We start from the raw sequence: 55,351 nt of genomic DNA, 5'->3' as shown, positions 1-55,351 counted from the left end.
GAACCCGCCTGTGGCGCAGGCCCGAGCCGCCGGCAGCGCTCCGAGCAATACTTGACCTGCTCCCAGTCGCGTTCCCACTTCTTGCGCCAGGTAAACGGCAAGCCACAGCATGCGCATATCTTGGTCGGAAGCGCCGACTTCTTACGCATTTTCATGGTTCGCATCCGTTGATGAGAGGGGGCCATGATGCCATGCATGCCGAGCTAGCCATGATCGGCGTCGAAAAATGCCACACAGAAACTCTTTGTGCTCACTTAGGTATTCAACGCGGTTTCTCTTGCGTTCATCTGCATTGATCGGCATGCTTCTACAGCGCACGGAGGCTCCTCCGAAAGCATGATGACGAAAGCCGATCAGACATGACAAGTGAAGCACCGCTTTACAGGAACCGCGTACTGCTGTTGTCGCAGAACTTCTTTATCAAAGATAACCATGCTGAGCTGCAGTTGCACGCGCATAAGTACGATTTCGACTTCCGTTTCTTCAGTGAGCTGAGCAAGTTCGTCGCGGCGATCGAGGGCGACACCGGCAGCAGCCTGTTCGTGATCGATCTCGACGCCCTGCACAACATGCAGTCCGACCTGGGCGACAGCCGCAAGACCCTGATGCTGGGCGAGCTCTTGCAGCGTCTGCCTTCCAGCCAGAGCTATGTCTACCTGCAGTCGGCGCGCCAGGGAGAGCGTTTCCTGCTGCAGCAGCGCCTGGTCGACAGCAATTGCCTGGCCTACGCGGAAAAGCCGATCGCCAACGACATGCTGGTCGACAAGCTGTTCACTCTGTTCGTCCAGAAAAAACGCGGCGACCTGTTGCGCCTGGTCTGCCTGGGCGAGGCCGCCGCCCTCGACGCCGCCGCGCTGGCGGCCGAGCAGGTCGAGGTGATCCTCCATGCCGACCCGATGACCCTGCACCTGAAGGTGAAGGAAGTCCAGCCCGAGATCGTCCTGATCGGCGACCTCGAGTACGAGCGCAGCGAGGCCCTGGTGCGCGTGCTCAAGAAAAACATCGAAGCCGATCCGGTGCGCGAAATCCTCTTGCTGCAGCGCCGCGCCGATCCCGGCCTGGCCGGGCGCGCGCTCGGCAGCGGCTTCGACGCCCTGGTGCAGGGGCCCGAGCCCGCGCTGGTGACGGCACAGCTGGTCAACCGCGCCAGCAAGATCCGGGTCAACCGCGACCTGATCGGCAAGGACCGCGCCACCGGCCTGCTCAACAAGGTGGGGCTGCAGAAGAAGACCCGGGAACTGATCCGCCAGGCCGGGCGCGAGGGGCGGGTGCTGGCCCTGGGCGTGGTCGACATCGACAAGTTCAAGACCATCAACGACACCTGGGGCCACCACTTCGGCGACATCGTCATCAAGCGCCTGTCGCTGACCCTGGCCAGCCACATGGAAGAGGGCGACCTGCTGAGCCGCTTCGGCGGCGAGGAATTCGTGGTGGTGCTGCGCGACTGCACGCTCGACGGCGCCTGGCGGCGCCTGGACGCGATGCGCCGCGCCTTCGGCGCCATTCCTTTCGAAGTCGGCCCCGGCGATCTGCGCCACTTCTCCTTCAGCGGCGGGCTGGCCGCCTACCCGGAATACCGCAGCGAGAACGAACTCTTCCTGCGCGCCGACGCCATGCTCTACCAGGCCAAGGAATCCGGCCGCAACCGCATCTGCCACGGCCCGGTCGCGGCCACCGGCACCTGAACCGGGCGGCGCCACGAAAAAGGGCCAGCCCGCAGGCTGGCCCTGGGCCGGCAGCGCGCCGCCCTAGCCGTTGGCTTTCTCCTGCTGGGTCTGCAACTGCTGGCGCAGTTCCTGCGCGTTGCAGTGAGTATAGTCCTTGTTGAATTCGGACTTGATCAGGGCCTTGACCTGCGGGTCGACGTTGGCGCGCAGGGTGCCGAGGAATTGCGGCGAGGCCGAGATCACCAGGCGCTGGTAGCGGCCCTGCTGGTGCGCTTCCAGCAGATAGTGGGAGACGTCCTTGGCGAACTTCTCGGCTTCGTGCTCGGCGGGCGTCTGGGCCGGCTGGTACTGCTTGTTGGGCGCGCCGGCCTTGGCGTTGTGGGCGAAGCCCGCCGCCTCGTTGCCGCCGATGTTGTGGCTGCTGCCGGCGGCCGCGGTCGGCCCCAGCCGGTCGGTGACGGTCTCGGTCGTGCGCATGCGCATGACGGAATTGACCATGTCTTCGACTTCCTGCAACGGTTCGGCGGGACCGGTATCGGCGAAGATGCGCGCACGGCCCGCATTGGCCGCGATGATCCAGGTTGTTGGCATGCTACCCCCTGTCTGTGTTGAGTCGTGGATGTTGTTCTGCTTTGCGGCAAGACCGCGCGAGCTGCACGGCCGAGCCCGTACAACCCACACCGGGCTTGCGCCGGTGCGGGCGATGGCGCAGTATAGTCCGGGCGCAGAAAGCCCGGCGCACCGGCGGCACGCCTGAGCCGCCGCTGCCGGCGGTGCGAACCGCCGACGCGGTGCAAGGTCATAGTAGGCGTGACGCCTTACCAGGAGAGAGCCATGACCGAACCCATCCAACCCGCGCCCGGAGGGGCGCCCATGCCCGACACGCCGCAGCCCGATTTCGCCGCCATCAAGCGGCGCCAGCAGACCACCTGGGCCAGCGGCGACTTCGCCATCATCGGCGTGACCCTGCAGATCGTCGGCGAGTCGCTGGCCGAGGCGGCCGACGTCCGCGCCGGCGAGCGCGTGATCGACATCGCAGCCGGCAACGGCAACGCCACCCTGGCGGCGGCGCGCCGCTTCGCCCAGGTCACCTCGACCGACTACGTGCCGGCCCTGCTCGAGAAGGGCAGGGCGCGCGCCGCCGCCGAAGGCCTGGTGGTCGACTTCCGCGAGGCCGACGCCGAGGCGCTGCCCGTCGCCGACGCCAGCTTCGACCTGGCCCTGTCCACCTTCGGCGTCATGTTCACGCCCGACCATGCGCGCAGCGCCGCCGAGATGAAGCGGGTGGTGCGCGGCGGCGGCCGCATCGCGATGGCAAACTGGACGCCACAGGGTTTTCTGGGCGACATGTTCCGCACTTTAGGCAAGCATGTTCCTCCGCCGGCCGGGGTCGTTTCGCCGCTGCAATGGGGAACGGAAGAGCACCTGCGCGAGCTGTTCGAGGACGTGGCCGGCAGCCTGCGCGCCACGCGCAGGATGTTCAACTTCCGCTACGCCTCGCCCCAGCACATGCTGCAGGTGTTCCGCGACTTCTACGGACCGGTCCACATGGCCTTCCGCTCGCTCGACGAACTGGCCGGCGCCAAGCTGGAAGGCGACCTGCTCGACCTGCTCGAACGCAGCAATACGGGCGGACCGTCCTCGCTGGTGATACCCGCCGAATACCTCGAAGCGGTGATCACCAAGCGCAGCGAGCTCTTGCACTAAGCGCGGGACGGATGATGAGGACCAATATTTTCAAAACGGAAAGGAAGCGCGGGTATGCGTTGCCAGGGCAGGGCATGATCCCGGCCATCGCCAGACGGTGAAGTAGCGAGCGCGGTGCGCGGGTCGGCGGCGCATCAGGCCGCGTCGACCCGCGCCGCGCCGCGCACCGAATGAATGCATGGACGAACAACAGCGTCGAGATGAGCTCCTGCTTCGCGAACCGTGCTTCGCCAGGCCGGCGGATGTGTTCCAATCGCCGGCAGGCACCAGGCTGGACAGCATGGTATTGATTTGGGAGCTCATCATGACGGACACACTCAAGGTCGGCGACAAGGTCGAATGGCATTCCTCGCAGGGCGTCGTGCGCGGCACGGTCAAGAAGAAACTGACCGCGCCCACAGACATCAAGGGGCACCATGTCGCCGCCAGCAAGGACCATCCCGAATACCTGGTCGTGAGCGACAAGACCGGCGCCGAGGCGGCGCACAAGGCCGACGCGCTGAAGAAGGTGTAGACGGCGCACGATTGCTTGCAGGAACGAAGCAGCTCGGCGGTAGAATGGGACGCATCCACTTCGAGGACGATGATGATGCGACCAGCCGCCGTAATCCTGTCTGCCCTGCTTCCGCTTGCCGTACTGCCTTTCCTGTCCCCCGCCCATGCCCAGACCGTGGTCCGCATCGGCACGGCCTCGCCGCTGTCCGGACCGGGCGCCCACCTGGGCAAGGACATCGAGAACGGCGCGCGCATGGCGATCGACGAGCTGAACGCCCAGGCCCTGAGCATCGGCGGCAGCAAGATCACCTGGGCGCTGTCGCCCGAGGATGACGCCAGCGATCCCAAGACCGGCGCGGCCGTCGCCCAGAAACTGGTCGACGCCAGGGTGGCGGGGGTGGTCGGCCACCTGAATTCGGGCACCACGGTGCCGGCTTCCAAGATCTATGCCGCGGCCGGCGTGCCGCAGATCTCCCCGGCCGCCACCACGCCCCTCTACACCCGCCAGGGCTACAAGACCGCCTTGCGCGTGGTCGCCAACGACGCCCTGATCGGCCGCACCCTGGCCGCCTACGCCACCGCCAGCCTCAAGGCGCGCCGGATCGCCGTGATCGACGACCGCACCGCCTTCGGCCAGGGCCTGGCGGACGAGTTCTCGAAAGCGGTGCGCGCCGGCGGCGCCGCCGCCATCGTCAGCCGCCAGTTCACCAACGACAAGGCGCACGACTTCAGCGCCATCCTGACCCAGATCCGCGCGCAGAAACCCGACCTCGTCTTCTACGGCGGCATGGACGCGGTGGCCGGCCCCATGCTCAAGCAGATGAAGGCGCTCGGCATAGCCGCGCGCCTGGTCGCGGGCGACGGCGTCTGCTCCGAAAAGCTGCCCGAACTGGCCGGCGACGCGCTGGGCGAAGACCGCGTGTTCTGCGCCGTCGCCGGCGGCGTGAGCGGGCCGCAGGAAGCCGGTTACGAGGCCTTCGCCGAGCGCTATCGCCAGCGCTACGGCATGCCGCTGCAGACCTACGCCCCCTATGCCTACGACGCCGTGATGGTGTTCGCCGCCGCCATGCGCCAGGCCGGCTCGGTCGACCCGGCGCGCTTTCTGCCGGCGCTGGCGGCGCTGCGCCACGAGGGCGTCACCGGCAGCATCGCCTTCGACCCCCAGGGCGACCTGCGCAATGCCGCGCTCACCCTGTACACCTACCGCAAGGGCAAGAAGATCAAGCTCCAGGTGCTGCGCGCGGGCCAGGCCGCGGCGGCGCGGGCGGCGTCTTAAGATCCGCTTCATCTTGGCGGGCCAGACTGGCGTCCCGGCCCCGCTTTTCCTGCATCGACAACCATGCGACTCCTGCTCGTCGAAGACGACCTCTCCCTCGGTGACACCATCCAGGCCTGGCTCAAGCTGGACGGCCACGCGGTGGACTGGGTCCAGCGCGGCGACTCGGCCCAGACCGCGCTGGCCACCCACCGCTACGACTGCGTGCTGCTCGACCGCGGCCTGCCCGGCCTGTCCGGCGACGCCCTGCTGGCCTCCCTGCGCGCCCGTTCCAACCCGGTCCCGGTGATCCTGATCACCGCCTTCAACGCGCTGGCCGACCGGGTCGAGGGCCTGGACATGGGCGCCGACGATTACCTGGTCAAGCCCTTCGAGCTGGAAGAACTGTCGGCCCGCATCCGGGCCGCCGTGCGGCGCGGCGCCGACCGCGCCGGCAACACGCTGCGCCACGGCGCCATCGCCCTCGACCCGGAAACGCGCCAGGCCAGTCTCGACGGCCGGCCGCTGGCGCTGACCGCGCGCGAGTACCACGTGCTGTACGCGCTCATGCTGCGCAAGAATGGCATCGTCACCCGCGCCCGGATCGAGGAAAGCCTGTACGGCTGGGGCGAGGAAGTCGAGAGCAACGCAATCGAGGTCCACATCCACAATCTGCGCAAGAAGCTGGGCAGCGACAGCATCGTCACCGTGCGCGGCCTCGGCTACCGCCTGAAAAACGATGAAGACCGGGACCGCTGAGCCGCGTCCCTGGTCGCTGCGGCGCCGCCTGCTGGCGGCGATCGTCTCGGCCAGCGTCGCGCTGTGGCTGGCCAGCCTGGGCATCCTCGCCGCCATCGCCTGGAACGAAACCGGCGAGGTGTTCGACGACGCCCTCGAGGAAACCGGCGCCCTGATCCTGGCCGCCACCACCGACTGGCACGAGCGCGGCCTGCTGGAAAGCCCGCGCCCGGCCCGGCCGGAAGCGCGCAAGCTCGACCTGGCCTACCAGATCGTGCGCGAGGGCCGGGTGCTGCAGCGCACCGGCGACGCGCCCCAGCATCCTTTCGTGGCCGGTTTCGACGAGGACAGCGGCTTCGCCGACGCCCACGTGGAGGGCCGGCGCTGGCGCGTGTTCGTTATCCGCGACGGGGCCGGCCGCTTCGAGGTCCAGGTCGGCCAGGAAGTCGGCGAGCGCCTCGAGATCCTGGAAGACCTGGCCGACAGCCTGTGGCTGCCGGTGCTGGGCGTGCTGGGCCTGCTGGCCCTGGTCGCGTGGCTGCTGATCGGGCGCGTGCTGCGGCCCCTGCGCCGAACCGCCGCCGCCATCGCCGCCAAGAGCGCGGACGACCTGGCCCAGGTGCCGGCGGGCGGGCAGCCGCGCGAAGTGCTGCCCATCGTGCAGGCCCTGAACGGCGTGCTGGCGCGCCTGGACACGGCGCTGCAATCGGAGCGCCGCTTCACCGCCGACGCCGCGCACGAGCTGCGCACCCCGCTCGCCGGCCTGCACATGCAGGTGCAGCTGCTGCAGCGCCAGCATCCGGAGCTGGCCGGCTCCTTCCACAAGCTGCGCCAGGACATCGGCCGGGTCACCGGCCTGGTCGACAGCCTGCTCACCCTGGCCCGCCTCGATCCGCTGGCGCGCGGCCAGCTGGCGCGCCGGCCGGTGGCGCTGGCGCCCCTGGTCGAGCGCTTGCTCGCCGCCCACGCCGAGGAGGCGGCGCGGCGCGGCATCGCGCTCGCCACCCGGCTCGAGATCGAGCAGGTCGATGCCGACCCGCAGATGCTGGAAATCGCCCTGCGCAACCTGCTCGACAACGCCCTGCGCTACTGCCCGGCGGGCAGCCGCATCGAGCTCGCGGCCCTGCGCCTGGGCGCGCACGAGCGCATCGCGGTGCGCGACGACGGCCCCGGCGTGGACGAGGCCAGCCGCCGGCGCCTGAGCGAGCGCTTCTTCCGCGTGCTCGGGCAGGGGCAGGGCGGCAGCGGCCTCGGGCTGTCGATCGTGCGCCGTATCGCCGAACTGCACGGCGCCGAGCTGTCCTTCGGCGTAGGCCTCGATGGCCGCGGCCTGGGCGTGAGCCTCGACCTGCCGCACGCCGCGCCGGCATCTTAAGATCGGCTTAACCTGGTTTGCGTGTAATGCGTCCAGTGCCGCAGCGCGGCCTCGACCCATCCACCACGAAAGGACTGATCATGAAACGACTGGCTTCCCTCACCTGCATCGCCGTCCTGCTGGCCGGTTCGGCCGCCGCCATCGCCCAGACTGCGGGCTACACCGGCCCCTCGGCCCTAGCCCAGCCCGCGGCCGCGGCAGCGAAAGCCTACACCGGCCCCTCGACCCAGGCCCAGCCCGCAGCCGGGGCCGCGGCCGCGGCCGCGAAAGGCTACGCCGGCCCCTCCAGCGTGCCCTTGATGACCGTAAAGGACTTGCTGGACAAGGGCAAGGACGACCAGGCGGTGCGCCTCAAGGGCCGCCTGCTCAGCCACAAGGGCGGCGACGAATACGAGTTCGCCGACCAGAGCGGCAAGATGACGGTGGAGATCGACGCCGACCGCTTCCCGGCCGGGACCACCGTCGACCACAACACCCTCGTGGAGCTGAGCGGCGAGTTCGACAAGGAGACCTTCGGGGATTCCTCGCTCGACGTCGAGCAGCTCACGGTGGCGGCCAAATAATCCGCGACCTGGGACTCCACGCGAGGATGTATTACGGCGCCCGTAAATACGTGTGGCGCCGGTCTCCACCGCAAGGCTGTGCCGGCGCTGCAAGCTGTGATACTGTCAGCGCCGTGCCACTTTTAACGCATGGAGACTGCATTGAAAAACACCGGTTCCGTCCTACTGGGGCTCGCGTCCCTGGTTTCGCTGTCGGCCCAGGCGGCCGATGCCCCGTCCTTCGACCCCAGGCGCCTGTCGCAGGACGTCAAGGTCTTGTCGTCCGACGAATTCGAGGGCCGCGGCCCGAATACGGCGGGTGAGACCAAGACCGTCGACTATCTGGTCCAGCAGTTCAAGGCCGCCGGCCTGGCCCCAGGCGGCGACCTGTCCGGCGGCAAGCGCGCCTGGACCCAGGACGTGCCGCTCGGCCGCTTCGAGATCAAGGGCCCGGTCAAGCTGGTGCTGAGCGAAGGCGGCAAGACCCGCGAACTCAAGCAGGGCCCGGACATGGCCGTGCGCGCCTCGATGAGCGGCCTGAAGCAGGTCAGCTTCAAGAACGCGCCCCTGGTCTTCGTCGGCTACGGCGTCACCGCCCCCGAACGCAAATGGGACGACTTCAAGGGCATGGACCTGAAGGGCAAGCTGGCGGTGGTCCTGATCAACGACCCCGACTTCGAGACCGGGCAGGGCGAATTCGGCGGCAAGGCCATGACCTATTACGGCCGCTGGACCTACAAGTACGAAGAGATGGCGCGCCGCGGCGCGCTCGGCACCATCATCGTGCACGAGACCGCGCCGGCCTCCTACGGCTGGCCCACGGTGCAGAACTCCAACACCAACGTGATGTACGACGTGGTGCGTAAGGAGCCGCGCAAGTCGCACGCGCCGATGGAAGCCTGGATCCAGCGCGACCTGGCGGCCGGCATGTTCAAGTCGGCCGGCCTGGACTTCGAGGCCCTCAAGAAGCAGGCGCAGACGCGCGACTTCAAGCCGGTCGAGCTCAAGGGCGTGAACCTGTCGGCCGACTACGCGGTGGACGCGCAGGTGATCAAGTCCAAGAACGTGGTGGCGATCCGCGAAGGCGCCAAGCGTCCGGGCGAAGTGATCGTCTACAGCGGCCACTGGGACCACCTGGGCGTGGGCCAGCCCGACGCCCAGGGCGACAAGATCTACAACGGCGCGGTCGACAACGCGACCGGCATCGCCGCCATGCTGGAGCTGGCGCGCGCCTACGGCAAGCAGCCGGCGCCGGACCGCAGCATCGTGTTCCTGGCGGTGACCGCGGAAGAGAAGGGCCTGCTCGGTTCCGAGTACTACGCCTCCAACCCGCTCTATCCGCTGGCCTCGACGGTGGGCGTGATCAACATGGACGCGCTCAGCCCGCGCGGCCCGTCCCGGGACTTCAACATCTCCGGCAGCGCCAAGCTGGAGCTGCTGGACCGCCTGGTGGCCAAGGCCAAGGGCTGGAACATGCGCTATTCTCCGGATCCGAAGCCGGAAGCGGGCTACTTCTTCCGTTCCGACCACTTCCCCTTCGCCAAGCGCGGCGTGCCGGCGATTTCCTTCGGCTCGGGCAACGACTGGGTCGAGGGCGGCGTCAAGGCCGGCAAGGCCAGCGAGGAAGCCTACACCGAGAAGAACTACCACCAGCCTTCGGACGAATTCGATCCGACCTGGAGCTTCACCGGCATGGCGCGCGACCTCGAGCTGCTGTACGCCGTGGGCGCGGAACTCGCCAATTCCACCGTGTGGCCGAACTGGTCGCCTGATTCGGAGTTCCGCGCGGCCCGCGACCAGTCCGCGGCACAGCGCAAATAAGCCTTGATGCATCCGCGAACGCCACCCACGAGGTGGCGTTTCGCTTTGGCCTGCCCCGAACGGGGCTTCAACCCATCTTCATCGACATCGACCACCATGTTCCGAACCCGTCTCGCCATCGCGGCCCTGGGCTGCGCCCTGGGTAGCGCCGCCGTCTTCGCCGCGCCCGCTTCCGATTCCGCCATCACCCTGGTCCAGGCCGGCCGCCTGCTGGACCGCCCCGGCCAGGCCCCGCGCGGCCCCTCGACCCTGGTGATCCAGGCCGGCAAGGTGCAGGCCGTGCTGGACGGCTTCGTCGGGGCCGAAAAATACGCCGGCGCGCGCGTGCTCGACCTGCGCCAGCGCTTCGTGCTGCCTGGCCTGATCGACAGCCACGTCCACCTCACCAGCGACCGCGCTGGCATCGAGGGCCAGCTGGCGGGCGTGACCGACAGCCCGGCCGCTTTCGCCTACGAGGCGCAGATGAACGCGATCAAGACCCTGCGCGCCGGCTTCACCACCGTGCGCAACCTGGGCGACGGTCCGGAGGGCGTCACCCTGGCGCTGCGCGACGCCATCAACCGCGGCTGGGCGCAGGGCCCGCGCATCATCGACGCCGGCACCTCGATCTCCACCACCTCGGGCCACATGGACGGCCGGCTCGGCTACGCCGACTGGATCCAGCACGGGGTCTCGACCGAGAACCTGTGCGACGGCCCGGAAAGCTGCCGCAAGGCGGTGCGGCGCCAGATCGGGCGCGGCGTGGACGTGATCAAGATCGCCACCACGGGCGGCGTGAACAGCGTGGTCGGCGCCGGCGTCGGCCGCCAGATCTTCGACGACGAAGTCAAGGCCCTGGTCGACACCGCCCACCTGTACGGCAAGAAGGTGGCGGTGCACGCCCACGGCGACGAGGGCATCAAGGCCGCGCTGGCGGCGGGCGCCGATTCGATCGAGCACGGCACCCTGCTGGACGAGGCCGGCGTGAAGCTCTACCTGAAGTCGGGCGCCTATTACGTGCCGACCCTGTCGACGGTGAACGGCTACAAGGAGCGCATCGCCGCCAACCCGGACGCCTATCCGCCGGCGGTGCGCGCCAAGATCGACTGGCGCATCGGCGTCACCGGCAAGGCGCTGCGCCTGGCGCACCAGAAGGGCGTGAAGATCGCCTTCGGCACCGACGCCGGGGTCTCGAAACACGGGCGCAATGCCGACGAGTTCGAGCTGCTGGTCGAATTCGGCATGAGCCCGGCCGAGGCGATCAAGGCCGCCACCGTCAACGCGGCCGATCTGTTGGGCGTGGGCGCGACCACGGGCACGCTGGAACCCGGCAAGCACGCCGACCTGATCGCCGTCGGCGGCGATCCGCTGTCCGACGTCAAGACCCTGAAAAAAGTCGGCTTCGTGATGAAGGGCGGCGAGGTCGTCAAGGACGAGGGCTGAACCCGGGCGCGTCCGGCGGGCGCCTCGGGCCGCCAATCAGGCGGCCATCTTAGTCGGTGGACTCAGGCTCCCGCGAGCGCGCGCAGGGTGATGCCGGTGATGTAGGCGCAATACGTGCCCAGGGCATACCCGAGCACGGCCAGCAGCACCCCGACCGGCGCCAGCGCCGGGTGGAAGGCGCTGGCGACCACCGGCGCCGAGGCGGCGGCGCCGATGTTGGCCTGGGAGCCGACCGCCATCATGAAGAGCGGGGCCCGGATCAGCTTGGCCACCAGGATCATGAGGCCGCCGTGGAAGGCGATCCAGATCAGGCCCAGCAGGAACAGCCAGGGCCGGTCGAGCAGGGCCTTCAGGTCCATCTGCATGCCGATCGTGGCGACCAGGAAGTAGAGCATGACCGAACCGAGGCGCGAGGCCCCCGCGCCCTCGTAGGTGCGGGCCTTGGTGAAGCTGAGCAGCAGGCCGATGGTGGTGGCGATCACGACGATCCAGAAGAAGCCGGAAGTCAGGCTGTAGTCCTGCAGGCGCCAGTGCGCCGGCAGGCTGCCGATCCAGGCGACCGCGAGCTGCCCCAGGAAATGCGCCAGCCCGGTCGCGCCGAAGGCGATCCCCAGGATCACCATGAAGTCGGTCAGGCTGGGAATGCGGGCATGCAGGGCCTGGTATTGCTCGATGCTGTCGCGCAGGCGGTGCAGCGCGCTCAGGTCGGCGCCGGTCCAGCGGTCGAAGACCGCAGCGCGGCTGGCCAGGAACAGCAGCACCGCGGTCCACAGGTTGCCGATCAGGACGTCGACCGCGACGAACTGGCCGAACATGGTGGCGTCGACCGCGAACACTTCGCGCATTGCGGCCTGGTTGGCGCCGCCGCCGATCCAGGCGCCGGCGACCGTGCTCATGCCGCGCCAGGTGTCGCCTGCCACCGTCTCGGGATGGATCACGCGCAAGGCCTCGAAGGACACCAGGGCGCCCAGCATCACGCCGGCGGTCCCGGTCAGGAACATGATCACCGCTTTCGGGCCGAGACGGACGATGGCCTTGAAATCGATGGCCACGCACAGCAGCACCAGGGAGCCGGGCAGGAGGTAGTCGCGCGCCACCGGATACAGCTTCGAGCTCGTGCCGTCGATCACGCCCAGGGTATTGAGCAGCGAGGGCAGCAGGTAGCACAGCAGCAGGGCCGGCACGTACTTGTAGAAGCCCTTCCAGAAAGCGCTGTCGCGCGAGGCGGTCCACAACACGCCGCCGAGGATGGCGGCCAGCATGCCGAAGATGACGGCGTCGTTGGTGATCATGGGCGCGGCAGGGGGCATGCGGACTCCGGTGAGGTCGGGCGGCGGGCGCCGGGATGGCGCTGGCTTGCGGCAAGGGAGTATCCCGGGCTTGTCCCGCCGCCGTCAACGGCCGGTATGTAAATTCACGAAAACAATTTGCAATCTCGCAACTTTTGCGTCACATTAGCGCTGCCCTATCCACTTGTACGCCACGACCGAGGAAAGACGATGACTGCACCTGCACCTGCACCTGCACCCGCGCCCGCCACGAACGTGTTCAACCGCATCCTGAACGGCATCGAAAAGGCGGGCAACAAGCTGCCCGATCCCGCCATCCTGTTCGCCCTGCTGCTGGGGGTGGTGTGGCTCACGTCCTGGGCGATGTCGGGCATGGTCTTCACCGAGATCGATCCGCGCTCGGGGCAGGCGATCCAGATCAAGAACCTGCTCGCGCCCGCCGCGCTGACCGAATTCGCCGGCCGCATCGTCAATACCTTCGTCAGCTTCCCGCCACTGGGCGTGGTGCTGGTGGCCATGCTGGGGCTGGGTGTGGCGGAGTACACCGGCTTCATCAACGCCGGCCTGCGCAAGATCCTGTCGGTCACGCCCCGGCTCTTCCTGACCCCGGTCCTGATCGCCGTCGGCATCCTCAGCCACGTGGCGGTGGACGCCGGCTACGTGCTGGTGATCCCGCTCGGCGCGGTGATCTTCTATGCCGCCGGCCGCCATCCGCTGGCCGGCATCGCCGCCGCCTTCGCCGGCGTCTCGGGCGGCTTTTCCGCCACCTTCTTCCTGCCCTCCAGCCTCGACCCGCTGCTGGCGGGCCTGACCCAGGTCGCCGCGCGCCTGTCCTCCGATCCGGCCGCGGCGACGATCGTTATCAACCCGCTCAACAACTACTACTTCACGACCGCCTCGACCTTCCTGGTGGTCCTGGTCGGCTGGTTCCTGACCGACAAGGTGATCGAGCCGCGCCTGAAGGCGACCGTGGTCGACGGCGACCCCGCCGGACTGCCGAAGATGGACCCGCTGCAGCCGAACGAACTGCGCGGCCTGCGCTGGGCGGGCCTGGCCATGCTCGCCAGCCTGGCGCTGCTGGTGCTGTCGATCCTGCCGGAGAACTCGGCCTGGCGCGCGCCGGACACCCGCGAGCTGACCCACGCCTCGGCGCCGCTGATGCAGGCGATCGTGCCCTTGATCTTCATCTTCTTCCTGATCCCGGGCGTGGTGTACGGCTACGTCGCCGGCACCGCGAGCAGCCACCGCGACATCGTCAAGGGCATGAGCCACGCGATGAGCGGCATGGGCTATTACATCGTCATGGCCTTTTTCTGCGCCCAGTTCATCTACGCCTTCGGCCAGGCCAACCTCGGGGCGCTGCTGGCGATCAAGGGCGCGCTGTGGCTGAAGGAAATGGCTTTCCCGCTGGGCGTCACCCTGGCCGGGATCGTCGTGCTGACCAGCACCGTCAATCTCTTCGTCGGTTCGGCCTCGGCCAAGTGGGCGCTGATCGGCGCGGTGATGGTGCCGATGCTGATGGAACTGGGCGTCTCGCCGGACTTCACCCAGGCCGCCTATCGCGTGGGCGATTCCTCGACCAACATCATCACGCCCCTCCTGCCTTATTTCCCCCTGATTATCGTGTTCTGCCGTAAATACGTGCAGGCGACCGGCATCGGCACCCTGATCGCGCTGATGCTGCCGTATTCGCTGTCCCTGCTGGTGTGCTGGACACTGTTCCTGCTCGGGTTCTGGGCGCTCGACCTGCCGCTGGGCGTGGGCGCGACCTACACCTATCCTCCCCAGGGCTGAGCGCGCACAGCGGGCGCCTCGGGCGAGCGTCCCGCAGGGCAGGGGTGCGGGCGCCGCGGCGGGGCGGATGCGGTAGAATCCGGATTCGCCTTCCCATGCTTTTTCCACTGGCCGGAGACATCGACATCCTGCGCTTTCTCGTCACGACCGCAATCCGCCAGCCCAGGCTGACGATGGTGTTCGCCTTGCTGGTGCTGGCCGCCCTGGCCGGCACGATGACCTACACCGGTTTCCTTGTCATCGGGGTGCTGGCCGAGTACCTCGGCACGGGCCGCTTCGTCGCGGGCTTGCTGCTCGGCGCGCTGCTGGCGCGCTTTCCCTGGGTCAGCCAGGGCAAGCTGCGCGTCGTCGGCCTGTTGCCGAAACCCGTGCGCCGGCCCTTCATCCTGGGCCTGCTCGCGCTCTGCCTGCTGCACTTCCTGACGCAGGGCGACTATCCGGCCGCCGGGTTCACGGGCGGCGCGACGGCCTTCCTGCTCGCCTATCCCTGGATGCGGCGGGCGCTCTTCGATCGGGTGATGTCGTCCTTCTCCAGATTCGGCGGGCGCACTGCGCCGGCGCAGAGGGACGACATGGTGATCGATGCCGAATTCAAGGAAAAGAAGGACTGAGGGCTTGCGCCCGCGGGCGCGCTCCGGTCCGCCGCCAGGCCCCGGCCCGCTTCAGGGATGGGCGACCGATCCCGGGGCGGGGCCCCTGGCAGCCGGCGACTCCATGCCCAGGATGCGGTAGACCGCCGCTCCCAGTATCGCTCCCGTCACTGGCGCCACCCGGAACGGCCCGGGCTGGCGCGTGGCCCGGTCGCCCACCTGGACCGCCACGGCGGTGCTGCGCGCCGGGCTGACCGAGGTGTTGGTGACCGGAATGCCGATCAGCTGGATCAGGGTCAGCGCCAGTCCGATGGCGAGCGGGGCGAAGGCCGGTGCCGCGCGCGCGCGCAGCGGCGCAGCGCTCGCCGGGCTTGCGGCTAGAGCAGCAGGTCGAACAGCTTGAAGGCCTTGTCCCAGTCCCGGCTCATCGGATTCTTCAGGTCCGGGTCGACGATCTTGAACGAGCGGGCGAGCGCAACACTCAGCCCGCCTGCGATCTCGGGCAGCCTGGCCCTGGTCTCGTCGCTGTACTCCATGTCCAGCACGGGCAGCCTGGTCAGCTGATCGAGGACATCCTGAAGCGCGATGTCTTCATCGAGCGCCCTGAAGGCGTGGATGCTTTCCTGAAGGCCTTTGGTGATCGGCAGGTCGTGAGGCTCGATGACATCGCGGTCGTTGGCCTTCGCGGTGGCCTGGCCACGCACCAGCAGGTCGGCGATCTCGCGATTGACGAACTCGTCGTAGCGCCGCAGGTCTTCCTTGTCGATGTCCAGGCTGGCGGCGGCGCGGAAGAAGCGCTCGAACTTGGGAATATTCATGACGGCCATGATGGGGTCCGGAGAGAGGAGGGGGGACTTCAGCTTAATCCGCCCCCCAGGGGAATGAAAGATTGTTCTGATAAGGTGGAAAATTCCTTTTTGGAGAATAGCCGGCTGCGGGACCGGGACGATGCGCTCCAGGACCTGTCCATCCATCGGCGCGTCAAGCGCGACGCCGACCTGCCCGCTTGAAGTGCCGCGCGCCGCCCGCATGTTGCTGCAATGGCGCTTCGTCATGACAGGGGACCGGCAATGGCCAGTACAGGAGCTTCGACCGACACAATGCGTGGCTGGGCCATCCAGGGCTACGGCGGCGAGATCGTGTTGATGGACGACCTCCCGGTGCCCAGGCCGGGCCCGCGCGAGGTCCTGATCAAGATGCGCAGCGCCGAGGTCGGCATCTGGGATGAACTGGTGCGCACCGGCGCAAGCGACGTGGCGCACGCCTTCCCCCTGGTGCTGGGCCTGAGCGGGGCCGGCTCGATCGCGGCGCTGGGCGCGCAGGTGGAGGGCTTTGCCGAGGGCCAGTACGTGTACGCCTACAATTACCCGCTGGCGGACAATGGTTCCTGGGCGGAGTACATGCTAGTGCCGGACGATTACATTGCGCGCGTGCCGGCCTCGATCGCGCCGATGGAAGCGGGCGGACTGCCGATCGCCGGGCTGAGCGCCTATGAATCGCTGATCGAGCTGCTCGCCGTCAAGGAAGACGAGATCGTGGTGGTGAGTGGCGGCGCGGGCGGGGTCGGCCACCTCGCGGTACAGATCGCATCGCTGTTCGGCGCGCGCGTCGGGGCGACCGCCAGCCGCCGCAACCGGGATTTCCTGGCCGACCTCGGCGCCGAGGTGGTGATCGACTATACCGAAGCGGACGACCTCAGCAGGGCGATCCTGGCGGCCTTTCCCGGCGGGGTCGACAAGATCCTCAACTGCGTGCGCGGCGAGGACGCGAACGACTACGTGTGGGCGCTCAAGGAGGGCGGCAGGATGGTCGACCTGCCCGGTTCGGTAACGGTCGGGCGGCCTGGCGTGGACGTCATTTCCGACCATGTGGTGCGCGGCAATGGCGCGCGCCTGGCGCAGCTGGCCAGCCTGTTCGATGACGGCGCGCTGCAGGTGGCGCTGCACGACATCGTGCCCTTCGCCGATGCCCAGGACGCGCTCGACGAGGTGCTCACCGGCCATGTGCGCGGTAAAGTCGTGCTCAGGATAAGCTGAGCCCTTCCCATCAACGCAGGACCACAGGAGCCATCATGCGCACAACAAGATTACCGTCGGGCCGGGAAGTGCCTGTCCTCGGACAAGGCACCTGGGGCCTGGGGGAGCGACCGGAAAACCGCCAGAACGAAATCGACGCGCTGCGCTTCGGTATCGACATCGGCATGACCTTGATCGACACGGCCGAAATGTATGGCGACGGCGCGGCCGAGGCCTTGATCGGCAAGGCGATCGAAGGGCGCAGGGAACAGACCTTCATCGTCGACAAGGTGCTTCCCCATAATGCGTCGCGCAAGAGAATGGTGGAGGCCTGCGAGAACAGCCTGCGCCGTCTCAACACCGACCGCATCGATCTCTACCTGTTGCACTGGCGCGGCGGGGTGCCGCTGGCGGACACCTTGGCCGGCTTCGACGACCTGCTGGGCGCCGGAAAGATCCGCTACTGGGGCGTGAGCAATTTCGATGTGCCGGACATGGAGCAGCTCATCAGGCTGTCGGGTGGGGATGCGGTGACGAGCAACCAGGTGCTGTACAACCTGAGCCGGCGAGGCGTCGAATACGACCTGATGCCGTGGTGCGAGCGGCATCGCATTCCGATCATGGCGTATTCTCCGCTGGAGCAGGGCCGCCTGATGAAGAACCCGGAACTGCGGCGCATCGCCGACGAGCATTCCGCCAGTCCGGCCCAGATCGCCCTGGCCTGGGTGCTGCGCAAGGAGCACCTGACCGCGATCCCGAAGGCCAGCTCGCCCGGGCATGCCAAGCAGAACCGGGTCGCGCTCGACATTCACCTGACGCCGGACCAGCTCGCGGCCCTGGACCGCGTCTTCCCTCCGCCGAACCACAAAATGCCCCTGGAGATGATCTAGCGGACAGGCGCGCATACCGCTCGGCGTGTGAGCGTCTGCCAGTGCTGTACGATGGGAAGCGGCCTCAGCCAGACTTGTCCGGCCCCGGAAACGACAACGCCAATCCGATGGATTGGCGTTAAGCGTGGTGTTCTTGGTGGCCCGGGGCGGAATCGAACCACCGACACAAGGATTTTCAATCCTCTGCTCTACCAACTGAGCTACCAGGCCAGGAAAACGCCATTATAGCAGCGTTTGCGCCAGATAAACAATTGGCATGGGTGCAACACCCGGCCGTATCAGGTGGCGCGCGAGGCGATCCGCTCCGCATGCTGGCGTTCGAGCGCCAGGCGCAGCTCGCGCCGGCCCTTGGCTTCTTCCCAGCGGCGCTGCTCGTCCGGCGTGCCGGGCTCGAGCTGGCGGATGGCGACCGGCTTGCGGTCGTCGTCCACCGCCACCATGGTGAAGAAGCAGCTGTTCACGTGGCGCACCACCTGGCCGCGGATGTCTTCGGCGATCACCTTGATCCCGATTTCCATCGAGCTGCGGCCGGTGTAGTTGACGGCGGCGAGGAAGGTCACCAGCTCGCCGACGTGGATGGGCTGGCGGAAGGTCACCTGGTCGACGCTCATGGTGACCACGTAGAAGCCGGCGTAGCGGCTGGCGCAGGCATAGGCGACCTGGTCGAGCAGCTTGAGGATGATGCCGCCGTGGACGTTGCCGGAGAAATTGGCGGTGTCGGGCGTCATCAGCACCGTCATGCTGAGCTGGTGGGAGGGAAGATTCATGATATGGCTCGCCGGAAGAAAGTCGTGTAGCCGATGTTGCCCGAGAAACTCAGCCGGGGCAAGCAGGCCCAGGCATCCAGAGGGAAGAGGGGACGCCGGCCGTCGCGTTTGACTTAGATGAAATCCTTATATCGATCCATGATCTAATTCGTTCCGGCCGGCGCCGCTCTCGGGTAGGCTCGGCGGATGAACAGCGACTTTCCCTATTCCGGCGGCTCGGTGCACTGGCACCTGGGGCCCGTCATCGATGCCTTGCGCACCTCGCGCGAGACCACCCACAACATCCGCCACCAGCGGCGCGTGCGCGAGCTGCCCTCGCGCGAGGTGCTCAGGCAAGTGGTGGACGGCGTCTCGGCCGCGCTCTTTCCCACCCATTACGGCCGGCCCGACCTGAACGACGAGAGCATCGATTTCTTCGTCGGCGACACCCTCACCGTCGCGCTCGACCGCCTGGTCGAGCAGGTAAGGCGCGCGCTGCGCTTCACGCCCCAGGGCGAGGAGCTCGGGGAGCCCGAGCTGGCCGAGCGGGCGCGCGCCATCACCCGCGATTTCGCCGCCAGCCTGCCCGATATCCGGGGCCTGCTGGTGTCGGACGTGCAGGCCGCGCTGGCCGGCGACCCGGCGGCGACCTCGGTGGCCGAGATCATGCTGTGCTACCCGGGCACCATCGCCATCCTCTACCATCGCCTGGCGCATCGCCTGTACCGGCTGGGCGTGCCCTTCCTGGCGCGCCTGATCGCCGACATCGGCCACTCGCTGACCGGGATCGACATCCACCCGGCGGCCAGCATCGGGGCCAGCTTCTTCATCGACCACGGCACCGGGGTGGTCATCGGCGAGACCGCCGTCATCGGCGAGCGGGTGCGCCTGTACCAGGCCGTGACCCTGGGCGCCAAGCGCTTCCCGGTGGACCCCAACGGGGCGCTGGTCAAGGGCACGCCGCGCCACCCGATCGTCGAGGACGACGTGGTGATCTACGCCGGCGCCACCATCCTCGGGCGCATCACGGTGGGGGCCGGGTCCACCATCGGCGGCAACGTCTGGCTGACCCAGAGCGTCCCGCCGGGCAGCAACGTCTCGCAGGCGCAGATGCGCAACACCGAGTAAGGCTGCCGCATGGACCCGCCTTTGCTATGATGGCGCGATGTCCATCCTGCTCGTTCCCGGCTACATGGCCGACGAGACGCTCTGGGACGGCGTGGCCGGCCGGCTGGCTCCTTTCGGGCCGCTGGCGCATGCCGACCTGCGTCACGACTCGACCCTCGAAGCGATGGCGCGCCGCGCCCTCGGCGGCGCGCCGCCGTCCTTCGTGCTGATCGGTTTTTCCATGGGCGGCTACGTCGCCCGCGAGATCGTCTACCAGGCGCCGGAGCGCGTGCGCGCCCTGGTCCTGATCGCCACCTCCACCCGTCCCGATTCGCCCGCGCTCAGGCAGAGCAAGGGGGCGGTGGCGCGCGCCGCGCCCTCGGTGTCCTTCGCGGGCCTGAGCCGCACGGCGATCGCCACCTCGCTGCACCCGCGCGAGCGCGACAACGAGGCGCTGATCGAGCGCGTGCGGGCCATGGGCGTGCGGCTGGGCGGCGAAGCCTTCCGGCGCCAGTCGATGCTGGAGCGCCCCGGCGACCTGGGGCGCCTGCACGAGATCCGCTGTCCGACCCTGATCGTCGCCGCCGGGCAGGACCGGCTGCGCAGCCGGCAGGAATCGGAAGAGCTGCACGCGGGGATCGCGGGCTCGGAGCTGGTGGTGATCGAGGACAGTGGACACATGATCCCGATCGAGGCCCCGCAGGCGCTGGGCGAGGTCATCGCCCCCTGGCTGGCGCGGGTGTCAGCCGAAGCGCGCTTCCCAGCCGTCTAGGCCGCGGATCGCTTCTTCCTTCAACTTGGCCTCGATCTCGATCCAGGGCGCCATCCGGTAGGACGAGGGCATGGTCACGATCAGGTCGGCATGCTGGCGGTCGTTGAAGCTGCTGCGTCCATTCGAGATGTGCACCAGCTGGTGCCCGGGCACGTTCCAGGTCTCGCGCGCCTTGCGCAGCATGGCTTCCACGCTCGGGTGCTCGTAGCTGTCCAGGTCCTCGTGCACCACATGGTGGTGGGCGTCGAACACCATCGGCACCCCGGCGCGCATGCAGATGTCGTGGATTTCCTCGGCGCTGTAGGCGTACTCGTCGTTCTCGAGCCCGATGCGGCAGCGTATCCCGTCCGGCAGCCGGGCGATGCGCTCGACCAGGGCATCGGCGCGGTCGGCCTTGCCGCCGTGGATTTCGAGCAGGGCCCAGGGCGTGCGCGGCTGATCGAGCAAGTCCATGATGTCGGCATGCATTTGCAGGATCTTGATGCTGTTGGCGACCACCCCTTCCGAATCGGAATTCAGCACCACGAACTGCTCCGGATGCATCACCAGGCGGGTGCCGCGCTCGATGGCGCGGCGGCCCGAGCGCCCCAGCGTGGCGGCGAAGCCTTCCAGCACCTCGCGGCCGATCGGCTCGTCGGCGAAGGGGAAGATCGAGGAAGGCATGCGGTAGAGCCGGATGCCGGTGGCTTCGCAATAGCGCAGCGCGCTGTCCAGGGTCTGGATGTTGTCGCGATACAAATCCTCGAGCAGCTTGCGCTGGGCCTGCTCGTCATGCGCCAGCAGGCGCTTGCGCGTGAGCGCACGGTAGCGCACCTCCGTGGAGGCCGTGATGCAGACCAGGCCGAGTTGTGCTTGCGTCATCGTTGTCCTGTCGAAGGGATCGAGGAACCAGCCGCAAGCTTAAGCCGGCGCGTACGCGAACTCGGTTGCCCCGCCCACGCAAGGAGGGCGATAGCGGTTCAGGTGCGGGACGCCGCGCCGGCGTGCGGCTCAGTTCGGGCGGCCGAACACCTGGGTCCAGTAGATGATGCCGGCGCGCCGCTCGGCCGCGATGCCGTAGGCCGCGCCCATCTCGGTGAAGCCGGCGTTCATGATGTTGGCGCAGTGGCCGGGGCTGTCGAGCCAGCCGGCCACGGCTTCCTCAGGCGTGTTCTGGCCGAAGGCGATGTTCTCGCCCACCTGGCGCCAGCGGTAGCCGGCGCGCAGGGCGCGCTCGGCCGCCATGCTGCCGTCCTTCGCCTTGTGGGCGAAGTAGCGGCGCGCCGCCATGTCCTCGCTGTGGCCGAGCGCGGCCTTGCCCAGCGCGGCGTTCCAGCTCAGCGGCGGGGCCGGGGGGAAATACTGGCGGCCGCAGGTATAGCCGCTGGCGCGCGCCGCGTTCACGCCGTCCAGGATCACCCTGCCGGCGTCGCGCCAGTCGGGGAAGGCGACCGAAGGCAGGGGCGGCGCGGGGCGGGCCAGCACCACCGTCCATTCCTTGCCTTCGCGGTAACTGCCGATCGCCGAAAAGCGCGTGCTCAGCAGGGTGCGGCAGTGCTTCTGCACGAGCACCGTCATCGCAGCCTGCGCGTCCTCGGGACCGGTGACCGAGACGAGTTCGGCCTGTTCGGCCGCATAGCCCACCCGCTCCAGCGCGTTCTCGATGAAGGTGGCGGGGCCGATGCGCACCTGGGACAGGGCCGGATGGGCGTCGAGCGGCGCAGCCGGCGCAGCGGCGCGGCCGTCGCAGGCGCCGGGGGCGGCGCGGTAGGCGTTGATCATCGCCGCCAGCGGGTCGGCGCCGTAGAGCGGCGAGGGCGAGGGCAGGGCGGCGGCCGGGCGCGGCCCCGCCAGCACGGCCAGCGCGGCGAGCAGGAAGGGAGCGCGTGCGCGTCCCCGGTGCAGGATCGTACGAACAGACATGGTCTCAAACAGGGCCGTGGGCCCGCTCAGCGTGAGGGCAGGCGGCCGGCGAGGCGCCGGCAGCGGTGTTGACAGGAAGGTAAGTCGACCGGAAAGCAGAGACGCCAGGCCCTGGGGCGGCGCCTGCACCGGTCTTCCTGCCCGGCCGCAGATGGGGACGGGAGCCGAAAATACTATAGCAGCCTGGAGGGCCGCTGCCTACCGGGCCGCGCCCGTGTGGCTGGTGCGCTCCAGCTTGGAGGTGTCCAGGCCCTGGGCGGCGAGACGTCCCAGCAGGGCCTCGTAGGCGGCCGGGTCGACCTGGGGGCTGCGCGACAGGATCCACAGGTATTCGCGCTTGGGTTCGCTGACGGCGGAGAGCTGGTACTGCTCGTCCAGGTCGATCACCCAGTAATCGCCCCAGACCAGCGGGATGAAGGACAGGATGGCGGGCGCGAAGCGCACTTCGAGGCGGGGCGAGTCCGCCGCGCCGAGCTGCCTGGCCACGCCCTCGGCCACGTCTTCGCCGCCTTCATGCGTGCGGCAGCGGTTGACGACGCTTACCCGGCCGTCCTCGCGCAGGCCATAAGTGGCGGTGGTGTCGCCGGCGCACTTCTTCTGGAAGCGGTTGGGGAACTTGGCGATCTCGTACCAGGTGCCCATGTAGCGCTTCACGTCGAGCGCGGGGATGGTTTTCAGGGGCGCAGACGCGGGTTGGGCCAGGGCTGCGCCTGCGGCCAGGCCGAGCAGGAAAGAGGCGGCGGTCAGCGTTTTGTAGCGCATAAGATGCTCCACAGAATCAAACATGCGCTTAGTGTAGCTGGCGGCGGCCGGGCTTGTCGCCGCGCTGTCGAGCTGAGCTGGTCCGTCTCACCCTGGCCGCGTCGATACTGGCCGCCCAAACACGGACTGGCTTGATACCGGTCACCCCGACTGGCCGCCCGGAAACCGGCCGCCCCGATGCTGGCCGCGCCGACGCTTGCCGCGCGCAAGCCGGTCGCCGTCCCGGCCATGCGGGCGCTGCGCCGTACGGCGGATCAGTACACTGGCCTCAGGACAACAAACTTGCCGAGGCCGCCGTGCACCAGATGGATTTCACCTCCTGGCAAGCCGCCCTGACCACGATGATCGGGCTGGCCATCTTCACCCTGCTCGGGGTCGGCATCCGCATCCTGGTGATGCAGACCGTGCAGCAGCGCCGCGAGCGCATGAACCGCCAGATCAACGAGCGGCTGAAGACCCTGATCGCCGCCTACCGCACCCTGGGCGGTTCCTTCACCGGCGAGCTGACGGTCGACCCGCGCCACCTGCGCGAGCTGCGCACGGCCGGGCAGGCGCAGATGGAAAGCCCGGAAGGCCAGGCCGGCGCGGGCGCATCGGACCGCTCGCGCCGCATCCGCGACGCCGTCGAGGCCGCGCTGGCCGACATCATCCTGCTGGGCACCGAAGAGCATTGCCGCCTGGCCAGCCAGGCGGCCGCGGACATGGCGGCGGGCCGGCCCATCCATACCGCCGAGCTGGTGGTTTCCCTGCGCAACTTCATCCGCGACGCCCTCGACCTGGAGCCGATCCCGGCCGCCCTGAGCGTGCCCTTGCAAGGACCGACCCGCAGCCAGGGCGCGGGCGGCGGCAGGGCGCGCGCCGGCGCGCAGGGGGACAGGACGGGCGGGCAGGGAGGGGGCCGTGGCGGCAATGCCGCCGGCATGGGGGGAGGGGGCCCCATGCCGGTATTCGGTCGCCGCGACCCCGACCCTCCCGCTTTCTAGAGCGAGGACAGGGCCGGTCCGTCCGGCTTGCCCAGCCAAGTGGTGGCGAAGCGCTTTTGCACCGCGCCCAGGGCCGCTTCATCGCCGCGCAGCTTGTAGACCTCCATCAGGCCGCGCAAGGCCCAGCCGTTGCTGGGCGTGCGCGCCAGCGAGGCGCGGAACACCTGTTCGGCGTCGTCCAGCTGGCCGGCGCGCAGCAGGGCCACGCCGAGCGACTGGCGCACCGGGTAATACCAGTAGGGCGGTTCCATGTAAGGGAGCGTGTCCTGGATCGCCACGGCCTCTCGGTATGCGGCGATCGCGCCCGGCAGGTTGCCCTGCATGTCGGCAAGTCGCCCCCGTGCCACCGCATGCGCCGTCTTGACGATTTCCCGGCCAGGGATGCCCCAGTCAGCGACCGGCTTGAAGTCGCCGCTGCGCTCGATGCGCTCGAGGGCGGCGATCTCGCGCTGGGCGGCGTCGGCAGCGCCCTGTCGCGCATGGCCGACGGCGCGCGCGTAATGCCACATGGCCTTGACCAGGACGAAATCCGGACCGGGATCGGGCAGGGACAGCAGCACATCGGGACTGCTGAACTGGACGTGGGCGAAATAAGGCGCGGCCTTGACCGGTTGCAGCAGGCCGATGGCCTTGAGCTGTTCGGGGGTGATCACCTCGTCGAGCTTGGACGCCGCCTGCAGGGTGGTGCGGCCGTCGCCCCCCATCAGGGCCGAGACCATCACGAAATGGATGTTGTGCGGATAGTAGGCGCCGCGGTAGACCGGGTCGCTGCCGGCGCGCGAAAAGTAGCGCTCGTCGACCGCGATCGCGGCCTGGTTCGAGGCCAGCGCCTCGCGGTACATGCCGAGGCGGTAGTAGATGTGCGAAGGCATGTGCACGATGTGGCCGGCGCCCGGGATCTGATGCGCCAGCATGCGTGCCGGCGGCAGCGCCTTCTCGGCATGCACCGAGGCTTCCACCGCGTGGATGTAGTAGTGGGCCGCGCCCGGGTGCGAGGGATTGCGCTTCAGCACACGCTCGAGCGCGTTGACCATCTCGGCCGTGCGACCCTTGGGCTGGGCCCCGCCCGCCGCCCAGTAGTCCCAGGGCGAGAGGTCCATCAGCGACTCGGCGAACAGCACCTGGATGGTGTCGTCCTTGGGGTGGGCGCGCGCCGCCTCGGTCATGGCGGCGGCGTAGGCCTGGTCGAGGGCGGCGCGGTCGGCCTGCGGATCGGCGCTGTAGCGGCGCGCCACGGCGCGGATCAGGGCCTGCTCGGGCGGGCTGGCGCCCTTGGCCAGGCGCTGCGCGCGGGCGACCGCGGCGGCGGCCGGCGCCACCGCGTCGGGGAACATGGGCGCGTTGATGTTGGGGCCGAGGACCAGGGCTTCGCCCCAATGGCACATGGCGCAGCGCGGATCGGCCGCCTGCGCGGCGCGGAAGGCGCGCGCCGCCTCGGCGTGGTTGAAGGCGAAGGTCAGGCGCAGGCCCTGGTCGAAGTAGGCCTGCGCCCGCGACGAGCTGGTGGTGACCGGCATGTGCAGCGCGCCGAGGTCGTCGTACAGCGGTGGCGCGGTATCGGTTGCGGCCTGACTGGGCGCGCGCTGGGCCGGCAGGAAGGGACGGGTTTCGACCTGGGCCTGCACCAGATGGGCGAGCACGGGCGGCTTGCCGGCGCGTGGCCCGCAGGTAGCGCCCGAAAACAGTGGATCGAAGGCGGGCGCAGTTTCCTTCGCAGCCTGGCCGGACGGCAAGGCAAGCAGCATCGCGGCCGCCGCGGCGGCTCCAAGCATGACGAAATACGGTTTCATGACGCCTCCACGCGGGTTGGACATGCACACCGATCCCATTTGCCGTTTGACCGGCTCGCTGCTCCGCAGTTCCCGCAGCAGGTCAACGGGGCGACGGCAAAACGATGTAAGGTTTACCATACCGCCCCCGCAACGGGGCCGCATGCCCCAAAGGTCTTTACATGCAAATTCTTCTCTCCGCCGGCTTTATCCTGTGCATCGTCGTCTGGGGCGTTCTTGCACCCGAGCACATGGATGCGGTCTTCGACACGGCGCTGGCCGCCGTGACCCGCAATTTCGGCTGGCTGTATCTGTGGATCGTGCTCGGGCTGGTGCTGTTCGCGCTGTTCGTGGCCATGAGTCGCTACGGCAACCTGAAGCTGGGCAGCGAGGACGAGGAACCGGAGTTTTCCCTCGGCAGCTGGTTTTCGATGCTGTTCGCCGCGGGTATGGGTATCGGCCTGGTGTACTGGGGCGTGGCCGAGCCGATCTCGCACTTCATGCACGCGCCGCCCGGGGTGACGGACCGCACGCCGGAAGCCGCCAACGCCGCCATGCGCTACGCCTTCTTCCATTGGGGCCTGCACCCCTGGGCGGTGTACAGCGTGGTGGCGCTGGCGATCGCCTTCTTCCAGTACCGGCGCCAGGGCGACGCCCTGATCAGCACCAGCATCCGCTCCTTGCCGTGGGCTCCCCTGCGCCGCGTATCCGGCGTGTTCAACGGCCTGGCCGTGGTGGCGACCGCCTTCGGCGTGGCCGCTTCGCTGGGCATGGGAGCGCTGCAGGTCAACAGCGGCCTGAACGCCGTGTTCGGGGTCGCGATCGGCCAGGCGGCCCAGGTGGCGATCATCGTGATCACGACCGCGATCTTCCTGGCCTCGGCCGTGTCCGGAGTCGAGCGCGGCGTCAAGCTGCTCTCGAACTTCAACCTGGTCGTGGCGGCACTGCTGGCCCTGGCCGTGTTCCTGCTGGGTCCGACCGTGGCCATCATCGACACGCTCACCAACACCCTGGGCAGTTACCTGACCGAGATCGTGCGCATGAGCCTGCGCGCCACGCCTTTCCGCGACAGCAGCTGGGTCGGCAACTGGACCATCTTCTACTGGGCCTGGTGGATCGCCTGGTCGCCCTTCGTCGGCCTGTTCATCGCCCGCGTCTCGCGCGGCCGCAGCCTGCGCGAGTTCGTGCTGGGCACGGTGCTGGCGCCCTCGCTGGCGGCCTTCGTCTGGTTCTCGGTCTTCGGCGGAAGCGCCCTCTACCTCGAGATCTGGCGCCAGGTGCCCTTGTCTGCCGCGGTCGAGGCCGATACCGCGACCGCCCTGTTCACCTTGTTCGACGCACTGCCGCTGGGTGGCCTGATGTCGGTCGTGGCAACCTTGCTGGTGTTCGTGTTCTTCGTGACCTCCGGCGATTCCGCCGTATTGGTGCTGAGCATGATGAGCACCGGCGGCAACCCGGCGCCGCCCGTGCGTATCAAGCTGTTGTGGGGCGTACTGGTGGCGGGGATCGCGATCAGCCTGTTGCTGGCGGGCGGACTGCAGGCGGTGCAGACCGCGACCATCGTGTTCGCCTTGCCGTTCTCGCTGGTGATCCTGCTGATGGTGCTCGCGTTGTGGCGCGGCCTGCGCGAGGACTGGGCCGAGCAGGCGCGCCGCGAGCGGGAACTGCGCCGCCGCATGCGCGAGATGGTGGGGAAGTAAGCGGAATCGAAGCCCTGGCAGGGTGATTTCCCATCTCTTGTGCCGAGCGGGCTACCAGGGCAGTTCGGCGCCATTGTAGGATCGGAACGATCCGCTGTCCGCTGGCGTCAGCGAATCGATGACATCGAGCATGTCGGTTGCTGCATCATGCGCAGGCCGCCCGATGGTTTCGCCGCGAAACGGCTGCGACAGGCGGGAGCTGACGGTGCCGGGATGGAGTGCGACGATCACGCTGTTCTTCTGGGTGCGGGCGACTTCGATCGCGGCCGTCCTGAGCATCATGTTGAGGGCGGCCTTGGAAGCGCGGTAGCTGTACCAGCCACCCAGACGGTTGTCGCCGATGCTGCCCACCTTGGCCGACAGCATGGCCAGGATGGCGCGCTCGCCCGCCAGCAGCGGAACGAAATGGCGCAGCACCAGCGCGGGGCCGAAGGCGTTGGCCTGGAAGGTCGCCTGCATCTGCGTGTAGTTCAGATCGGCGAGGCGTTTCTCCGGCATGAAGGCCTCGCCATGCAAGAGGCCCGCCGCATTGATGATCAGGTGGTAGCGCCGGCTGCCGCCAAGGGCGCGCGCCGCTTCGGCAACGCTGGATTCGTCGGCGAAATCGATGGCGGGCGTCGAGTGCCGGTGCAGCGCATGCACGCTCGCGCAGCGTGGCAAATCGCCGAGCAGGTCGACAAAGGCTTTCCCGATCGCGCCCGAGGCGCCGATGACCAATGCGTGAAACTGGTCGGGAAGACTGTTCATCATGTCGCGCTCTCCGTGTGATCGGACCAGGAGCCAAGTGTAGCCGAGCCGCTGGGCCAGGCCGGGACCTACGCGGAAATGACCCGCTTATTTTTCGCTGTGGACGCCGCTGGCGGCGATACGGCTCGGCTACACTTCCAGCTCTTCGGGTTTGCCGACGATCGAACCCCCACACTGAAAGATGAGGATGACAGGGACAGCACGCACATCGGCGAAAACCCTCAGGTTGATCCTGGGTGACCAGCTCAATGCGCGCCACCGCTGGTTCTCCGAAGTCCAGGACGACGTCGTCTACGTGATGATGGAGGTCCGCCAGGAGACCGACTATGTGCTGCATCACGCGCAAAAAATCCTGGCGATCTTCGCCGCGATGCGGGACCTGGCGCGCCGGCTGGGCGAGGCCGGCCATCGGGTGCATTATCTGGCGATCGACGACCCGCGCAATCTGCAGGCGATACCGGCCAATATCGACGCGCTGATCGATCACTACCGGGCCGGCGCCGTCGAATACCAGGAGCCCGACGAATGGCGCCTGGATGAACAGTTGTACCGGCACGCACGCCGCTCGGCGGTCTCCTGGCTGATGGTCGACAGCGAGCATTTCTATTCGCCGCGTCACCAGGCATCCGACATCTTCGCGGGGCGCAGGCAGTGGCTGATGGAGTTCTTCTATCGCCGCATGCGCGTCGAGCACCGGGTCCTGATGGAAGCCGACGGCACGCCGGTCGGCGGCCAGTGGAACTACGATGCCGAGAACCGCAAGCCCTGGCGCGGAAAACCGTCCGAGCCGCGCGATCCCCGCACCCTGCATGACCATTCCAGCCTGTGGAAGACGATCGTGGACGCGGGCGTGAACAGCTTCGGCAATCCGAATGCCGACCGCTTCGCATGGGCGCTGAACCGGGAAGAGGCCCTGCAACAACTGGAGGCCTTCATCGAGCACGCGCTACCGCAGTTCGGCGATTTTCAGGACGCCATGAGCGTCCACGCGTGGCGCCTGTTCCATTCGCTGCTGTCGTTCGCCTTGAACGTCAAGATGCTGGATCCGCGCGAAGTCGTCGCCAAAGCCGAGGCTGCTTACCATGCGGGGCATGCACCGCTGGCGGCCGTGGAAGGCTTCATCCGGCAGATCCTGGGCTGGCGCGAGTACGTGCGCGGCGTGTATTGGGCGAGGATGCCGGACTACCTGGAAAAGAATGTCTTCGGCCATACCCGGGCGCTGCCGGTGTGGTTCTGGGACGGCAAGACCCGGATGAATTGCCTCAATCACGCCATCACGCAATCGCTGGAGCAGGCCCATGCGCATCATATCCAGCGCCTGATGATCATCGGAAATTTCGCCCTGCTGGCCGGCCTCGATCCCCGGGAGGTGCACCAGTGGTACCTGGGCATCTACATCGATGCCTTCGAGTGGGTCGAACTGCCCAATACGCTGGGGATGAGCCAGTTTGCCGATGGCGGCTTGTTGGCGACCAAGCCCTATGTGTCCAGCGCCGCCTACATCGACCGCATGAGCGATTATTGCAAGGGCTGTCATTACGACAAGAAAAGCCGTATCGGCGAGCTTGCCTGTCCCTTCAATGCCTTGTACTGGGATTTTTTCCGTCGCAACGCCGGGGCCTTGTCCCGGAATCCGCGTCTCGGGATGGTGTACCGGCAGCTGGAGAAGATGGACGAGGGCGCGGTCGAGGACTGCCGGGGGCAAGCCGAATGGATCACGTCCAATCTCGATTCGATGTGAAGCGGCGCCCGGAAACGACAACGCCACCTCGAGGGTGGCGTCACGCTTTGCTGCTGAATTCTTGGTGGCCCGGGGCGGAATCGAACCACCGACACAAGGATTTTCAATCCTCTGCTCTACCAACTGAGCTACCAGGCCAAGAGAGGCATGATTATAGCCAGTCATTTTCAGCTTCGCAAGCCCCCGCCGCGTTCCAAGCCTATTTCGCCCGCGCGCAGCAGTCCGGCAGCCGGTAGGCGACTCGCTATAATGTCTTCATGACCACGCCCATCTCCACCTCCACGCCGCTCAAGAGCGACGTCTGCATCGTCGGCAATGGCGCCATCGCCAAGACCGCCGCCCTCGGTTTCGCCCAGGCCGGGCACAGCGTGACCCTCCTGGTCCCGCCCGCGCGCCAGGCCCAGGACCCGGCGACGTCCTCGGCGGCGCAACAGCCCTGGGATGTGCGTGTTTACGCCCTCAACCATACCGCCCACGGCCTGCTGGCCTCGCTCAAGGTCTGGGGCGCGCTCGACCTGGCGCGGGTGGCGGCGGTCGACGCCATGGAAATCCACGGCGACGGACAGCAGGGCGGCAACCTCGGTTTCGACGCCTTCGGCGCCCATGTCGGCACCCTGGCCTGGATCGTCGAGGACAGCAACCTGAACGGGGCCCTGGACGCGGCCCTCAAGTTTTCCAGCGTGCGCACCGTGAGCGGCTGCGCCGTCGAACTCGCCTGCGGCGAGCAGGGCGCGTCCGTGCGCCTGGCGGACGGCGGCCGGATCGACTGCGAACTGGTGATCGGGGCCGACGGCCGCGAATCCTGGGTGCGCGGGCAGTGCGACATCGGCGTCGACTACCGCATGTACCACCAGCGCGCCATCGTCACCAATTTCTCCTGCGAGAAGCCGCACCACGGCGTGGCTTACCAGTGGTTCACCTGCGCCGACGGCATCATCGCCCTGCTGCCGCTGCCGGACAAGCGCGTCTCGCTGGTGTGGTCGGCTCCGGAAACCCTGGCCGACACCCTGATGGACGAGTCGCTCGGTGAGCTCGCCATCCGCCTGGCCGAATACGCCGAGCCCAAGCTGGGCGTGCTCAAGCCGCTCCAGCCCGAAGAGGTCAAGGCCGTGCCCCTGGCCCTGGTGCGCCCCCATTCCCTGGTGGCGCCGCGCGTGGCCCTGGTGGGCGACGCCGCCCACGCCGTGCATCCGCTGGCCGGCCACGGCATGAACCTGGGTTTCGGCGACATCCTCGACCTGCTCGAGGTGGTCAAGGAACGCGAAGAGCGGCGCGGCATCGCCGACGAGCGGGTGCTGGCGCGCTACGCCCGCAAGCGCCAGGAAGACGTCCTGCTGATGCAAATGGCAACGGATGGGCTCGAACGTTTGTTCGGCGCCAATCTGGAGCCCCTGCGCGTGGTCCGCAATTTCGGATTAAACTTGCTCGACAAGTTGCCAAGTGTCAAGCGCCGCCTGATGGCGCACGCCATTGGCAGGACTTCAATCTAAGGAATTTTAGTAAATGATCAAGACGAAGCTCGCCTTCCTGCTGGCGACCGGGCTGATTGCATCCTGCGTCGGCGCACAGAACACGGTCGAAGCGACCATCAAGAAGGCCCTCGAGCCGCGCCTGGGCGGCGCCAAGATCGAATCGGTCAAGGAAACGCCCTACGGCGGGCTGTACGAAGTGAGGGTGGCGGGCGATATCCTGTACACCGACAAGAAGGGCGAGTACCTCTTCATCGGTCACGTCTACGACGCCAAGAGCTCGCGCAACCTGACCCGCGAGCGCATCGACGACATCAACAAGATCAAGTTTAGCGATCTGCCCCTGGAAATGGCCATGAAGCAGGTCAAGGGCAATGGCAAGCGCGTGATCGCCGTGTTCGAGGATCCGAACTGCGGTTATTGCAAGCGGCTGCGCCAGACCACGCTCAAGGAAGTCGACAACGTCACCATCTATACCTTCATGTACAACATCCTGTCCGAGGATTCGTTCGTGAAGTCGAAGAACATCTGGTGCGCGCCGAACCGCCTCAAGGCCTGGGACGACTGGATGGTCAACGGCAAGCTGCCGCCGAGCGCGCCCGCCGCCTGCGAGACCCCGAACGACAAGGTCGTCGAACTCGGCCAGAAGCTGCGCATCACCGGCACCCCGGCGATCTTCTTCGCCGACGGCTCGCGCATCCCGGGCGCGATCGACCTGAAGAACCTGGAAGCGAAACTGTCGTCGCTGGAACAGAAGTAAGCAGTCCATAAGCAGTCAACAACAGCAACAACGTCCAATCCGCTAGGGAGGAGTACATGGTCACCTTGAACATCAACGGGCGCGACCTGCAGGTCGACGCCGATCCGTCCACGCCCATCCTGTGGGCGCTGCGCGACAACCTGAACATGACCGGCACGAAGTTCGGCTGCGGTGCGGCGCTGTGCGGGGCCTGCACCGTGCACCTGAACGGCGACCCGATCCGTTCCTGCATCACGCCGATCTCGGCGGCCCAGGGACAGAAGATCACCACGATCGAAGCGATGGAAAACGACAAGGTCGGCAAGGCGGTGCAGGACGCCTGGGTCAAGCACGACGTGCCGCAATGCGGCTACTGCCAGAGCGGGCAGGTGATGAGCGCCGCCGCGCTGCTGCGCACCAACAAGCGCCCCACCGACGCCGACATCGATAACGCCATGAGCGGCAATATCTGCCGCTGCGGCACCTATCAACGGATCCGCGCCGCCATCAAGGATGCGGCCAAGACCCTGGCCTGAGGAGACCGCCATGCGACTCGAATGGATCAAGCGCGAATCGCTCGCGCAGGTGGGCATCGGTGCGGGCGCGCTGTCGCGCCGCGGTTTCCTGAAGACCGGCGCGGCCGCCAGCGGCGGCCTGGTGCTGGGCTTCTTCCTGCCCGGCGCGAATCGCTTCGCCGGCGCGGCCGAGGCCAAGCCCGACGCCAAGGTGTATGCCCCCAATGCCTTCCTGCGGGTGGCGCCCGACAACACGGTCACCGTGATCGTCAACCGCCTCGAGTTCGGCCAGGGCGTGCAGACCTCGCTGCCGATGCTGATCGCCGATGAGCTGGACGCCGACTGGTCACAGATGCGCAGCGAGCTGGCGCCGGCCGCCGACGTCTACCGGGATCCGGGCTTCGGTATCCAGATGACCGGCGGCTCCGGCTCGATCGCCCGCTCCTACACCCAGTACCGCGAGATCGGCGCGCGCGCCCGCAGCATGCTGGTGGCCGCCGCGGCCGAGCAGTGGAAGGTCGCCCCGGGCCAGTGCCGCACCGCCAAGGGCGTGGTCTATGGGCCGGGCGGCCAGAAGGCCACCTATGGCGCGCTGGCCGACGCAGCCATGAAGCAGCCGGTGCCCACCACCGTCGCGCTCAAGGAGCCCAAACAGTTCCGCTACATCGGCAAGCCGATGCCGCGCCTGGACGCCCGCGCCAAGTCGACCGGCAAGCAGCAGTTCGGCATCGACTTCAAACCGGCCAACGCCAGGACCGTGCTGGTGGCCCGCCCCCCCGTCTTCGGCGGCAAGGTGGCGCGGGTCGACGCCACCGCCGCGCGCGCGGTCAAGGGCGTGCTCGACGTGATCGAGGTCGACCTCGACCGCAGCGCGCGCGGCGTGGCCGTGATCGCGGACGGCTACTGGCCGGCCAAGCAGGGCCGCGACGCCCTGCAGATCGAATGGGATACCTCGAGCGTCGAGAAGGTCAGCAGCGACAAGCAGTTCGCCGAGCTGGCGGCGCGCGCCAAGGCCCCGGGCGGCGCGCTGGCAATGAAGGCCGACGTCTCGAAACTCGCGTCCAGCGCCCAGCGCATCTCGGCGGTCTATGAATTCCCCTATCTGGCGCACGCGCCGATGGAGCCCCTCAACTGCGTGGTCGCCCTGCAGGAAGGCGGCTGCACCATCTGGGCCGGCACCCAGTTCCAGACCATCGACCAGCAGGTCGTGGCCAAGCTGCTGGACCTCAAGCCGGAGCAGGTCACCATCAACACCATGATGGCCGGCGGCGGCTTCGGCCGCCGCGCGGTGCCGACATCGGACTGGATCGCCGACACGGTGCGCGTGGCCAAGGCGTGGCGCGCGGCCGGCCACGCCGAGCCGGTGAAGGTGGTGTGGAGCCGCGAGGACGACATCAAGGGCGGCTACTACCGCCCGGCCTACGTGCACCGCGCCGAGATCGGCCTGGACGCCAAGGGCGAGATCCTGGCCTGGGACCACAAGATCGCCGGCCAGTCGATCCTGACCGGCACGCCCTTCGAGCCGATGATGGTCAAGAACGGCATCGACGGCACCACGGTCGAAGGCATGGGCGCGCCCTACGAGGTGCCGATGCAGCTGACGGTGGAGCAGGTGAACGCCAACGTGCCGGTGCTGTGGTGGCGCGCGGTGGGCTCGACCCATACCGCCTACGTGATGGAAACCCTGATCGACGAGGCCGCCCACATCGCCAAGATGGACCCGGTGGCCTACCGCAAGAAGCTGATGGGCGACAAGCACAAGCGTCACCTGGCGGCGCTCGACCTGGCGGTGGCCAAGTCCGGCTACGGCAAGAAGACCCTGCCCAAGGGCCGCGCCTGGGGCGTGGCGGTGCACGAGTCCTTCGGCACCGTGGTCGCCTACGTGGTCGAGGCCTCGATGGTGAACGGCGCGCCGAAGCTGCACAAGGTCACCGCCGGCGTGCACTGCAACCAGCCGGTCAACCCGCTGTCGATCGAGGCCCAGGTGCAGGGCGCGGCCCTGATGGGCCTGGGCACGACCCTGCCCGGCGCCGCCATCACCCTCAAGGACGGCGTGGTCGAGCAGTCGAACTTCGGCGACTACGTGGTGGCGCGCCACAGCGACATGCCGCAGGTGGAGGTGCACGTCGTGCCGTCCAACGACCCGCCGACCGGCCTGGGCGAACCCGGCCTGCCGCCGCTGGCGCCGGCGCTGGCCAACGCGGTGTTCCGCCTGACCGGCAAGCGCCTGCGCAAGCTGCCCTTCGACCTGACGGCGGCCTGAGTTGACTGACCTGGCCGGCATCCTGCTCGCCGCCGGCCGGGGCCGCCGCTTCGATCCCACGGGCGGGCGCAACAAGCTGCTCCAGCGCCTGCCCGGCGGCGACCTCGTGGTCGCCGCCAGCGCGCGCACCCTGCTGTCCGTCTTCCCCCGCACCGTCGCCGTGGTCCCGCCCGAGGATGGCGGGGTCGCGGCCTTGCTGCGTGATCTTGGCTGCGAGGTGACGGTCTGCCCGGACGCCGACGCCGGCATGGGCATGTCGCTGGCCCACGCCGTGCGCCATGCATGGCCGGCCGCCGGCTGGCTGGTGGCGCTGGGCGACATGCCCTACCTGGACCAGGCGACCCTGCGCGCCCTGCGCGCCGCGCTCGAGGAGGGCGCCGGCATCGCCGTCCCGGTGCTGGACGGACGGCGCGGCAATCCGGTCGGCTTCGGCGCCGAGCATGGCGAAGCCTTGCAGGCCTGCAGCGGCGACCAGGGCGCGCGCCGCCTCCTGATGTCCTGCCCGGTGCGCGAAGTGGTGGTGCGCGACCCCGGCATCCTGCGCGACGTCGACAGCCCGGCCGACCTGGCCTGAGGCCCCAGTCCTGCGGTTTTGCGGTGTGCATAAGAAACCGATTACACTACCGGGAAATTCCTGGCCCGACGCCCCCGATCATGAAGAAACCGACCCAGAAAAAGCAGCCTCCTATTCAGTACACCATCGTCCCCAAGGACCTGGCTGGCCACCTGTTCAACGTGAGCGTGACGGTGGCCGCCCCCGACCCGCAGGGACAGGAGTTCGCGCTGCCGGCCTGGATCCCGGGCAGCTACATGATCCGCGAGTTCGCGCGCAACATCGTGCGCATCCGCGCCGAGTCGGACGGCGCCGCCGTCGCCCTCACCAAACTGGACAAGCATTCCTGGCGCGCCGCGCCGGTCTCCGGTCCGCTGACCCTGCACTATGAGGTCTATGCCTGGGACCTGTCGGTGCGCGCCGCCCACCTGGACCAGACCCATGGCTTCTTCAACGGCACCAGCGTGTTCCTGCGCGTGGTGGGGCAGGAGGACAAGCCGCAGCAGGTCGACATCCAACGCCCGGCCGACCCGCTTGCCAAGAGCTGGCGGGTGGCGACCGCGATGCCGGAACTGGGCGCCAAGCGCTACGGCTTCGGCACCTACCTGGCGGCCGACTACGACGAGCTGATCGACCATCCGGTCGAGATGGGCGACTTCGAGCTCGGGAGCTTCAAGGCCCACGGCGTCCAGCACGACATCGTGATCACCGGCCGCGTGCCCAACCTGGACATGGCGCGCCTGCAGGCCGACCTCAAGGCCATTTGCGAAACCCAGATCGCCTTCTTCGAGCCGAAGACGAAGAAGGCGCCGATGGAGCGCTACGTGTTCATGACCATGGCGGTGGGCGACGGCTACGGCGGCCTGGAGCACCGCGCCTCGACCGCCCTGATCTGCGCCCGCGCCGACCTGCCCAGCACCGCCAGCCCCAAGGGCGCCGAGCCGGGCGAGGGCTACCTGCGCTTCCTGGGCCTGTGCAGCCATGAGTACTTCCACACCTGGAACGTCAAGCGCATCAAGCCGGCCGTGTTCGCGCCCTACGACCTGCAGGTCGAGAACTACACGCCCCTGCTCTGGCTGTTCGAGGGCTTCACCAGCTACTACGACGACCTGATGCTGGTGCGCAGCGGGATCATCGGCGAATCGACCTATTTCAAGCTGCTGGCCAAGACCATCGGCGGCGTCCTGCGCGGCAGCGGGCGCCTCAAGCAGAGCGTGGCCGAGTCGAGCTTCGACGCCTGGAGCAAGTACTACCGCCAGGACGAGAACTCGCCCAACGCCATCATCAGCTACTACACCAAGGGCTCGCTGATCGCGCTCGCCTTCGACCTGACCATCCGCGCCAAGACCAATGGCGCGAAATCGCTGGACGACGTGATGCTGGCCCTGTGGGAGCGCTATGGCCGCGACTTCTACGCGGGCGGCGGCCGCGGAGTGACCGAGGCCGAGGTCGAGGCCTTGTTCGACGAAGTCAGCGGCCTCAAACTGAAATCCATGTTCGAGCGTTACATCCGCGGCACCGAGGACCTGCCGCTGGCCAAGCTGTACGCGCCGCTGGGGGTGAAGCTGGCCGACGAGCGCAAGAACGGCAAGCCTTCGCTCGACGCCGGCATCGGCCGCGACCCGCTGGGCGCCAAGCTGACCCAGGTGCACGAAGGCGGCGCGGCCCACCAGGCCGGCCTCTCGGCGCACGACGTCCTGATCGCGATCGACGGCCTGCGCGTGAGCGGCAACCCGTCCAATGTCGACACCCTGCTGGGACGCTACCGCGTGGGCGACCAGGTGACCGTGCACGCCTTCCGGCGCGACGAGCTGATGTCCTTCAGCGTCACCCTGCAGGGCGAGCGCGTGCCGGGCATCAGCCTGGCGCAGGCGGTGGCGGGCAAGAAGACCACCACCATCAAGCGCCCGAGCGCGGTGTAAAGGCGGCGCGCGGCATGGTAAGGTACGGGACATCGCGTTCCGTACCCAGAAGAGGCCATGTTGACCCACCAGCTCCCCCGCATCGCCGCCGCAGTCGCCCTCGCGCTGACCCTCCTTTCCGCCCAGGCCCAGCAGGCCGCCCCGCTCAAGCGCGAGGTCGCCGCCAAGGTCGACGCCATGTACCCGTGGCTGGACAAGGTCTACAAGGACCTGCACGCCCATCCCGAGATCGCCTTCCAGGAAGTGCGCACCGCCGGCAAGCTGGCCGCCGAGATGCGCGCGCTCGGCTTCGAGGTGACGGAAAAGGTTGGCAAGACCGGCGTGGTCGCCGTCCTGCGCAACGGCAAGGGGCCGACGGTGCTGGCGCGCACCGACATGGACGGGCTGCCGATGGAGGAGAAGACCGGGCTGCCCTACGCCAGCCGCGCCAAGGCGGTGAGCGACGGCCGCGAGAGCTTCGTCACCCACAGCTGCGGCCACGACGTCCACATGGCGAGCTGGCTGGGGGCGGCGCGCACCCTGGTGGAGCTCAAGTCGCAATGGAAGGGCACCCTGGTCTTCATCGGCCAGCCGGCCGAGGAGATCGTGGCCGGCGCCAAGGCCATGCTGGACGACGGCCTGTTCAAGCGCTTCCCCAAGCCCGATTACGCCTTCGCCCTGCATTCCTGGCCGCTGGCGCATGGCACCGTGGGCTTCGAGTCCGGTCCGGTGTCGTCCAACTCGGACGCCATCGAGATCGTGTTCAAGGGCCGCGGCGGCCACGGCTCGGCGCCCGACAAGACCATCGACCCGATCGCCATCGCCGCGCGCTTCGTCACCGACGTCCAGACCGTGGTCAGCCGCGAGAAGGATCCCAAGGAGTTCGGCGTGGTGACCATCGGCGCGATCCAGGGCGGCACGGTGGGCAACATCATTCCCGACAGCGTGCAGGTGCGCGGCACCATCCGCTCCTACACGCCGCAGGTGCGCGCCAAGCTGCTGGACGGCGTGCGCCGCGTGGCCAACGGCGCGGCGGCGATGGCGGGCGCGCCGGCGCCGGACGTGCAGCTGATCGGCGGCGGCGCGGCCATCGTCAACAGCGAGGAGCTGGTCGACAAGACCGAGAAGGTGTTCAAGGACGCCTTCGGCGCCGACAAGGCGGTGCGCATGCCGGCCATGACGGCCAGCGAGGACTTCTCGCTGTTCGTGAACGAGGGCGTGCCCTCGATGTTCTTCTTCACCGGCGTCTACGACCCGAAGGTGGTGGCGGACGCCGAACGCCCGGGCGGCAAGCCGATCGCCTTCAACCATTCGCCCTTCTACGCTCCGGTGCCGGAACCCTCGATCAAGACCGGGGCCCAGGCCATGAGCCTGGCCGTGCTGAACGTGCTGGGAAAATAAGCAGACCGGGGCCCTAGTGCCGTTAAGTTAGCCGTAAAACCGTCGTTCCGGCGCAGGCCGGAACCCAAGTTCTCCTGCGCAGCCACGTGTGCAAACTCGGGGCCCGGCTGGCCGACCACGCCTTTGCTAGGACGACGGGCAGACGTTAACTTAACGATATCAGGGCGGGGGAAACTCTTGGGGGCCTCACGACGACTTGAGACAGTCGGCGCAGCGGCCGTAGAGGGTCAGTTCGTGGCGCTCGACACTGAAGCCCTTGGGGGCCATGTGGTCGATGTCGCCCGGGCAGGCGTGCACGTCGAACACGCGCTGGCATTGCGTGCACTGGAAATGGTGGTGATGGTGGTCGGCCGCGCTGGTCGACTCGTAGCGAGCGCCTTCGCCCGGCAGGGTGACCATCTTCAGGGCGCCGTCGTCCACCAGCGACTTCAGGTTACGGTACACGGTGGCCATGCCGAGCTGGCTCACCTGCTGGCTGGCCTCGGCCAGCACTTCCTGCGGGGAGAGCGGGCGGCGCGCATGCTCGATCGCATGCAGGATGGCAGTTTTCTGGCGTGTATTACGTTGCATAGGCGGAAGCATACCCGAAGGCGGCCATCGGGCCAATGAGCGGGCCAATGAGCGGGCCAATAATCGGAAAATAAAAGGCGATCCCGGACTTGAATCCTTAATGATAATGGCTTATCATTAGCGCCTGATGATAATGACTTATCATTATTCATCGACCAGGATGATACACCAAACCGCCGGCCGCCCTCCCGTAACGGGCCGAGCCGGAGGTCCTTCTTATTAGTAAGGAAATGCCATGCCCGTCCTCACCTGCAAGCGTACGCCGCTCACCCTTGCGCTCATGCTGGCCTTCGGCCACCCCCTGGCAGTCCATGCCCAGCAGTCAACCCAGAGCCGCCTGCAGGGCGATCCGGACAGCGTGCCCACCGTGGTGGTCTCGGCCAGCGCGCTGGGCGTGGTGCATGACGACATGATCACCCCGGTGACTTCGCTCGGCGGCGGCGAACTGGTGCGCGCCCGCGAATCGACCCTGGGCGAGACCCTGGCCAACCAGCCCGGCATCACCTCCAGCCACTTCGGCGCCGGCGCCAGCCGTCCGGTTATCCGCGGCATGGACGGCCCGCGCGTGAAGATCCTGTCGGACGGCGCCGAAGTGCAGGACGCCTCGACCATCAGCCCCGACCACGCGATCGCCTTCGAGCCGGTGCTGGCCGAGCGCATCGAAGTGCTGCGCGGCCCCTCGGCCCTGGCCTATGGCGGCGGCGCGGTGGGCGGCGTGGTGAACATCCTGGATCGCAAGATCCCGACCGTGATGCCGCAGAAGGCGGTGGAAGGCAGCGCAGAAGTGCGCGGCAACTCGGCGGCGCACGAGCGCACCGGCGCCTTCGAGCTGACCAGCGGCATCGGCAAGAACCTCGCCGTGCACCTGGAAGGCGTCAAGCGCGACGCCGATCCCTACCGCGTCGGCAGCGGCTGGTCGGAGGGCCGCCGCGTCAACGGCAGCTTCAAGAACACCGAGACCGGCACCGTGGGCCTGTCCTGGATCGGCGAGCGCGGCTACCTGGGCGCGTCCTACACCAAGGAGAAGACCGAGTACGGCATTCCGGGCCACGGCCACGAATTCGAGAGCTGCCACCCGCACGGCGACCACCTGCATTGCGGCGGCCACGACGAGCACGAAGGCGAGGAGGGCGAGGAGCACGACCACGATCACGAACACGGCGCGGAGGAAGTGCCGATCGTGAGGCTGGACAGCGAGCGCTGGGACGTGCGCGGCGAATACCGCAACCCGGTGGCCGGCGTCGAGAAAGTGCGCCTGCGCGCCTCCTTCACCGACTACCAGCACGACGAGCTCGAAGAAGGCCAGGTCGCGACCTCGTTCAAGAACAAGGGCCACGACGCCCGCTTCGAGGTGGTGCATGCGCCGCTGGCCGGCTGGCGCGGCGTGATCGGCGCCCAGACCACCCGCCGCGATTTCTCCGCGCTGGGCGACGAGGCCTACGTGCCGTCGAGCGTCACCAAGAAGCATGCGGTGTTCATCACCGAGGAATACAAGCTGCAGGACTGGCGCTTCGAGGCGGCCGCCCGCCACGAATGGCAGGACATCGACGTCGACAGCGCAGACCTGCGCGACAACGACGCCAAGGGCACCTCGGTCTCGGTCGGCGCAGTATGGCGCTTCAGCCCGAGCTATTCGCTGCGCGCCTCGCTGTCGCGCAGCCACCGCCTGCCGACCGCCGAAGAGCTGTACGCGGACGGCGTGCACCTGGCGACCAGCACCTACGAGGTCGGCAACCAGGACCTGAAAAAGGAAACCTCGAACAACATCGACCTGACCCTGCGCAAGTTTGAAGGAGACACCACCTTCTCGCTGAGCGCCTTCCGCAACCGGGTCGACGATTACATCTACGCCAGCACCCTGGACGATCACGAAGGCTTCCAGCTGATCCAGTATGCCCAGCGCGACGCGACCTTCACCGGCCTGGAAGGGGAGCTGCGCCACAAGTTCTCGCCGATGTTCGAGGGCACGGTGTTTGGCGATTACGTCCGCGCCAAGTTCGAGGATGGCCCCGGCAGCCGCAACCTCCCGCGCATCCCGGCGCATCGCTTCGGCGTCAAGCTCGACACCGAGTGGAACCACTGGCATGGACTGGTGGAGTTCTACCGCGTGAGCAAGCAGGACAAGGTGGCGGATTTCGAGACGCCGACGGCCGGCTACAACATGCTCAACCTGGGTACCCACTACACCACCCGCATCGGCGGGGTGCCGGCGCAGTTCTATGCGCGGGTGAACAACGTGACCAACGAGCTGGCCTACAGCCACACCTCGTTCATCAAGGAAGTGGCGCCGCTGACCGGGCGCAACCTGACGGTGGGCCTGCGGCTGATCTTCTGAGCGGCGCTGCGCCCGCAAGCCCGGACTCCCTGTTCGGCATATCGGTCCCACCCACGTGGGACCGACGCGCCGGGTAAGCCGGAACTTGCTGGCGCTGCACGCCTTGCATGACAGGCCCGAATGCGCGTGAACCATGCAAGCGCACATGATCCGCCGGCACATCGATGCCGGCATCGATTTTTTTCAAACGGAGAGGCATATGAAACGCTTGATCAGACTCGGCGACTACGCCGGCATGACGGCATCCGCCCTCTGCCTGGTGCACTGCCTCGCCACGCCCCTCCTGATGGCCGCCTTCCCGATGCTCGGCCTGGCGCACGAGCACGACACTTTCCATAACAGCCTGCTCGCCGCGATCAGCATCCCGGTCCTGCTGTCCCTGCTGCCCGGCTACCTGCGCCACCGCGACCGCGCCGTGCTGGCGCTGGGCGTACTGGGGCTGGCCAGCTTCCTGGCCGCCATCTTCTTCCTCAGCCCCGTCTATGGGGAACAGGCCGAAACCGCCGGCGCCGTCCTGAGCGGCATCCTGCTGCTCTGCGCCCACATCCGCAACCGCCGCTTCTGCGCCCGCTGCGCCATGCCGGCGCAAGCGGATGCAGCCCATCGGCCGGCAATCGGCAGCCACCACTGAGCGCCATGCCGGCGCAAGCGGATGCCGCCCATCGGCCGGTGATCGGCAGCCACCACTGAGCCCCAGGCCGGCGTCTACTGCGCTTCGGCCAGCGTCCGGATCTGGAAGCGCTGGGGCTCGGCGAACAGGAAGGTTTCGGAGAAGGTCACCGCGAACGGATGCTGGTCGACCAGCCCTTCCGGCTTTGGCAGGGGACCGCTGCGCCTCACCGTGTCGAGCGCCAGGTGCGAGGCCGCCCGGTCGCGCGAGCGCTGCACCTGCACGTCCTGCACCCTGCCGTCCCGGTCCACCGTGATGTTCAGGACCACCACCGCAGGCAGCATGGGCGGCAGCCGCCCCACGTACACGCGATCGGGATGACTTCGCATGATGTGGCGCGCCACCTCGGCCTTGTATGCCTCGAGCGTGAACGAGGGTGGCGGAACGGGAGCGGGCGTCGGGGCGGTCTTGACCTCGATGGCCACGTCCTTGGTGCGATCGTCCTTCGTGGGCGGCGGACTGCCGCAGGCGGCCAGCAGTGCGGCGGCCAGGAAGGCGGGGAGGGTGCTGCGGTGTATGTTCTTCATGGCGGATGAACAAAAGGTCGCAGGGCACGCCGTAGTGGCGTGATTCTTCGACCGCATTGCTCATCCGGAGTTCCGGATGCCGTCGCCCGCGGTCTAGGCGAACAGTCGTTCCAGCTCGCGTCCCGGGTTCTCGGCGCGCATGAAGGCTTCGCCGACCAGGAAGGCGTGCACGTTGGCCGCACGCATGCGCGCCACGTCGCCCGGCGCCAGGATGCCGGACTCGGTCACCACCAGGCGCTCTTGCGGGATGCGCTCCAGCAGGCCGAGCGTGGTGTCCAGCGTCACCTCGAAGGTGCGCAGGTTGCGGTTGTTGATGCCGACCAGCGGCGTGCGCAGCCTGAGCGCCGCGTCCAGTTCCTCGCCGTCGTGCACTTCCACCAGCACGTCCATGCCCAGCTCCAGGGCGCAGGCTTCCAGTTCCGCCATCAGGCCGTGGTCCAGGGCCGAGACGATCAGGAGGATCGCATCGGCGCCCATGGCGCGCGCCTCGTACACCTGGTACAGGTCGATCATGAAGTCCTTGCGCAGCACCGGAAGGGTGCAGGCGGCGCGCGCCTGGCGCAGGTAATCGGGAGCCCCCTGGAAGAATTGTACATCCGTCAGCACCGACAGGCAGGCCGCGCCATGGGCGGCATAGCTGTCGGCGATGGCGGCCGGCTGGAAGTCGGCGCGCAGCACCCCCTTGGAGGGAGAGGCCTTCTTCACCTCGGCGATCACGCCGGCCTGGCCGGCCGCGATTTTTGCGCGCAGGGCGGCCTCGAAACCGCGGATGGCGCGGCGCGCTTCCAGGTCGCTCTCGGCCTCGCGGCGCAGGCTGTGCAGGTCGCGCTGCTTCTTGGCGGCGGCCACTTCGTCGGCCTTCACGGCCAGGATCTTGTTCAGGATATCAGACATGGAAACTCTCAGGATTGCTTGGCCAGGGCCAGCTTGACGCCGAGCCAGACGAACAGGCCGCCGGTGGCGCGGTTGAGCCAAAGGCTGGCGCCGGCCGGCAGCTTCAGGCGCGCACTGGCCTGGGCGGTGAACAGGGCCAGCAGGTGGCAGTACAGCATGCCGTTGATGTTGAAGATGCAGCCCAGGACGATGAAGGCGAGCGCCTTGTTCGGTGCGTCGGCGCCGATGAACTGGGGCACGAAGGCGAGGAAGAACAGCGCCACCTTGGGGTTCAGCACATTGGTCAGGAAGCCCTGGGCGAAGATCTTCCGGTAGGGCAGGGCCGGCAGCGCGGGCGCCGCCGCCGGCGTCTGCTCGCGGCGCTTGCTGCGCAGCAGGCCGACCGCCATCCACAGGATGTAGGCCGCGCCGATCAGCTTGACCACGGTGAAGGCGGTCGCCGAGGTCGAGAGCACGGCCGACAGGCCGAGCGCGGCGGCGAAGATGTGCACGAAGGTGCCGGCGCCGATGCCCAGCGCCGCGGCGCTGCCGGCGCGCCAGCCCTGGGTCGCGCTGCGGGTCATGATCAGGAGCGAGTCCGGCCCCGGCATCAGGTTGAGCATGAAGCCGGCGGCGATGAAGACGCCGAGGTCCTGGATGCCGAACATCAGGCCACCCCGCCCAGATGGCGGGTCACGGCCACGAACTGCTCGAGCTTGGCCAGCGCCGCGCCGGAAGCGATGGTGGCGCGCGCCCTGGCCAGGCCTTCCTCGATCGAGGCGGTCACGCCGGCCGCGTACAGGGCGGTGCCGGCGTTCAGGGCCACGATGTCGTGGGCCGGGCCGGGTTCGCCGCGCAGGGCTTCGAGCACGCGCGCCTTGGATTCGATCTTGTCCGCCACCTTGAGGTTGCGGCTGGAGATCATCTGCAGGCCGAAGTCTTCCGGATGGATCTCGTATTCGCGGATCTCGCCGTCGACCAGCTCGCCGACCAGGGTGCCGGCGCCGAGCGAGACCTCGTCCATGTTATCGCGGCCCCAGACCACCACCGCATGCTGGGCGCCGAGGCGTTGCAGCACGCGCACCTGGATGCCGACCAGGTCGGGGTGGAACACGCCCATCAGGATATTGGGCGCGCCGGCCGGGTTGGTCAGCGGGCCGAGGATGTTGAAGATGGTGCGCACGCCCATTTCACGGCGCACCGGGGCGGCGAACTTCATGGCCGCGTGGTGGTTAGGGGCGAACATGAAGCCGATGCCGGTCTGCGCGATGGACTGGGCGATCTGCTCGGGTTTCAGGTCGATGTGGGCGCCGAGGGCTTCGATGACGTCGGCGCTGCCGGAGGACGAGGACACGCTGCGCCCGCCGTGCTTGGCCACGCGCGCGCCGGCGGCGGCGGCCACGAACATCGCGGCGCTCGAGATATTGAAGGTGTTGGCGCCGTCGCCGCCGGTGCCGACGATGTCGAGCAGGTTGGTGGTGTCGGCCATCGGCACCTTGGTCGAGAACTCGCGCATGACCTGGGCGGCGGCGGTGATCTCGCCGATGGTTTCCTTCTTCACGCGCAGACCCATGGTCAGGGCCGCGACCATGGTCGGGGACATCTCGCCCGACATGATCTGGCGGAACAGGTGCAGCATCTCGTCGTGGAAGATCTCGCGGTGTTCGATACAGCGCAGCAGGGCTTCTTGTGGGGTGATCGGCATGGCGGTTCCAATAGGTGTGAGAACGTTTGCTTGTCGCTTGTCGCGTGTCGCTTATCGCTTGTCGCTTGTCATATGCGCATCGCCTGCATCGACGCAGCCGTCATCTCGACCCGCAGCTCTGGCACGTCATTCCCGACACTGTCGGCAATGACTTCCGGCGAAGGCCGGAATCCAAGTTCGTCGCGTACCACCAGGCTCACACGCTGGTGGCCGTGCAAGCACACTTGGATCCCGGCCTGCGCCGGGATGACGTTCCTGGGCCGCGGGCCACATGCGCGCGAGCAGGTATGTTGCGAAGATGCGCGTGCCGGCACGCCGGCGCGCACGGCCACGCGCTTACCGCGCGAGAAAATTCTTGAGCAGCGTATGCCCATGCTCCGACAAAATCGATTCAGGGTGAAACTGCACCCCCTCGATGTCGTAGTCCTTGTGCCGCACGCCCATGATCTCGCCATCGTCCGTCCACGCCGTCACCTCCAGGCAGTCCGGCAGCGAGGCCCGTTCGATCGCCAGCGAGTGATAGCGGATCACGGTGAACGGCGTCGGCAGATCCTTGAACACGCCTTCGCCCGTATGCGCGATCAGCGAGGTCTTGCCGTGCATGACCTGCTTGGCCCGGATCACCTTGCCCCCGAAGGCCTCGCCGATCGCCTGGTGTCCCAGGCACACGCCCAGGATCGGCAGCTTGCCCTTGAATTCGCGCAGCACGTCCAGCGAAATGCCAGCATCCTTGGGCGCCTTCGGCCCCGGCGAAATGCAGATCCGCTCAGGATTGAGCGCCGCGATCTCTTCCAGCGTGATCTCGTCGTTGCGCACGGTGCGCACGTCTTCGCCCAGCTCGCCGAAATACTGCACGATGTTGTAGGTGAAGGAATCGTAATTGTCGATCATCAGAAGCATGTCAGAACTCCCCATCCAGGCCGTCTTGCACCTGTTCGGCCGCGCGCAGCACGGCGCGCGCCTTGTTCTCGGTTTCCTGCCATTCCATCTCGGGAATGGAGTCGGCCACGATGCCGGCCGCGGCCTGCACGTACAGGTTGCCGTCCTTGATCACGCCGGTGCGGATCGCGATCGCGACGTCCATCTCGCCGCCGAAGGACAGGTAGCCGCAGGCGCCGCCGTAGATGCCGCGCTTGACCGGCTCGAGCTCGTCGATCACTTCCATGGCGCGCACCTTGGGCGCGCCGGTCAGGGTGCCGGCCGGGAAGGTGGCGCGCAGCACGTCGAGGTTCGACATGCCGTCCTTGAGCCGTCCTTCGACGTTGGACACGATGTGCTGCACGTGCGAATACTTCTCGATCACCATGCGGTCGGTCACCTTGACGCTGCCGGTTTGGGCGATGCGGCCGATGTCGTTGCGCGCCAGGTCGATCAGCATCACGTGCTCGGCGATTTCCTTCGGATCGGCCAGCAGTTCCTGGGCCAGTTCGAGGTCGCGCTCGGGCGTCGCGCCGCGCGGACGGGTGCCGGCGATCGGGCGCAGGGTGACCTTCTTGCCGCCGTCGGGCAGGGCTTCGTTGCGCACCAAAATCTCCGGCGAGGCGCCGACGATCTGCATGTCGCCGAAGTTGTAGTAGTACATGTAGGGCGAGGGATTCAGCGAACGCAGCGAGCGGTACAGCGACAGCGGCGAATCGACGTAAGGCTTGCGGATGCGCTGGCCGATCTGCACCTGCATCAGGTCGCCCGCCATCACGTATTCGTGGGCCCGGTCCACCGCCGCCAGGTAGTCTTCCTTGCTGAACTCGCGCACCGCCTCGGTACGCACCGAGCTCGAGGTCACCGGCGCGTCCACGCTACGGCGCAGCATCATGCGCAGGTCCTTCAGGCGCTGGCGTGTCCTGGCATAGGCTTCCGGCTGCGCCGGATCGGCGTACACGATCAGGTAGAGCTTGCCCGACAGGTTGTCGATGACCGCCAGTTCCTCGGTCAGCATGAGCTGGATGTCCGGCAGGCCGAGCTCGTCGCGCGGGCAGCTGTGGGCCAGCTTGTGCTCGATGTGGCGCACCGTGTCGTAGCCGAAGTAGCCGGCGAGGCCGCCGCAGAAGCGCGGCAGGCCCGGGCGCAGGGCGACCCGGAAACGCTTCTGGTAGGCCTCGATGAATTCGAGCGGGTTGCCCTCGAAGGTCTCGATCACCTCGCCGTGCTTGACGACCTCGGTGAGATTGCCGCTGTTGCGCACCAGGGTGTGGGCCGGCAGGCCGATGAAGGAGTAGCGCCCGAAGCGCTCGCCGCCCACGACCGACTCCAGCAGGAAGGTGTTCTTCCCGGTGTGCTGGGACTGGGCCAGCTTGAGGTAGAGCGTGAGCGGGGTTTCCAGGTCGGCGAAGGCTTCGGCGATGAGCGGAATGCGGTTGTAGCCCTGGTTGGCCAGCGATTTGAATTCGAGTTCGGTCATGCTTTTCTCCAGACCGCCCGTGGAGGGAGTGGGCGGTGGTTCACATCAAAAAACCTGCCGGAGGACGAGCGCGACCGGCAGCAATCGTTACGGGTTAGTTAGCCCAGGATTGCCAGCGTCGCCACAGCCAGGCCTCAAGGGCGCCGGTCTGGTTGACAGTGTGTTTTTTGGTGAAAAACATGTATAGATAAGTTAGTGAGCAGTGCGGTTGTGGGCAGCGATCAGCTTCGCCGCATCCAGTAGCGAGCTCACTATACCATCAGATTTAATTTCTTGTATAGGCCGTCCGTGGTTATAACCATATGGCACGGTGAGCACGAAGCAGCCGGCGGCGCGGGCGCTCTCGGCGTCGTTGGACGAGTCGCCGATCGCCACCACCTGCGAGGGCGGCAGGTCGAGCGCGGCGCAAGCGCCCCGCATCGGCATCGGGTCCGGTTTCTTTTTCTCGAAGGAGTCGCCGCCGAACACCTGCTCGAAATACGGCGCCAGGCCTTTCTGGTCCAGCAGCGGCAGGGTGAAGGCGAGCGGCTTGTTGGTGACGCAGACCAGGCGCAGGCCCTGGGCGCGCATCGCCTCCAGGCCTTCGGTCACGCCCTCGAACAGGGTGCTGCGGTCGCCGTTGATGGCCAGGTAGTGGCGCTGGTAGGCGGCCAGCGCCTCGGCGTGCAGGCTGTCGACGCGCTCGGCGTCCCAGTCCAGCAGCAGGGCGTCGCGCACCAGCTTCTCGGATCCCTTGCCGACCATGGGCTTGATGGTGGCCTGGGTGATGGGACCCAGGCCGAACTCGTGGCGCATGCCGTTCAGGGCCGCTTCGAAGTCCGGCACCGTGTCGAGCATGGTGCCGTCCAGGTCGATGATGGCGGCCCTGATCGCCGCTGCGCCCGGGCGCATTATTGACCGACCTTGGCCAGCTCGGCGCGCATGGCGTCGATCACGGCCTTGTAGTCCGGCTTGCCGAAGATCGCCGAGCCGGCCACGAAGGTGTCGGCGCCGGCGGCAGCCGCGGCGGCGATGTTGTCGGCCTTGATGCCGCCGTCGACCTCGAGCATGATGTCGCGGCCCGACTCGTCGATCATGCGGCGCGCGATCGCGATCTTCTTGAGCGCTTCCGGAATGAAGGACTGGCCACCGAAGCCCGGGTTCACGGACATGATCAGGATCATGTCGATCTTGTCCATGACGTGTTCCAGGTAGTGCATCGGGGTCGCCGGGTTGAACACCAGGCCGGCCTTGCAGCCATGGTCGCGGATCAGCTGCAGGGTACGGTCGATGTGCTCGGACGCTTCCGGGTGGAAGGTGATGATGTTGGCGCCGGCCTTGGCGAAGTCGGGAATGATGCGGTCCACCGGCTTGACCATCAGGTGCACGTCGATCGGCACGTCCACGTGCGGACGGATCGCCTGGCAAACCAGCGGGCCGATGGTCAGGTTCGGAACATAATGGTTGTCCATCACGTCGAAGTGGATGATGTCGGCGCCGGCGGCGACGACATTGCGGACTTCCTCGCCCAGGCGGGCGAAGTCGGCGGACAGGATGCTGGGAGCGATGCGGTAAGTGGTCATGGCGGTGGTGCGGTTGAAATGAATCCGCTATTTTAGCCCGCTAGCCTGCCGGCCGCAGCGCGCGGGCGACGGAAAGCCGCGCCAGCTTGTATGATTGTCGTTTGCGCCACACAGCGCGTTCCCGGCGGCGCCGTCCAGTCGGGTTCATTCATGCAGATCAAGCAAGGAAAGCCGATGCCCGCTTACGATTTCACTGTCGCCGTCCGGACCCAGTACCTGGCGGAGCAGTCCAACCCGGACCGGAACAACTTCGTGTTTACGTACACGATCACGATCAAGAACACCGGCAGCATCGCCGCGCAGCTCATCTCGCGCCACTGGGTGATCACCGATGCCAACAACCATGTACAGGAAGTGCGGGGGCTGGGCGTGGTCGGCCACCAGCCGCTGCTGCAGCCGGGCGAGCAGTTCGAATACACGAGCGGCACCCAGATCGCCACGCCCCAGGGCACCATGGGCGGCGAATACTTCTGCGTGGCCGAGGACGGTCACCGGTTCGAGGTCCCGATCACCGAATTCCTGCTGTCGATGCCGCACAGCCTGCACTGATCAGCTTTCGTCCTTGTCCTCGCGCGCCGGGGGCTGGACGTTCCGGTCGCGGCCGTTATCCTTGCGGCCGGCGAACATCGTCCACCAGACGATAAACACGAGCAGGAACAGCGCCACCCCGGCTTCCACCATCAAGATCCACATATCGGTCCTTATGCTTTCGACACGCCGCAGTGTACCCGCTTCCCTCGCGCTCGTCGCCTTCCTGAGCGCCTGTTCCACCACGCCGCAGCCGCCGGCCCAGCCATCCCAGCCTGCGCCGCCGGCCCCGGCTGCCCCTGTGGCGCCGCCGGGGCAGCCGGACATCAAGCTGCCGCCGCCGCTGGGCCCGGTCGTGGTGCCGCCGGCCCAGCCGGAGACCCCGCCCCCACCGCCGCCACCCGCGCCGCCGCTGACGCCGGTGGGTTTCGAGGCGCTGCCGAACTGGCAGCAGGACGACCTGCGCCAGGCCTGGCCGGCCTTCATGCAGTCCTGCCGCGTGCTGGCCGCGCGCGCCGAGTGGGCCACGCCCTGCGCGGTCGCGCGCACGGTGGACGCCAACGACGGCGCCGCCATCCGCAGCTATTTCGAGGCCCACTTCGTCCCTCACCAGGTGCGCAACCCGGACGGCAAGGATACCGGCCTGATCACCGGCTACTACGAAGCCATGCTCTACGGCTCCCGCAAGCGCGGCGGCGAGTACCAGACCCCGCTCTACCGCGTGCCGGACGACCTGCTCACCATTGACCTGGGCAGCGTGTATCCCGACCTCAAGGGGCGGCGCCTGCGCGGACGCCTGCAGGGCAAGACCGTGATCCCCTACAGCAGCCGCGCCGAGATCGAGCGCGCGCCGCTCAGGGGCAAGGAACTGCTGTGGGTGAACGACCCGGTCGAGGCCTTCTTCCTCGAAGTGCAGGGTTCGGGGCGGGTGCAGCTCGACAGCGGCGAGACGGTGCGCGTCGCCTACGGCGACCAGAACGGCCACCCCTACAAGGCCATCGGCCGCTGGTTCGTGGAGCAGGGCATCATGACCCCCGACCAGGTGTCGGCCCAGTCGATCCGCGCCTGGATCGCGGCCAACCCGGCGCGCCGCCAGGAGCTCTTCAACGTCAACCCGAGCTATATCTTCTTCCGCGAAGAGAAGGTGAGCGACCCCAACGTCGGTCCGCGCGGCTCGCTCAACGTGCCGCTGACGCCGGGCCGCTCGGTGGCCACCGACCGCTCCATCCTGCCGCTGGGCGCGCCGATCTGGATCTCGACCACCTTCCCGAAGGATGGCGCGCCGCTTCAGCGCCTGGTGATGGCGCAGGATACCGGCGGCGCGATCCGCGGCGCGGTGCGGGCCGATTTCTTCTACGGCTTCGGGCCGGAGGCCGTGGACAACGCCGGCCTGATGAAGCAGCCGGGCCAGTTGTGGGTGCTGGTGCCGCGCCCGGCTCAGTGACGCCTGCTCAGTCGCGCGCCTGGCGCAGGGTCGTGTAGGCCACCATCCAGACGGTCAGGGCGATCGCGCCGATGCCGATCCCGCCCAGCGAGATGCGCACGCTGTAGGCCTCGGCCACCGCGCCGGCGGCCAGGGCGCCCAGCGGCGCGGTCGCCACCGTCAGGAAGCGCATGGTCGACACCATGCGGCCCAAAAACTCGTCCGGCGTCACGCGCTGGCGCAGGGTGATGTAGGGGATGAAGAAGTACATCGCGCCCACGTCGAACAGGAACACCAGCAGCCCGTAGCTGACGGCGGTCAGCAGCGGCATGCCCAGCCAGTCGCGCGGCAGCAGGGGCAGCAGGGCGAAGGTGACGGCCGTCAGCGCCGCGCCCAGCACGATCACGTTGCCGGTGCCCAGGCGCGCCGTCATCCGCTTCATGCTCATGGTCGCGACCAGGATGCCGACCCCGCCCAGCATCTGGGCCACGCCCAGCACCCCCGGCGGCATGCCCAGCACGCGGGTGGCGTACAGCACCTGCAACGCGGTGTAGCCGTAATAGAGCAGGTGCCAGACGCCGGCCGCCCAGGCGAGCTGGCGCAGCAGCGGATGGCGCCAGACGAACTTCAGGCCGTCGACCATCTCGCGCAGCGGATGGGCCTTGGGCGGCGCGGGCTGCGGTTCCACGGCGCGGATGCGGCCCAGGTTCAGCACCGAGAACAGGAAGGTCGCGGCTTCCGCGGCGATCGCGAAGGGCGCGGTGAGCAGCTGCACCAGCACCCCGGCCAGGCCGGGGCCGACCAGCTTGGCCGCCGATTCGACCGCGGTCAGCCGGGTCTGGGCGTCGATCAGGCGCTCGCGGCCCACCAGGAAGGTGGTGTAGACCTGCTCCGCGCTGCCGCCGACCACGATGCCGGTGCCGATCACGAAGCCGACGAAGTAGATCCAGCCCATGCTCAGCCACCCGAGCCAGTAGGCCAGCGGCACCGAGGCCAGCACCATGCCCTGCACGAACTGCGACAGGCGCAGGATGGGCAGGCGGCGGCAGCGGTCCAGCAGCACCCCGGCCGGCAGACCGAAGATGGCGAAGGGGAGGGATTGCAGGGCGGCCAGCATGCCCATTTGCGCCGGGGTGGCGTGCAGCAGCAGGACCGCGCACAGGGGCAGGGCCAGGGCCGTGATCTGGCCGCCGAACTGGTTGAGCGTGCAACTCACCCAGAAACGGCGGAAGTCGTCGTCCTGCAAAAGCGGATCGTTGCGCAGCCGGCGCAGGCTCAGGAACCCCATGGATCTTTATTGATGGTGCAAGCCTGACATCATAACAGTCGCGCTACAATCCGGGATTACGTGTCATTTCACCAAAGGGGTGTTTTATGCAATACGCAGACCTGCTGATCGAGCAGCACGGAAAAGTTGCGGTCGTCCGCCTGAACCGTCCGAAGGCGATGAACGCCCTGAACGACAACATGATGAACGAGCTGGGCGACGCGCTCCGCCACTTCGACAAGGATCCGGGCACCAACGTCATCGTCCTGACGGGCAGCGACAAGGCGTTTGCGGCGGGCGCCGACATCGCGGCGATGGTCGATTACGACTACCGCGAAACCTACGGTAACGACTACATCGGCCGCAATTGGGAGCACATCCTCGACATCCGCAAGCCGGTCATCGGCGTGGTGTCGGGCTACTGCCTGGGCGGCGGCTGCGAGCTGGCCATGATGTGCGACTTCCTGATCGCGGCCGACAACGCCAAGTTCGGCCAGCCCGAGATCAAGGTCGGCGTCACCCCCGGCGCCGGCGGCACCCAGCGCCTGCCGCGCGCGATCTCCAAGGCTAAGGCCATGGACATGCTGCTGACCACCCGCATGATCGACGCGGCGGAAGCCGAGCGCACCGGCCTGGTGTCGCGCGTTTACCCGGCCGACAGCGTGATGGAAGAGTCGCTCAAGGTCGCCCAGAGCATCGCCGAGATGCCGGTGTCGGTCGCCATGCAGATCAAGGATTGCGTCAACCAAGCCTACCAGATGCCGCTGAACGAAGGCGTGCGTTATGAACGCCGTTACTTCCACGCCGGTTTCGGCACCCCGGCGCAGCAGGAAGGCATGAAGGCCTTCCTCGAGAAGCGCAAGCCGAATTTCGAAGGCATGTAAATGCTGCGGTCGCGTCGGAAGCTGCTCCTGCTGCTGCCGATGACGACCCTGGCGGGCGCGCTGGCGCTCGCCAGCTGCTCCTCCCTGCCGCCGCTCGGCCAGCGGCAAGCCAGCACCGCGCAGCTGGACACCGACGACACCGTCCTCGGCCAGGCGGCCCTGGCGCAGATGGCCCGCCATCCGGGCCTGGCCGGCATCCACCCGCTGGTGGACGGGCACGACGCTTTCGCGGCCCGGGCACTGCTGGCCGGGGCCGCCCAGCGCACGCTGGACGTCCAGTATTACATCTGGCGCCAGGACACCACCGGCGCCCTGCTGTTCGACGCCCTGCGGCGCGCCGCCGACCGCGGCGTGCGGGTGCGCCTGCTCCTCGACGATAACAACAGCGGCGGCCTGGATGCCGTGCTGGCGCGGCTGGACGCCCATCCGTCGGTCGAGGTACGGCTGTTCAACCCTTCCGCCAACCGCAGGCTGCGCGTCCTGGGGCTGCTCACCGATTTCGCGCGCCTGAACCGGCGCATGCACAACAAGTCGTTCACCGCCGATAACCAGGTCACCATTGTCGGCGGCCGCAACATCGGCGACGAGTACTTCGGCGCGGCCAGCGACGTTTCCTTTGCTGACCTCGACGTCATGGCCATCGGCCCGGTCGTCAAGGCGGTGTCGGACGATTTCGACCGGTACTGGAACAGCGCCTCGGCCTACCCGGCGAGCCTGCTGCTCGAGCGCGGCCAGGAGGCGCCCGCCGAACCGGACAAGGCGGCTGCCGCAGAATATCTGGATGCGGTGCGGCGCTCGGAATTCATCGAGCAGCTGGTGCGTGGCACCCTGCCTTTCGAATGGGGGCGCACGAGGCTGGTGAGCGACGACCCGGCCAAGGTGATGGGGAAGGCGGCGAAGGACGCGCAGGTCATGCACAAGCTGACGGCCCTGCTGGGCAAGCCCGAGCGCAGTCTCGATCTGGTCTCGCCTTACTTTGTGCCCGGCAAGGACGGGGCGGAGGCCTTTGCCGCGATGGCGCGCGGGGGCGCGGCGGTCCGCATCCTGACCAATTCACTGGAGGCGACCGATGTGGCGGCGGTGCATGCCGGGTACGCCGGTTGGCGCAAGCCTCTGCTGGAGGCCGGGGTCTCGCTCTATGAGTTGCGGCGCGAATGGGTGCAGGAGCCGCGCGATAAGCGGGCGGGGGCGTTCGGGAGCTCCGCCGCCAGCTTGCATGCGAAGACCTTCGCGGTCGATGGCGAACGCATCTTCGTGGGATCGTTCAACGTCGACCAGCGCTCCTTCCACTTGAATACGGAGATGGGGCTGGTGATCGACAGCCCCGCATTGGCGCGGCGGCTCAGCGAGACGCTGGACCAGAACATGCCCCAGCGCGCCTACGAAGTCCGCCTGGACAAGAGTGGGAAGATGATCTGGGTCGAGCGTCAGCACGAGAAGGTGCTCGTGTATGAAGAGGAACCGGGCACGAGCTGGTGGAAGAGGGCGACGGTGCGTGTGCTCTCCTGGCTGCCGATCGAATGGTTGTTGTAAGGATGAGCGAGCGGGGGTTGACGCTCCTCTTGGAAGGCGGCATAATCTCGTTCCTCTGCTGCTGACGAACACAACGCTTCGTCGAACAAGCGGCAAGACAGAACACGAAGTTCTTTAACAATCAACAGTCGATAAGTGTGGGCGTTTGATGAAGGTGCCAATGACTTCGGTCATTGATTACTTAAATTATCAAATGTTCACAAAAAATACGAACCTTCTCGAAAGAGAAGAATCGTCAGTATTTTGAGTGAGCGACCCGCTAGCAATAGCGGTGGCAGCAATGCCAACAAACAGAGATTGAACTGAAGAGTTTGATCCTGGCTCAGATTGAACGCTGGCGGCATGCTTTACACATGCAAGTCGAACGGCAGCGCGGGGCAACCTGGCGGCGAGTGGCGAACGGGTG

The 55,351-nt window shown here is 67.7% G+C and carries 53 protein-coding genes, 2 tRNA genes and 1 rRNA gene (1 of these 56 cut by a window edge); 32 read left to right on the top strand and 24 right to left on the bottom strand.

The window, feature by feature from the left end; genetic code table 11:
• On the bottom strand, nt 1-155 hold the 5' portion of the coding sequence (locus B0920_RS25710) for a DUF2256 domain-containing protein (RefSeq protein WP_218669399.1). The gene continues 16 nt to the left of window position 1, outside the view; only the first 155 of its 171 coding nucleotides appear in the window; the start codon lies at nt 153-155; its stop codon lies beyond the left edge, outside the window.
• Between the two features lie 291 nt (nt 156-446).
• On the opposite strand from B0920_RS25710, the gene B0920_RS20535 reads away from it, so the two are divergent.
• Nucleotides 447-1,685: a GGDEF domain-containing protein gene (locus tag B0920_RS20535; protein ID WP_229455841.1), complete on the top strand. Its 1,239-nt coding sequence runs from the start codon at nt 447-449 to the stop codon at nt 1,683-1,685.
• A 63-nt stretch (nt 1,686-1,748) separates the two neighbouring features.
• Here B0920_RS20535 and B0920_RS20530 read toward each other — a convergent pair whose 3' ends face one another.
• Nucleotides 1,749-2,258: a host attachment protein gene (locus B0920_RS20530; protein ID WP_078034551.1), complete on the bottom strand. Its 510-nt coding sequence runs from the start codon at nt 2,256-2,258 to the stop codon at nt 1,749-1,751.
• A 243-nt stretch (nt 2,259-2,501) separates the two neighbouring features.
• On the opposite strand from B0920_RS20530, the gene B0920_RS20525 reads away from it, so the two are divergent.
• The 8 genes from B0920_RS20525 to B0920_RS20490 all read left to right on the top strand — a co-directional run bounded on the left by B0920_RS20525 (nt 2,502) and on the right by B0920_RS20490 (nt 11,022).
• Nucleotides 2,502-3,374: a class I SAM-dependent methyltransferase gene (locus B0920_RS20525; RefSeq protein WP_078034550.1), complete on the top strand. Its 873-nt coding sequence runs from the start codon at nt 2,502-2,504 to the stop codon at nt 3,372-3,374.
• A 304-nt stretch (nt 3,375-3,678) separates the two neighbouring features.
• Nucleotides 3,679-3,888, top strand: a complete 210-nt coding sequence (locus tag B0920_RS20520) for a DUF2945 domain-containing protein (RefSeq protein ID WP_078034549.1) — start codon at nt 3,679-3,681, stop codon at nt 3,886-3,888.
• A 69-nt stretch (nt 3,889-3,957) separates the two neighbouring features.
• Nucleotides 3,958-5,145 carry a branched-chain amino acid ABC transporter substrate-binding protein gene (locus B0920_RS20515; protein WP_078034548.1) on the top strand — a complete coding sequence of 396 codons (1,188 nt, stop codon included), beginning with the start codon at nt 3,958-3,960 and terminating at the stop codon, nt 5,143-5,145.
• Nucleotides 5,146-5,208: 63 nt separating this feature from the next.
• Entirely contained in the window at nt 5,209-5,883 is a 675-nt protein-coding gene (locus B0920_RS20510; RefSeq protein ID WP_078034547.1) for a response regulator transcription factor, read from the top strand.
• On the top strand, nt 5,864-7,237 hold the full coding sequence (locus tag B0920_RS20505; protein WP_078034546.1) for an ATP-binding protein: 1,374 nt from the start codon (nt 5,864-5,866) through the stop codon (nt 7,235-7,237). The genes B0920_RS20510 and B0920_RS20505 overlap by 20 nt, the downstream gene beginning before the upstream one ends.
• 80 nt (nt 7,238-7,317) lie before the next feature.
• On the top strand, nt 7,318-7,800 hold the full coding sequence (locus B0920_RS20500) for a YgiW/YdeI family stress tolerance OB fold protein (protein WP_143745859.1): 483 nt from the start codon (nt 7,318-7,320) through the stop codon (nt 7,798-7,800).
• Between the two features lie 141 nt (nt 7,801-7,941).
• On the top strand, nt 7,942-9,600 hold the full coding sequence (locus B0920_RS20495) for a M28 family metallopeptidase (RefSeq protein WP_218669398.1): 1,659 nt from the start codon (nt 7,942-7,944) through the stop codon (nt 9,598-9,600).
• A gap of 96 nt (nt 9,601-9,696) precedes the next feature.
• Nucleotides 9,697-11,022, top strand: a complete 1,326-nt coding sequence (locus tag B0920_RS20490) for an amidohydrolase family protein (protein ID WP_078034543.1) — start codon at nt 9,697-9,699, stop codon at nt 11,020-11,022.
• Nucleotides 11,023-11,084: 62 nt separating this feature from the next.
• Here B0920_RS20490 and B0920_RS20485 read toward each other — a convergent pair whose 3' ends face one another.
• The gene (locus tag B0920_RS20485; protein ID WP_078034542.1) at nt 11,085-12,332 is read right to left on the bottom strand and encodes a DUF819 domain-containing protein; all 1,248 of its coding nucleotides are present in this window, start codon (nt 12,330-12,332) and stop codon (nt 11,085-11,087) included.
• 189 nt (nt 12,333-12,521) lie between these two features.
• On the opposite strand from B0920_RS20485, the gene B0920_RS20480 reads away from it, so the two are divergent.
• The gene (locus B0920_RS20480) at nt 12,522-14,105 is read left to right on the top strand and encodes an AbgT family transporter (RefSeq protein ID WP_078034541.1); all 1,584 of its coding nucleotides are present in this window, start codon (nt 12,522-12,524) and stop codon (nt 14,103-14,105) included.
• 95 nt (nt 14,106-14,200) lie between these two features.
• A complete protein-coding gene (locus B0920_RS20475) occupies nt 14,201-14,716 on the top strand; it encodes a hypothetical protein (protein WP_078034540.1) in 516 nt (171 codons plus the stop codon).
• 51 nt (nt 14,717-14,767) lie between these two features.
• On the opposite strand, the gene B0920_RS20470 is transcribed toward B0920_RS20475, so the two are convergent.
• Together B0920_RS20470 and B0920_RS20465 are read right to left on the bottom strand one after the other, a co-directional pair.
• Nucleotides 14,768-15,046, bottom strand: a complete 279-nt coding sequence (locus B0920_RS20470) for an aquaporin (protein ID WP_267873407.1) — start codon at nt 15,044-15,046, stop codon at nt 14,768-14,770.
• A gap of 26 nt (nt 15,047-15,072) precedes the next feature.
• Nucleotides 15,073-15,750, bottom strand: a complete 678-nt coding sequence (locus B0920_RS20465) for a DUF1931 family protein (RefSeq protein WP_218669397.1) — start codon at nt 15,748-15,750, stop codon at nt 15,073-15,075.
• Between the two features lie 45 nt (nt 15,751-15,795).
• Between B0920_RS20465 and B0920_RS20460 the strand changes: the two genes are divergently transcribed.
• Entirely contained in the window at nt 15,796-16,731 is a 936-nt protein-coding gene (locus tag B0920_RS20460; protein ID WP_179119257.1) for an NADP-dependent oxidoreductase, read from the top strand.
• A gap of 35 nt (nt 16,732-16,766) precedes the next feature.
• Nucleotides 16,767-17,600: an aldo/keto reductase gene (locus B0920_RS20455; protein ID WP_078034536.1), complete on the top strand. Its 834-nt coding sequence runs from the start codon at nt 16,767-16,769 to the stop codon at nt 17,598-17,600.
• 134 nt (nt 17,601-17,734) lie between these two features.
• On the opposite strand, the gene B0920_RS20450 is transcribed toward B0920_RS20455, so the two are convergent.
• Nucleotides 17,735-17,810, bottom strand: a tRNA-Phe gene (locus B0920_RS20450).
• A 68-nt stretch (nt 17,811-17,878) separates the two neighbouring features.
• Nucleotides 17,879-18,367, bottom strand: a complete 489-nt coding sequence (locus B0920_RS20445) for an acyl-CoA thioesterase (protein WP_078034535.1) — start codon at nt 18,365-18,367, stop codon at nt 17,879-17,881.
• 186 nt (nt 18,368-18,553) lie between these two features.
• Here B0920_RS20445 and epsC point away from each other — a divergent pair, with 186 nt between their 5' ends.
• Both epsC and B0920_RS20435 read left to right on the top strand, forming a co-directional pair.
• Nucleotides 18,554-19,474, top strand: coding sequence for a serine O-acetyltransferase EpsC (gene epsC, locus B0920_RS20440; RefSeq protein ID WP_078034534.1), 921 nt, complete (start codon nt 18,554-18,556; stop codon nt 19,472-19,474).
• A 37-nt stretch (nt 19,475-19,511) separates the two neighbouring features.
• Entirely contained in the window at nt 19,512-20,225 is a 714-nt protein-coding gene (locus tag B0920_RS20435) for an alpha/beta fold hydrolase (RefSeq protein WP_078034533.1), read from the top strand.
• Here B0920_RS20435 and uvsE read toward each other — a convergent pair.
• From uvsE to B0920_RS20420, 3 genes are all read right to left on the bottom strand, one after another.
• On the bottom strand, nt 20,196-21,086 hold the full coding sequence (uvsE, locus tag B0920_RS20430; protein ID WP_078034532.1) for a UV DNA damage repair endonuclease UvsE: 891 nt from the start codon (nt 21,084-21,086) through the stop codon (nt 20,196-20,198). The genes B0920_RS20435 and uvsE overlap by 30 nt on opposite strands.
• 129 nt (nt 21,087-21,215) lie before the next feature.
• Entirely contained in the window at nt 21,216-22,127 is a 912-nt protein-coding gene (locus tag B0920_RS20425) for a CAP domain-containing protein (protein ID WP_078034531.1), read from the bottom strand.
• Between the two features lie 198 nt (nt 22,128-22,325).
• Complete coding sequence (locus tag B0920_RS20420; RefSeq protein WP_078034530.1) at nt 22,326-22,889, bottom strand: lipocalin family protein; 564 nt, start codon at nt 22,887-22,889, stop codon at nt 22,326-22,328.
• A gap of 305 nt (nt 22,890-23,194) precedes the next feature.
• Between B0920_RS20420 and B0920_RS20415 the strand changes: the two genes are divergently transcribed.
• Nucleotides 23,195-23,872, top strand: coding sequence for a hypothetical protein (locus tag B0920_RS20415; protein ID WP_078034529.1), 678 nt, complete (start codon nt 23,195-23,197; stop codon nt 23,870-23,872).
• On the opposite strand, the gene B0920_RS20410 is transcribed toward B0920_RS20415, so the two are convergent.
• On the bottom strand, nt 23,869-25,662 hold the full coding sequence (locus B0920_RS20410) for a tetratricopeptide repeat protein (RefSeq protein WP_179119256.1): 1,794 nt from the start codon (nt 25,660-25,662) through the stop codon (nt 23,869-23,871). The genes B0920_RS20415 and B0920_RS20410 overlap by 4 nt on opposite strands.
• 161 nt (nt 25,663-25,823) lie before the next feature.
• On the opposite strand from B0920_RS20410, the gene B0920_RS20405 reads away from it, so the two are divergent.
• Nucleotides 25,824-27,341: a BCCT family transporter gene (locus B0920_RS20405; RefSeq protein ID WP_078034528.1), complete on the top strand. Its 1,518-nt coding sequence runs from the start codon at nt 25,824-25,826 to the stop codon at nt 27,339-27,341.
• 51 nt (nt 27,342-27,392) lie between these two features.
• Here B0920_RS20405 and B0920_RS20400 read toward each other — a convergent pair whose 3' ends face one another.
• On the bottom strand, nt 27,393-28,088 hold the full coding sequence (locus B0920_RS20400) for an SDR family NAD(P)-dependent oxidoreductase (protein WP_218669403.1): 696 nt from the start codon (nt 28,086-28,088) through the stop codon (nt 27,393-27,395).
• 187 nt (nt 28,089-28,275) lie between these two features.
• Between B0920_RS20400 and B0920_RS20395 the strand changes: the two genes are divergently transcribed.
• Entirely contained in the window at nt 28,276-29,829 is a 1,554-nt protein-coding gene (locus B0920_RS20395) for a cryptochrome/photolyase family protein (RefSeq protein WP_078034526.1), read from the top strand.
• A gap of 62 nt (nt 29,830-29,891) precedes the next feature.
• Here the strand turns inward: B0920_RS20395 and B0920_RS20390 are convergent.
• Nucleotides 29,892-29,967, bottom strand: a tRNA-Phe gene (locus B0920_RS20390).
• Between the two features lie 119 nt (nt 29,968-30,086).
• Between B0920_RS20390 and B0920_RS20385 the strand changes: the two genes are divergently transcribed.
• From B0920_RS20385 to B0920_RS20355, 7 genes are all read left to right on the top strand, one after another.
• Nucleotides 30,087-31,319 carry an FAD-dependent monooxygenase gene (locus B0920_RS20385; RefSeq protein WP_078034525.1) on the top strand — a complete coding sequence of 411 codons (1,233 nt, stop codon included), beginning with the start codon at nt 30,087-30,089 and terminating at the stop codon, nt 31,317-31,319.
• Nucleotides 31,320-31,332: 13 nt separating this feature from the next.
• Nucleotides 31,333-32,058: a DsbC family protein gene (locus tag B0920_RS20380; RefSeq protein ID WP_078034524.1), complete on the top strand. Its 726-nt coding sequence runs from the start codon at nt 31,333-31,335 to the stop codon at nt 32,056-32,058.
• A 56-nt stretch (nt 32,059-32,114) separates the two neighbouring features.
• Nucleotides 32,115-32,573: a (2Fe-2S)-binding protein gene (locus B0920_RS20375; RefSeq protein WP_078034523.1), complete on the top strand. Its 459-nt coding sequence runs from the start codon at nt 32,115-32,117 to the stop codon at nt 32,571-32,573.
• Nucleotides 32,574-32,583: 10 nt separating this feature from the next.
• On the top strand, nt 32,584-34,815 hold the full coding sequence (locus B0920_RS20370; RefSeq protein ID WP_078034522.1) for a xanthine dehydrogenase family protein molybdopterin-binding subunit: 2,232 nt from the start codon (nt 32,584-32,586) through the stop codon (nt 34,813-34,815).
• Between the two features lies 1 nt (nt 34,816).
• On the top strand, nt 34,817-35,389 hold the full coding sequence (locus B0920_RS20365) for an NTP transferase domain-containing protein (RefSeq protein ID WP_078034521.1): 573 nt from the start codon (nt 34,817-34,819) through the stop codon (nt 35,387-35,389).
• A gap of 80 nt (nt 35,390-35,469) precedes the next feature.
• The gene (locus tag B0920_RS20360) at nt 35,470-37,290 is read left to right on the top strand and encodes a M61 family metallopeptidase (RefSeq protein ID WP_078034520.1); all 1,821 of its coding nucleotides are present in this window, start codon (nt 35,470-35,472) and stop codon (nt 37,288-37,290) included.
• Between the two features lie 57 nt (nt 37,291-37,347).
• Entirely contained in the window at nt 37,348-38,670 is a 1,323-nt protein-coding gene (locus B0920_RS20355; protein ID WP_078034519.1) for an amidohydrolase, read from the top strand.
• 186 nt (nt 38,671-38,856) lie between these two features.
• Here B0920_RS20355 and B0920_RS20350 read toward each other — a convergent pair whose 3' ends face one another.
• Nucleotides 38,857-39,240 (bottom strand): Fur family transcriptional regulator, encoded by a 384-nt coding sequence (locus B0920_RS20350; RefSeq protein ID WP_078034518.1) that lies wholly within the window; start codon nt 39,238-39,240, stop codon nt 38,857-38,859.
• A 235-nt stretch (nt 39,241-39,475) separates the two neighbouring features.
• Here B0920_RS20350 and B0920_RS20345 point away from each other — a divergent pair, with 235 nt between their 5' ends.
• A complete protein-coding gene (locus B0920_RS20345; RefSeq protein ID WP_078034517.1) occupies nt 39,476-41,575 on the top strand; it encodes a TonB-dependent receptor domain-containing protein in 2,100 nt (699 codons plus the stop codon).
• Nucleotides 41,576-41,774: 199 nt separating this feature from the next.
• Nucleotides 41,775-42,206 (top strand): MerC domain-containing protein, encoded by a 432-nt coding sequence (locus B0920_RS20340; RefSeq protein WP_078034516.1) that lies wholly within the window; start codon nt 41,775-41,777, stop codon nt 42,204-42,206.
• 74 nt (nt 42,207-42,280) lie between these two features.
• On the opposite strand, the gene B0920_RS20335 is transcribed toward B0920_RS20340, so the two are convergent.
• From B0920_RS20335 to rpe, 8 genes are all read right to left on the bottom strand, one after another.
• Nucleotides 42,281-42,772 carry a TonB family protein gene (locus tag B0920_RS20335; protein WP_143745858.1) on the bottom strand — a complete coding sequence of 164 codons (492 nt, stop codon included), beginning with the start codon at nt 42,770-42,772 and terminating at the stop codon, nt 42,281-42,283.
• A gap of 93 nt (nt 42,773-42,865) precedes the next feature.
• On the bottom strand, nt 42,866-43,666 hold the full coding sequence (gene trpC, locus B0920_RS20330) for an indole-3-glycerol phosphate synthase TrpC (RefSeq protein ID WP_078034514.1): 801 nt from the start codon (nt 43,664-43,666) through the stop codon (nt 42,866-42,868).
• Nucleotides 43,667-43,674: 8 nt separating this feature from the next.
• Nucleotides 43,675-44,313 carry a LysE family translocator gene (locus B0920_RS20325; protein WP_078034513.1) on the bottom strand — a complete coding sequence of 213 codons (639 nt, stop codon included), beginning with the start codon at nt 44,311-44,313 and terminating at the stop codon, nt 43,675-43,677.
• Nucleotides 44,313-45,350, bottom strand: coding sequence for an anthranilate phosphoribosyltransferase (trpD, locus tag B0920_RS20320; protein WP_078034512.1), 1,038 nt, complete (start codon nt 45,348-45,350; stop codon nt 44,313-44,315). The genes B0920_RS20325 and trpD overlap by 1 nt, the downstream gene beginning before the upstream one ends.
• A gap of 336 nt (nt 45,351-45,686) precedes the next feature.
• Nucleotides 45,687-46,250 (bottom strand): aminodeoxychorismate/anthranilate synthase component II, encoded by a 564-nt coding sequence (locus B0920_RS20315; RefSeq protein ID WP_078034511.1) that lies wholly within the window; start codon nt 46,248-46,250, stop codon nt 45,687-45,689.
• 1 nt (nt 46,251) lies between these two features.
• A complete protein-coding gene (gene trpE / locus B0920_RS20310) occupies nt 46,252-47,748 on the bottom strand; it encodes an anthranilate synthase component I (protein ID WP_078034510.1) in 1,497 nt (498 codons plus the stop codon).
• A gap of 192 nt (nt 47,749-47,940) precedes the next feature.
• Nucleotides 47,941-48,639 carry a phosphoglycolate phosphatase gene (locus tag B0920_RS20305; RefSeq protein ID WP_078034509.1) on the bottom strand — a complete coding sequence of 233 codons (699 nt, stop codon included), beginning with the start codon at nt 48,637-48,639 and terminating at the stop codon, nt 47,941-47,943.
• Nucleotides 48,639-49,310: a ribulose-phosphate 3-epimerase gene (gene rpe / locus B0920_RS20300; protein ID WP_078034508.1), complete on the bottom strand. Its 672-nt coding sequence runs from the start codon at nt 49,308-49,310 to the stop codon at nt 48,639-48,641. Before rpe ends, B0920_RS20305 begins: the two co-directional genes overlap by 1 nt.
• Before the next feature lie 174 nt (nt 49,311-49,484).
• Here rpe and apaG point away from each other — a divergent pair, with 174 nt between their 5' ends.
• Complete coding sequence (apaG, locus tag B0920_RS20295) at nt 49,485-49,859, top strand: Co2+/Mg2+ efflux protein ApaG (RefSeq protein ID WP_078034507.1); 375 nt, start codon at nt 49,485-49,487, stop codon at nt 49,857-49,859.
• Here apaG and B0920_RS26055 read toward each other — a convergent pair whose 3' ends face one another.
• Nucleotides 49,860-50,003 carry a hypothetical protein gene (locus tag B0920_RS26055; RefSeq protein ID WP_179119255.1) on the bottom strand — a complete coding sequence of 48 codons (144 nt, stop codon included), beginning with the start codon at nt 50,001-50,003 and terminating at the stop codon, nt 49,860-49,862.
• Between the two features lie 10 nt (nt 50,004-50,013).
• On the opposite strand from B0920_RS26055, the gene B0920_RS20290 reads away from it, so the two are divergent.
• Nucleotides 50,014-51,282, top strand: a complete 1,269-nt coding sequence (locus tag B0920_RS20290) for a murein transglycosylase A (protein ID WP_078034506.1) — start codon at nt 50,014-50,016, stop codon at nt 51,280-51,282.
• 7 nt (nt 51,283-51,289) lie between these two features.
• Here the strand turns inward: B0920_RS20290 and B0920_RS20285 are convergent, their stop codons facing one another.
• Nucleotides 51,290-52,549 (bottom strand): MFS transporter, encoded by a 1,260-nt coding sequence (locus B0920_RS20285; protein WP_078034505.1) that lies wholly within the window; start codon nt 52,547-52,549, stop codon nt 51,290-51,292.
• Nucleotides 52,550-52,635: 86 nt separating this feature from the next.
• On the opposite strand from B0920_RS20285, the gene B0920_RS20280 reads away from it, so the two are divergent.
• From B0920_RS20280 to B0920_RS20270, 3 genes are all read left to right on the top strand, one after another.
• Entirely contained in the window at nt 52,636-53,412 is a 777-nt protein-coding gene (locus tag B0920_RS20280) for an enoyl-CoA hydratase (protein WP_078034504.1), read from the top strand.
• Nucleotides 53,413-54,945 carry a phospholipase D family protein gene (locus tag B0920_RS20275; RefSeq protein WP_229455839.1) on the top strand — a complete coding sequence of 511 codons (1,533 nt, stop codon included), beginning with the start codon at nt 53,413-53,415 and terminating at the stop codon, nt 54,943-54,945.
• Nucleotides 54,946-55,244: 299 nt separating this feature from the next.
• Nucleotides 55,245-55,351: ribosomal RNA gene (locus B0920_RS20270) — 16S ribosomal RNA — on the top strand; the annotation flags it as partial.

This window comes from Massilia sp. KIM (assembly GCF_002007115.1).
Classification (GTDB): Bacteria; Pseudomonadota; Gammaproteobacteria; order Burkholderiales; family Burkholderiaceae_D; genus Telluria.
The sequence above is the reverse complement of the archived record's forward strand: the minus strand, read 5'-3'. Positions and strand labels throughout refer to the sequence as shown.

Excerpts from the sequence above, each read along its gene's own strand:
- B0920_RS20530 (WP_078034551.1), bottom strand. The coding sequence starts at position 2,258 with ATGCCAACAACCTGGATCATCGCGGCCAATGCGGGCCGTGCGCGCATC.
- B0920_RS20525 (WP_078034550.1), top strand. The coding sequence starts at position 2,502 with ATGACCGAACCCATCCAACCCGCGCCCGGAGGGGCGCCCATGCCCGAC.
- B0920_RS20520 (WP_078034549.1), top strand. The coding sequence starts at position 3,679 with ATGACGGACACACTCAAGGTCGGCGACAAGGTCGAATGGCATTCCTCG.
- B0920_RS20515 (WP_078034548.1), top strand. The coding sequence starts at position 3,958 with ATGATGATGCGACCAGCCGCCGTAATCCTGTCTGCCCTGCTTCCGCTT.
- B0920_RS20510 (WP_078034547.1), top strand. The coding sequence starts at position 5,209 with ATGCGACTCCTGCTCGTCGAAGACGACCTCTCCCTCGGTGACACCATC.
- B0920_RS20505 (WP_078034546.1), top strand. The coding sequence starts at position 5,864 with ATGAAGACCGGGACCGCTGAGCCGCGTCCCTGGTCGCTGCGGCGCCGC.
- B0920_RS20500 (WP_143745859.1), top strand. The coding sequence starts at position 7,318 with ATGAAACGACTGGCTTCCCTCACCTGCATCGCCGTCCTGCTGGCCGGT.
- B0920_RS20490 (WP_078034543.1), top strand. The coding sequence starts at position 9,697 with ATGTTCCGAACCCGTCTCGCCATCGCGGCCCTGGGCTGCGCCCTGGGT.
- B0920_RS20485 (WP_078034542.1), bottom strand. The coding sequence starts at position 12,332 with ATGCCCCCTGCCGCGCCCATGATCACCAACGACGCCGTCATCTTCGGC.
- B0920_RS20480 (WP_078034541.1), top strand. The coding sequence starts at position 12,522 with ATGACTGCACCTGCACCTGCACCTGCACCCGCGCCCGCCACGAACGTG.
- B0920_RS20475 (WP_078034540.1), top strand. The coding sequence starts at position 14,201 with ATGCTTTTTCCACTGGCCGGAGACATCGACATCCTGCGCTTTCTCGTC.
- B0920_RS20465 (WP_218669397.1), bottom strand. The coding sequence starts at position 15,750 with ATGACGAAGCGCCATTGCAGCAACATGCGGGCGGCGCGCGGCACTTCA.
- B0920_RS20460 (WP_179119257.1), top strand. The coding sequence starts at position 15,796 with ATGCGTGGCTGGGCCATCCAGGGCTACGGCGGCGAGATCGTGTTGATG.
- B0920_RS20455 (WP_078034536.1), top strand. The coding sequence starts at position 16,767 with ATGCGCACAACAAGATTACCGTCGGGCCGGGAAGTGCCTGTCCTCGGA.
- B0920_RS20445 (WP_078034535.1), bottom strand. The coding sequence starts at position 18,367 with ATGAATCTTCCCTCCCACCAGCTCAGCATGACGGTGCTGATGACGCCC.
- epsC (WP_078034534.1), top strand. The coding sequence starts at position 18,554 with ATGAACAGCGACTTTCCCTATTCCGGCGGCTCGGTGCACTGGCACCTG.
- B0920_RS20435 (WP_078034533.1), top strand. The coding sequence starts at position 19,512 with ATGTCCATCCTGCTCGTTCCCGGCTACATGGCCGACGAGACGCTCTGG.
- uvsE (WP_078034532.1), bottom strand. The coding sequence starts at position 21,086 with ATGACGCAAGCACAACTCGGCCTGGTCTGCATCACGGCCTCCACGGAG.
- B0920_RS20425 (WP_078034531.1), bottom strand. The coding sequence starts at position 22,127 with ATGTCTGTTCGTACGATCCTGCACCGGGGACGCGCACGCGCTCCCTTC.
- B0920_RS20420 (WP_078034530.1), bottom strand. The coding sequence starts at position 22,889 with ATGCGCTACAAAACGCTGACCGCCGCCTCTTTCCTGCTCGGCCTGGCC.
- B0920_RS20415 (WP_078034529.1), top strand. The coding sequence starts at position 23,195 with ATGGATTTCACCTCCTGGCAAGCCGCCCTGACCACGATGATCGGGCTG.
- B0920_RS20410 (WP_179119256.1), bottom strand. The coding sequence starts at position 25,662 with ATGAAACCGTATTTCGTCATGCTTGGAGCCGCCGCGGCGGCCGCGATG.
- B0920_RS20405 (WP_078034528.1), top strand. The coding sequence starts at position 25,824 with ATGCAAATTCTTCTCTCCGCCGGCTTTATCCTGTGCATCGTCGTCTGG.
- B0920_RS20400 (WP_218669403.1), bottom strand. The coding sequence starts at position 28,088 with ATGAACAGTCTTCCCGACCAGTTTCACGCATTGGTCATCGGCGCCTCG.
- B0920_RS20395 (WP_078034526.1), top strand. The coding sequence starts at position 28,276 with ATGACAGGGACAGCACGCACATCGGCGAAAACCCTCAGGTTGATCCTG.
- B0920_RS20385 (WP_078034525.1), top strand. The coding sequence starts at position 30,087 with ATGACCACGCCCATCTCCACCTCCACGCCGCTCAAGAGCGACGTCTGC.
- B0920_RS20380 (WP_078034524.1), top strand. The coding sequence starts at position 31,333 with ATGATCAAGACGAAGCTCGCCTTCCTGCTGGCGACCGGGCTGATTGCA.
- B0920_RS20375 (WP_078034523.1), top strand. The coding sequence starts at position 32,115 with ATGGTCACCTTGAACATCAACGGGCGCGACCTGCAGGTCGACGCCGAT.
- B0920_RS20370 (WP_078034522.1), top strand. The coding sequence starts at position 32,584 with ATGCGACTCGAATGGATCAAGCGCGAATCGCTCGCGCAGGTGGGCATC.
- B0920_RS20360 (WP_078034520.1), top strand. The coding sequence starts at position 35,470 with ATGAAGAAACCGACCCAGAAAAAGCAGCCTCCTATTCAGTACACCATC.
- B0920_RS20355 (WP_078034519.1), top strand. The coding sequence starts at position 37,348 with ATGTTGACCCACCAGCTCCCCCGCATCGCCGCCGCAGTCGCCCTCGCG.
- B0920_RS20350 (WP_078034518.1), bottom strand. The coding sequence starts at position 39,240 with ATGCAACGTAATACACGCCAGAAAACTGCCATCCTGCATGCGATCGAG.
- B0920_RS20345 (WP_078034517.1), top strand. The coding sequence starts at position 39,476 with ATGCCCGTCCTCACCTGCAAGCGTACGCCGCTCACCCTTGCGCTCATG.
- B0920_RS20340 (WP_078034516.1), top strand. The coding sequence starts at position 41,775 with ATGAAACGCTTGATCAGACTCGGCGACTACGCCGGCATGACGGCATCC.
- B0920_RS20335 (WP_143745858.1), bottom strand. The coding sequence starts at position 42,772 with ATGAAGAACATACACCGCAGCACCCTCCCCGCCTTCCTGGCCGCCGCA.
- trpC (WP_078034514.1), bottom strand. The coding sequence starts at position 43,666 with ATGTCTGATATCCTGAACAAGATCCTGGCCGTGAAGGCCGACGAAGTG.
- B0920_RS20325 (WP_078034513.1), bottom strand. The coding sequence starts at position 44,313 with ATGTTCGGCATCCAGGACCTCGGCGTCTTCATCGCCGCCGGCTTCATG.
- trpD (WP_078034512.1), bottom strand. The coding sequence starts at position 45,350 with ATGCCGATCACCCCACAAGAAGCCCTGCTGCGCTGTATCGAACACCGC.
- B0920_RS20315 (WP_078034511.1), bottom strand. The coding sequence starts at position 46,250 with ATGCTTCTGATGATCGACAATTACGATTCCTTCACCTACAACATCGTG.
- trpE (WP_078034510.1), bottom strand. The coding sequence starts at position 47,748 with ATGACCGAACTCGAATTCAAATCGCTGGCCAACCAGGGCTACAACCGC.
- B0920_RS20305 (WP_078034509.1), bottom strand. The coding sequence starts at position 48,639 with ATGCGCCCGGGCGCAGCGGCGATCAGGGCCGCCATCATCGACCTGGAC.
- rpe (WP_078034508.1), bottom strand. The coding sequence starts at position 49,310 with ATGACCACTTACCGCATCGCTCCCAGCATCCTGTCCGCCGACTTCGCC.
- apaG (WP_078034507.1), top strand. The coding sequence starts at position 49,485 with ATGCCCGCTTACGATTTCACTGTCGCCGTCCGGACCCAGTACCTGGCG.
- B0920_RS26055 (WP_179119255.1), bottom strand. The coding sequence starts at position 50,003 with ATGTGGATCTTGATGGTGGAAGCCGGGGTGGCGCTGTTCCTGCTCGTG.
- B0920_RS20290 (WP_078034506.1), top strand. The coding sequence starts at position 50,014 with ATGCTTTCGACACGCCGCAGTGTACCCGCTTCCCTCGCGCTCGTCGCC.
- B0920_RS20285 (WP_078034505.1), bottom strand. The coding sequence starts at position 52,549 with ATGGGGTTCCTGAGCCTGCGCCGGCTGCGCAACGATCCGCTTTTGCAG.
- B0920_RS20280 (WP_078034504.1), top strand. The coding sequence starts at position 52,636 with ATGCAATACGCAGACCTGCTGATCGAGCAGCACGGAAAAGTTGCGGTC.
- B0920_RS20275 (WP_229455839.1), top strand. The coding sequence starts at position 53,413 with ATGCTGCGGTCGCGTCGGAAGCTGCTCCTGCTGCTGCCGATGACGACC.